Origin of the sequence: Nocardioides sp. QY071 (assembly GCF_029961765.1) — a bacterium.
Taxonomy (GTDB): domain Bacteria; phylum Actinomycetota; class Actinomycetes; order Propionibacteriales; family Nocardioidaceae; genus Nocardioides.
Map to the genome: position 1 here is coordinate 1 of NZ_CP124681.1, position 57,671 is coordinate 57,671.

Below are 57,671 nucleotides of genomic sequence, written 5' to 3' on the forward strand. Positions count from 1 at the left end.
TTCGGCATTGTCAGCCTGATGATGCAAGAGTTCACAACCTGTGGACAAACCTGTGGAGCCAGTCTCGACCAGGACACGATCCGACTCCACGGACGACAGACGAACGAGAGGGAGTGGCGTGACCGGCAACCCGGATCAGCCCCAGGACGAGACCACCAGCCCCGCCCCGGACATCCCTCCCGTCGATCCCGCGACGGCACGTCTGGTCCAGGAGTGGACGACGGTGGTCGGCGAGCTGCAGACCCACCAGCGTGCGTGGCTGCAGGCCAGCCGCCCGGTGACCCTGCACGGCACCACCGCGATCGTCGCCGTCCCCGACGACTTCACCCGCAAGCGCCTCGAGGGTCGCCTGCGCGGCGAGCTCGAGGACGCGCTGACCGAGCGCTTCGGCCACGACGTCCAGCTCGCGGTCACCGTCGACAGCTCGCTGCGCCGCGAGCTCGGGCAGGAGCCGGCCACCCCCTCGCCGTACGACGACGGCCCGTCCTACGGCGAGCCGACCACCTACGAGTCCTTCGACTCCGCGCCTGCGTACGAGCGCCCGCGCGAGGACGTCCCGCCGGCCGAGCCGCGAGATCGACTTGGCGCCATGTCGACAAGTGGATCTGTCGATATGTCGACAAATGGACCCGCGCCCGACCTCGGCGGCATGCCGGCACCGAGCATGGCGCCCGCGACACCGAGCGGCGAGTCGCGCCTCAACCCCAAGTACACCTTCGAGACCTTCGTCATCGGCTCGTCCAACCGGTTCCCCCACGCGGCCGCGGTCGCGGTCAGCGAGGCGCCGGGCCGTAGCTACAACCCGCTGCTGGTCTACGGCGAGTCCGGTCTCGGCAAGACCCACCTGCTCCACGCGATCGGCCACTACGTCCGCACCATCTACGCCGGCTCCAAGGTGCGCTACGTCTCCAGCGAGGAGTTCACCAACGAGTTCATCAACGCGATCCGCGACGACCGGCAGGACCGGTTCAAGCGGAAGTACCGCGACATCGACGTGCTGCTGATCGACGACATCCAGTTCCTGGAGGGCAAGACCCAGACCCAGGAGGAGTTCTTCCACACCTTCAACACGCTCCACAACGCCAACAAGCAGATCGTGCTGACCTCCGACCGCCCGCCCAAGCGGCTCGAGGCGCTCGAGGACCGGCTGCGCAACCGGTTCGAGTGGGGCCTGATCACCGACGTGCAGCCGCCGGACCTCGAGACCCGGATCGCGATCCTGCGCAAGAAGGCAGCGATGGACCGCCTCACGGCGCCCTCCGACGTGCTCGAGTTCATCGCCTCGAAGATCCAGACCAACATCCGTGAGCTCGAGGGCGCCCTGATCCGGGTCACGGCGTTCGCCAACCTCAACCGCCAAGACGTCGACATGACGCTGGCCGAGATCGTGCTCAAGGACCTGATCCCCGAGGGCGGCGAGCCCGAGATCACCGCCTCGCTCATCATCGCGCAGACCGCGGCGTACTTCGGGCTCTCCATCGACGAGCTCACCGGTCCCAGCCGCGGTCGCCACCTGGTGATGGCCCGGCAGATCGCGATGTACCTGTGCCGTGAGCTCACCGGCCTGTCGCTGCCCAAGATCGGCGCCCAGTTCGGCAACCGCGACCACACGACGGTGATGTACGCCGAGCGGAAGATCAACCAGCTCCTCGGTGAGCGCCGGGCCGTCTTCAACCAGGTCAGCGAGCTGACCAACCGGGTGAAGATGCAGGCCCGCCAGGGCTGAGGGCGAGACCGGCTGACAAAACTGGTGCTTGGACGATGAAGTTTCCTCGTCCAAGCACGAGTTTCACCGGCCGGCCGGTGAAACTCCCTGTGGAGAAGACCCGCGGAATTGTGAGAACTACACGGGGAGGATTCCGTGGAGGCACCTACGCGGGACTCCACAACGGGCCCCTGTTGCACATCGCTTCTTGTGATTCCCGACTTCGTCCACAGCCGTCATCCACCGGACATCTGGCCGCTCACCTGCGGAAACGTGGGTTCTCCACAGTTTCCACCACCGCTATGACCACTCCGTGACTACATGCGGACCTCGATCGCCGGAACTCCTCCGGACCTCCGATCTGTGGATCAATGCCTGATCGTTCCCTCGCCGTCCCGACCTCAGGGACGACGTGGCAGGATGCAACTCCCACCCACCACGTGAGAGGTACGACGACGTGAAGTTCCGTGTCGACCGCGACGTCCTCGCCGACGCCGTCGCCTGGGCTGCGCGCAGCCTGCCCGTCCGGCCCAGCGCGCCCGTGCTCGCGGGACTCCTCATCGAGGCGGGCAACGACGGCCTGGTGCTCTCGACCTTCGACTACGAGACCTCCGCACGTGCGACGCTGGCCGCCGAGGTGAGCGACGAGGGCAAGGCGTTGGTCAGCGGCCGCCTGCTCGCCGACATCTGCCGCAGCCTGCCCAACAAGCCCGTCGACCTGGTGCTCGACGGCGCCCGGGTCTCGCTGACCTGCGGTTCATCGCGGTTCTCCCTGCAGACGCTGCCGGTCGAGGACTACCCGACGATCCCGGACATGCCGGCCGCGACCGGCACCGTCTCCAGCGACGCCTTCGCCCACGCGGTCGCCCAGGCGGTCACCGCCGCCGGCCGCGACGACATGCTGCCCGTCCTCACCGGTGTCCGCCTCGAGATCGAGGGGTCCACGATCGCGCTCCTCGCGACCGACCGGTTCCGCCTCTCGCAGCGCGAGCTCGCGTGGAACCCCGGCACTCCCGACGCGACGCTCGCCGCGCTCGTGCCGGCGAAGGTGCTCGGCGACACCGCCAAGTCGCTGACCGCCGGTCCCGAGGTGACCATCGCGCTGTCCGCGTCCGGCTCGGGCGACGGCATCATCGGCTTCGAGGGCACCGGCCCCGGCGGCGTACGACGCACCACCACGCGCCTGCTCGACGGCGAGTTCCCCAAGGTCCGCAGCCTGTTCCCCAACGAGAAGCTGACCGTGGCGAAGATCGACCGCCAGGAGCTGATCGAGTCGGTCAAGCGCGTCTCGCTCGTCGCCGACCGCAACACCGCGGTCCAGCTGAGCTTCCGCGACGGGTCGCTGGTCCTCGACGCCGGCTCCGGCGACGACGCCCAGGCCTCGGAGTCGGTCTCCGCGGAGATCGAGGGCGACGACCTGGTCACCGGCTTCAACCCGACCTTCCTGCTCGACGGCCTCGGCGCGATCGACCAGGCCGTCGTCGAGCTCGCCTTCACCCAGCCGTCGAAGCCGGTCGTCATCAGCGGCACCGGCGACGAGAGCGACGCGGAGGACGGCGGGTCGTTCCGCTACCTGCTGATGCCGCGCCGCCTGCTCAGCTGACCGACCACGCCGCACCGCCAACCGGAGGGAGAACCGCTGTGCACATCGGACTCGTCGGACTCGGAAAGATGGGCGGCAACATGCGCACCCGGTTGCGCGACGCCGGCCACACGGTGGTCGGCTACGACCGCAACCCGGACCTGGCCGATGTCGAGAGCCTGGCCGCGATGGTCGAGGCACTGCCCACCCCCAAGGTGGTCTGGGTGATGGTGCCGGCCGGCGACCCGACCCGCTCCACGATCGCCGAGCTCAAGGAGCTGCTCGGCGAGGGCGACCTGGTCGTCGACGGCGGCAACTCCAAGTACACCGACGACGCGATCAACGCCGCCTCGCTGGCCGAGAAGGGCATCGGCTTCGTCGACTGCGGCGTCTCCGGCGGCGTCTGGGGCCTCGAGAACGGCTACGCCCTCATGTACGGCGGTGCCGCCTCCGACATCGAGAAGGTCCAGCCGGCCTTCGACGCGCTCAAGCCCGAGGAGGGCGGAGCGGTCCACGCCGGCCCGACGCCGGGCGCCGGGCACTTCGCCAAGATGGTCCACAACGGCATCGAGTACGCCATGATGCAGGCCTACGCCGAGGGCTGGGAGCTGCTCGAGAAGGTCGACATCGTCGAGAACGTGCCCGCGATCTTCGAGTCGTGGCGCCACGGCACCGTGATCCGGTCCTGGCTGCTCGACCTGCTGACCGAGGCCATCGAGGACGACGAGCACCTCGACCAGCTGCGCGGGTACGCCGACGACTCGGGTGAGGGCCGCTGGACGGTCCAGGCGGCGATCGACAACGCGGTGCCGATGCACGTGATCGCCTCGTCGCTGTTCGCACGGTTCACCTCGCGCCAGGAGGACAGCCCGGCGATGAAGGCGATCGCGGCGATGCGCAACCAGTTCGGCGGGCACGCCGTGCACACCGAGCCGCCGCCGGGCGGCGAGGCCAACCCGACGTCCTGAGGGCTGCTCGGGCTACGTCGCAACTACCGAATTCGTCGTCGCGCGGGGTGATTCGCGACAAATTCGGTAGTTGCGCCGAGAAGGGTCAGAGCGCGAGGACCAGCCGGACGAGCGCGAAGCCGAGCCAGGCGGCCAGCACCACCAGCGAGACGGGGTGCTTGACCAGCCGGTCGAGCGAGGGGGCCGGCGTCCGTCGTAGCCGTGCGCGGAGCACCGCGACGGCCAGCCCGAGCACGACCAGGGCGAGCAGCGGCCCGAACGGGTGGGCGTGTAGCGAGTCCTGCCACCAGCCGTGGGCGAGATAGGTCCACGAGCGGGTCAGCCCGCAGCCGGGGCAGGGCAGTCCGGTGACCCGGCGGAACGGGCAGATGACCGGCCCGTCCTCGATGTGGTCGGGCGAGAGCAGTGCGCTCACGCCCAGCGCGACGACGCCGGCGGCCGCGACGAGCTCGGAGCTCGCGAGCCGCCGGGTCGCCGGCGCGTGGGTGGTCGCCATCAGCGCAGGGGACGGCCCTGGGCGTCGGGGACCTTGCGCAGCGTGACCAGGATGGCGTCGATCAGCGACCAGATGCCGAGGCCGCCGCAGGTCAGCAGCTTGGCGACACCCAGGCCGGTGTAGCCCAGGTAGAACCGGTCGATGCCGAGGCCGCCCAGGAGCCAGGTGAAGATCAGCGTCATCACCCACTCCTTGTCGGAGAACAGCCCGGGCACGTCCTTGGCGAGGACGTACTGCTGGCTGTCGGCGGTGCGCACCGCGGTGTCCGCCTTGAGCTGGCCGGCGACCGCCATCTGGGCGAGCTGCCCGAACTCGATCGGGCCCTGCTCCTGGCCGAGGTAGTTGATGAAGAACGGGCCGTTCATCGGGGCGCCGTACGCCGGCTGGCCGCCGGGCGCGCCGTAGCCGTAGGCCGGGGGCTGCTGCGGCGGCTGCTGACCGTAGGGGTCGGGAGCGCCGTAGGGAGGGTTGGGTGGTTGCGTCATGCGGGTCAGCCTAGGGTTTTGCGACGCCGCCGAAACCCCCTTCGGCGCCACGTTCGGGGGAGAATCGTCACGTGAGGGGCCCGAGGGAGGTGGAGGCATGCATGTCGCACGGCTGAGCCTGCACGACTTCCGGTCCTACGCCGACGTCGACGTCGAGCTCGAACCGGGTGTCACGGCGTTCGTCGGGCGCAACGGCCAGGGCAAGACCAACCTGGTCGAGGCGGTCGACTACCTCTCTCGCCTGTCCTCGCACCGGGTCGCCACCGACGCCCCGCTGATCCGCGCCGGCGCCGGGCAGGCGATCATCCGCGCGGCCGTGGTCCGCGAAGGACGCACCGCGGTGCTCGAGGTCGAGCTCAACCCCGGCAAGGCCAACCGGGCGCGGATCAACCGCTCGCCGCTGCCGCGGGTGCGCGAGCTGGCCGGCATCGTGCGCACCGTCGTGTTCAGCCCCGAGGACCTCGCGCTGGTCAAGGGCGACCCGGGCGGCCGGCGCCGCTTCCTCGACGACCTGCTCGTGCTCCGCACGCCGCGCTACGCCGGCCTGATCGCCGACCACGAGCGCGTCCTCAAGCAGCGCAACACCCTGCTCAAGACCCTGTACGCCGCCCGCGGCTCGGCTCGCGACGCCGCGCTGGCGACGCTGGCGGTCTGGGACGACCACCTGGTCGCGACCGGCACCGAGCTGCTCGCGGCGCGGCTCGCGCTGAGCGCCGACCTGGCGCCGTACGTCGGGAAGGCCTACGAGGCCGTCGCCCGCGGCGCGTCGCGCGACGACGCCCGGATCGCCTACGAGCCGACCGTGCCCGAGCCGACCCAGGACGCGTTCCGCGCCGAGCTCGCCCGGCGTCAGGCCGACGAGATCGGCCGCGGCGTGACCCTGGTCGGGCCGCACCGCGACGACCTGCTGCTCACCCTCGGCCCGGGCGACGAGCAGCGGCTGCCCGTGCGCGGCTACGCCAGTCACGGGGAGTCGTGGTCGTTCGCGCTGGCGCTGCGGCTGGCGTCGTACGACCTGCTGCGGGCCGACGGCGACGACCCGATCCTCATCCTCGACGACGTCTTCGCCGAGCTCGACGCCGAGCGCCGGGTGCAGCTGGCCGGGCTGGTGGCGGGCGCCGAGCAGGTCCTGGTCACCGCGGCGGTGCCGGCCGACGTACCGGAGGAGCTGGCGGGGGCGTCCTTCCACGTCGCGGCGGGGGAGGTGACCCGTGGCTGACGAGCCGGAGGAGGAGCTGCCGGAGGAGCACCGCCCCGACGGGCTCGATCTGGCCCGGGCCCAGATGCTCGGCACCGCCGGGTCCAGTACGACGCCCGCGCGCCGGCTGCCGCGGGTCAACCCCGGCAAGGGTGGCGGCTTCCGCCGGCGCGGCAACCGCAACGAGCCGCAGCTCAGCAGCGCCCACCCCGACGGCCGCGACCCGCAGGGCCTGGGCAGCGAGGTGGACCGGCTCATCGACGGCCGCGGCTGGGGCCTGGACCTGCAGGTGCGCGGCGTCTTCGCCCGTTGGGCCGAGATCGTCGGCCCGGAGATCGGCGCCCACAGCACGCCCGAGTCGCTCACCGACGGCACCCTCGTGGTCCGCACCGACTCGACCGCCTGGGCCACCCAGCTCAAGCTGCTCGCGGCCACCGTCGTCCGGCGCCTCAACGAGGAGCTGGGCGCGGGCACGGTCACCGTCGTCGAGGTGCTCGGGCCGCACGCGCCGAGCTGGAAGCACGGCCGCCGCAAGGCCCCCGGCAGCCGCGGCCCGCGCGACACCTACGGCTGATCGGGAGCCCGGGCGTCGTACCGGGGCTCAGTGACACCCCCGTTCGGCGCTCCGAGACCCGTTTCTGGGCCGTCTGCGGCCACATTTCACCCGCCGTTGTCCCCTGACGGCGCCGCCACGCGTGTCCTGAGGCCCTCAGAAGGCTAGAATGGGTTATCGGCCGGGAACGCGTCTCGGGACGCCTGACTCGGCCTTCGCCATGCCTTCGACAAATGTCGGCCCGGCGTGCCCCGTACGACCAAAGTGAATGAGGTCCCGCGTGTCCACTGACGACCAGTCCCCCGAGGTCGAGCCCCAGGTCCCCGCGACGTCGGGCGACTACGACGCCTCGGCGATCCAGGTCCTCGAGGGCCTCGAGGCGGTCCGCAAGCGTCCCGGCATGTACATCGGCTCCACCGGTGAGCGCGGTCTGCACCACCTGATCTGGGAGATCGTCGACAACGCGGTGGACGAGGCGCTCGCCGGCTACTGCGACACGATCAAGGTCACGCTCAACCCCGACGGCTCGGTCAGCGTCTCCGACAACGGTCGCGGCATCCCGACCGACACCGCGCCGGGCCAGGAGGTGCCGGCCGCGACCCTGGCCCTCACCGTCCTGCACGCCGGCGGAAAGTTCGGCGGCGGTGGCTACAAGGTCTCCGGTGGCCTCCACGGTGTCGGCTCCTCGGTCGTCAACGCGCTCTCCACGAGCCTGCGCCTGGAGATCAAGAACCGCGGCTACCTGTGGGAGCAGGACTTCTCGCTCGGCGTCCCCGACTTCGACCTGCGCCAGGTCCGACCGCTCGAGGACGGCGAGCGCACCGGTACGACGGTGACCTGGTCCGCCTCGTCGGAGATCTTCGAGACCACCGACTACAACCTCGAGACGATCTCGACCCGGTTCCGCGAGATGGCCTTCCTCAACAAGGGCCTGCGGATCGAGCTGCGCGACGCCCGCCCCAAGGCCGAGGAGCTCGCCGACGCGGTCGAGGACGGCGCTGTGTCCGATGGCGACGCCGCCGCGACCGCCACTGCAACATCTGGCGCGGTGCACGCGGTCGACGTCGACGGGCACAAGGCGCTCGAGCAGGTCTTCCAGTACGAGCGCGGCCTGGCCGACTACGTCGACTTCCTCAACCGCAACAAGACCACCGTCAGCTCGATCATCGCGGCCGAGGCCGACACGGGCGACGACGTCCCCAACCCGATGAGCCTCGAGCTCGCCATGCAGTGGCAGGTGTCGTCCTACAACGAGTCGGTCCACACCTTCGCCAACACGATCAACACCCCCGAGGGCGGCACCCACGAGGAGGGCTTCCGCGCCGCGCTCACCTCACTGATCAACCGGTGGGGCGAGGAGTGGGGCCTGATCAAGAAGAAGGAGGACCGGCTCACCGGCGACGACATCCGCGAGGGTCTCACCGCGATCATCAGCCTGAAGATCTCCAACCCGCAGTTCGAGGGCCAGACCAAGGCCAAGCTCGGCAACACCGAGGCCAAGGGCTTCGTCCAGTCGGTCGTCAACGACCAGCTCGGCGCGTGGCTGGAGCAGAACCCCAACGAGGGCAAGGAAGTCATCCGCAAGGCGCAGGCGGCCGCGACCGCCCGGATCGCGGCCCGCAAGGCCCGCGACCTGGCCCGCAACCGCAAGGGCCTCCTCGGCGGCGGCGGTCTGCCCGGCAAGCTGCGCGACTGCAGCTCGCGCAACCCGGAGGAGTGCGAGGTCTTCATCGTCGAGGGCGACTCGGCGGGCGGCTCGGCGGTCATGGGCCGCGAGAACCGGATCCAGGCGATCCTCCCGATCCGCGGAAAGATCCTCAACGTCGAGAAGGCGCGCATCGACAAGGTGCTGGCCAACCAGGAGGTCCAGGCGATCATCTCGGCGCTCGGCACGGGCGTCCACGAGGAGTTCGACCTCGACAAGCTGCGCTACCACAAGATCGTGCTGATGGCCGACGCCGACGTCGACGGTCACCACATCAACACCCTGCTGCTCACCCTGCTGTTCCGGTTCATGCGTCCGCTCATCGACGCCGGCCACGTCTACCTCGCCCAGCCGCCGCTGTACCGGATCAAGTGGAACAAGCCCCACGAGCACGAGTTCGTCTACTCCGACGCCGAGCGCGACGCGGTCATGCGCGACGGCCTCGAGCAGGGCAAGAAGCTCCCCAAGGACGCGCCGATCCAGCGCTACAAGGGTCTCGGCGAGATGAACGCCGACGAGCTGTGGGAGACCACGCTCGACCCCGACCAGCGGGTGCTGCTGCAGGTCACCCTGGAGGACGCCGCGCAGGCCGACGAGATCTTCTCGATCCTGATGGGCGAGGACGTCGAGCAGCGCCGCTCCTTCATCCAGCGCAACGCCAAGGACGTCCGATTCCTCGATATCTAGTCGGTGGTCGAGGAGGTCGCGCAGCGACCGTCTCGAGACCTCTGGCCATGTATCCGGATCTCTACCGATCTTCCTAGACAGACGTAGAACAACTCAGAGAGAGCAATCGTGACTGAGACGCAGAGCAACCTCGGCGACGGCATGGGCGGTGGCCGGGTCCAGCCGGTCGACCTCCAGGAGTCGATGAAGCGCTCCTACATCGACTACGCGATGGCGGTCATCGTCGGTCGCGCACTGCCCGACGTACGTGACGGCCTCAAGCCGGTGCACCGCCGGGTCCTCTATGCCATGTACGACGGCGGCTACCGCCCCGACCGCGGCTTCAACAAGTGCGCCCGCGTCGTCGGCGACGTCATGGGTAACTACCACCCCCACGGCGACTCCGCGATCTACGACACCCTGGTGCGCCTCGCGCAGCCGTGGGTGATGCGCAACCCGCTGGTCAGCGGGCAGGGCAACTTCGGCTCGCCGGGCAACGACCCGGCCGCGGCCATGCGGTACACCGAGTGCCGGATGGCGCCGCTGGCCATGGAGATGGTCCGGGACATCGACGAAGAGACCGTCGACATGACCCCGAACTACGACGGCAAGACCGAGGAGCCGACGATCCTGCCGGCCCGGTTCCCCAACCTGCTGGTCAACGGCAGCGCCGGCATCGCGGTCGGCATGGCGACCAACATCCCGCCGCACAACCTGCGCGAGGTCGCCGACGGGGCTATCTGGGCGCTCGAGCACCCCGACGCCACCCGCGAGGAGCTGCAGGACGCCCTCGTCGAGCGGATCAAGGGCCCCGACTTCCCCAACGGCGCGCTGATCGTGGGCCGCGAGGGGATCGAGCAGGCCTACCGGACCGGCCGCGGCTCGATCACCCAGCGCGCGATCATCGAGGTCGACGAGGACAAGTCCGGGCGCACCGTGCTGGTCATCACCGACCTGCCCTACATGGTCAACCCCGACAACCTGCTCGTGAAGATCGCCGAGCTCGCCGACGCCGGCAAGGTCCAGGGCATCAGCGACGTCCGCAACGAGACCTCCTCGCGCGTCGGCCAGCGGATCATCATCGTGCTCAAGCGCGACGCCGTCGCCCGGGTCGTCCTCAACAACCTGCTCAAGCACACCGAGCTGCAGACCAACTTCTCCGCCAACATGCTGGCGCTGGTCGACGGCGTACCGCGGACCCTGTCGGTCGACCAGTTCATCAGCAACTGGGTCGACCACCAGGTCGACGTGATCCAGCGGCGCACGGCGTACCGCCTCCGCAAGCGCGAGGAGGAGGCCCACATCCTGCGTGGCCTGGCGAAGGCCCTCGACATGCTCGACGAGGTGATCGCCCTCATCCGGCGCTCGCCCGACGTCGCCGACGCGCGGGTCGGCCTGATGGAGCTGCTCGACGTCGACGAGCTCCAGGCCAACGCGATCCTCGAGATGCAGCTGCGCCGGCTCGCCGCCCTGCAGCGCCAGAAGATCATCGACGACCTGGCCGCCATCGAGCTGGTCATCGCCGACCTCAAGGACATCCTCGCCAATGTCGCCCGGCAGCGGCAGATCGTCATCGACGAGCTGTCCGCGATCGTCGAGAAGTACGGCGACGACCGGCGTACCCAGATCATCGCGGCCGCCGGCGACATGTCCATGGAGGACCTGATCCCCGACGAGGACCAGGTGGTCTCGATCACCCGCGGCGGCTACGCCAAGCGCACCCGCGCCGACCAGTACCGCACGCAGAAGCGGGGCGGGAAGGGCGTGCGTGGCGCCTCGCTGCGCGGCGACGACGTGGTCGACCACTTCATCTCGACCACCTCGCACCACTGGCTGCTGTTCTTCACCACCGCCGGCCGGGTCTACCGCACCAAGGTCTACAACCTGCCCGAGGCCTCGCGCGACGCGAAGGGCGGCCACGTCGCCGGCCTGCTGTCGTTCCAGCCCGACGAGTCGATCGCCCAGGTGCTGGCGATCCGCGACTACGAGCAGGCGCCGTACCTCGTCCTGGCGACGAAGAAGGGCCTGGTCAAGAAGACCCGCCTCGGCGACTACAACAGCCCGCGCCAGGCCGGTGTCATCGCGATCAACTTCCGCGACGACGACGACGAGCTGATCGGCGCCGAGCTGGTCGCCAGCGAGGACTCGATCCTGCTCGTCTCCCGCAAGGGCCAGTCGATCCGCTTCGGCGCCGACGACGACCAGCTGCGCCCGATGGGCCGGGCCACGTCCGGCGTCACCGGCATGAAGTTCCGCGACGGCGACGCCGTCCTCTCGCTCACCGTGATCCGCGCGGCCGACGCGGCGCACGAGGAGAGCGACGAGAACATCCAGTACGTCTTCACCATCACCGACGGCGGCTACGCCAAGCGCACCCGGATCTCCGACTACAAGATCCAGGGCCGCGGCGGCCTCGGCGTGAAGGCGATGAAGCTCGAGAACGAGGAGCGCGGCTCGCTCGTCGGTGCGTTCATCGTCGTCGACGGCGACGAGGTGCTCTCCATCACCCAGTCGGGCCAGGTCGTCCGCAGCCCCATCAACGACGACTTCCGCCCCACCGGCCGCGCCACCCAGGGCGTGAAGTTCGTCAGCCCCAAGAAGGGCGACGCCGTCGCCGTCGTCGCCCGCTCGGTCGAGGCGAAGGACGTCGACGAGGAGGGCGCCGAGGAGGGTGCTCCCGTGGACGCCGCTGCGGCCGGTGAGGGCTCGACGGAATCGTCGGTTCAGGCTCCGGATGCCACAATCGAAGGATCCGAGGGCACGATCGAGGCCGACGGGGAGAGTGAGAGCTGATGACCGAGCGCGTCGAGGACACCGTGGTGCGCCCGCCGGCCGCCGCCGGCCGCCCTTCCGGCCCGCCCTCGGCGCCCGGGCCGCTCCCGCCGGCTGTGCCGGGCGCCGTACCTGGTGCGGGGGCGGCACGCGGTCGCGCCCCGCGCCGCGCCCGCCTGCGCCTGACCCGGGTCGACCCCTGGTCGGTCATGAAGACGTCGTTCCTGCTGTCCATCGCCTTCGCCGTCGTCACGGTCGTGTCGGTCGCGATGGTGTGGCAGGTCCTCGGCGCCGCCGGCGTGTGGGACTCGATCAACTCCACGATCCAGGAGGGCATCGGCGGCGAGGACGTCGCCTCCTTCCGGATCGAGGACTACGTCGGCACCAGCCGCGTGCTGGGCTTCACCATGCTCGTCGCCGCGATCGACGTCGTACTGATCACCGCCGCCGCCACCCTCGTCGCGTTCCTCTACAACATGTCGGCCGCCCTCCTCGGCGGCGTCGAGATCACCCTCGCCGAGGACGCCTGAGCCTTCGGATGTCGAGGAGGTCGCGCAGCGACCGTCACGAGACGCCCCCGTTTTGTCGGCGGATCCATGGCTCCGGTAGTGTCTGTCCTCGGCTTGCTGCCGAGGGGCTTCCACCCGGAGCGGCGAGTCACCCGGGCCTATAGCTCAGACGGTTAGAGCACCACACTGATAATGTGGGGGTCAGAGGTTCAAGTCCTCTTAGGCCCACGGAAAGCCCCGGCCGCGGTCACCGCGGACCGGGGCTTCTTCGAAGGAGGAGCGGTTCATGAAGAAGATTCTTCTCGCGGTCTTCGGCCTCGCCGGCGTGGTGATCGCCGGCCGCAAGCTCCAGGAGAGCAAGGCCGAGCAAGCCCTCTGGGCCGAGGCCACCGACCGGCTTCCCAAGAACTGAACACCCGCTCGGCCGTCGTACGGCTGAGCAGGGGGCCTTGGCGCAATTGGTAGCGCACCTGCTTTGCAAGCAGGGGGTTAGGGGTTCGAGTCCCCTAGGCTCCACCAGAGAAGCCGCAGGTCAGCCTGCGGCTCCTTTCATTTCTGGAGTTCTCTAGTTTGGTTCGAGATCCGGCGCTAGGGGGACTGTAGGGGGAAGGGGTCGCGCCTGCCCGGTCGCGCGACGCTGGCGAACCCACTGCGAACCACCTCCTGCCACTAGCCTGGCAAGGTGTCGGAGCGTCTTGCACCCGTCCCGTTCGAGGGCCTTTCCTCTGCTGACCTGACGGTCGGAAGGGTCTACCGCGGAGGTCCTCAGCCTCATGTGGGGGCCGATCCGCTGCACAAACTGACCGGTGTCGGAAACAGCGGCGGCTTCCGGATGAAGACCGTGAAGGGCACCAAGAGGGTGGCTCTGTGCGTGCTGTTCACGACGGGCGCGGTATCGGAATGGCCGGACGGTTGGGCCGAGGACGGCAACTACGTCTACTACGGTGACCAGCGCGAGGCAGGCAAGGACGTCCTCGACACCCCTCGAAAGGGAAACCAGCTCCTGGCGGCCGTGGCGGCACAGGTCAAGCGCGGCGTCGCGGGGCGACGGAACGTTCCGCCGTTCCTCCTGTTCGAGAAGGACAGTCCGGGTAAGGGACGAGACGTTCGATTCGAGGGCCTGTTGGTTCCGGCGTCTGATCCGAGTTGGCTCCAGGTCCACCGACAGACGCACCCGGACGGCCTGCTCGCCAACTACCGAGCGTTGTTCCGTCCCCTGCAGGTGAGGGACCTCAGTCGCTTGTGGCTGAACGATGTGATTCATGGTCACTCGGACGGCTCCTCCGCGCCGCGAGCATGGCTGGACTGGATCTCGACCGGGGACTGACACCAGTCGGATCGATGGACTCTCTGACATCGTCGGACCGCCCGGTTAGGGTCGCAGCGTGATCGGGGTCGAACGGGACAGTGCCGTGTCAACGAGGCCCGAGGCGGCCGTTCCGGAGATCGGCCAGATCGTCACAGTCCGGGGATCAAACTGGGCTGTCGTGGAGGTCCAACAGCAGGGCCTCGGGAGGAGCTCCGCGGACGACGCCTCCGCGCAACTTCAGCACGCTGTCACCCTTCAGTCGGTGCAGGAGGACCGGCTCGGTCATGAGCTCCGAGTCGTATGGGAACTTGAGCAAGGCAGGAGCGCACTGGCGCACCGGGGCCTTCCCGAAGAGATCGACCCCGAGAAGTTCGACGACCCGAATCGGCTCGCGGCCTTCATCGATGCGCTGCGCTGGGGTGCGATCACCAGCGCCGATGACGGTACGGTCCAAGCGCCGTTCCGCAGCGGCGCCAACGTGGAGCCCTACCAGCTGACTCCGCTCAAGCGAGCCCTGGCGAGCCCGCGCGCGAACCTGTTGCTTGCTGACGACGTCGGTCTCGGCAAGACGATCGAGGCGGGCCTGGTCATCCAGGAGCTTCTTCTCCGGCATCGGGCGCGCACCGTGATCGTGGTCTGCCCGGCCGGTCTGGCCTTCAAGTGGCAGGACGAGATGCAGGAGAAGTTCGGTCTCGACTTCACCGTTGTCAACTCGGAGACCATGAAGGACGTACGCCGATCCCACGGCGTCCACGCGAATCCGTTCACACTGTTCCCCCGGATCATCGTCTCGATGGCGTGGCTGCCTGGCCAGCGCGCCCAGCGTCAGTTGCGGGACGCCTTCTCCAGCACCAGCCAACGGTTCGCATTCGACATCCTCGTCGTCGACGAGGCCCACCACGTCGCCCCCAGCAGTCCGGTCCGCACCAACAAGGTCGGGCAGGAACGCCGGGGCTACGCAGTCGACTCGCAGCGGACCCGGGCCGTTCGCGAGATCGCCGAGCGCTCCGAACACCGGCTCTTTCTCAGCGCCACCCCGCACAACGGGTATACCGAGTCGTTCACGGCGCTCCTGGAGATGATCGACCCGCAGCGGTTCGTCCGCGGCAACAAGGTCGACCCGGTGGCCCTTGAGGAGGTTGCGGTCCGTCGGCTCAAGCGCGACCTCAAGGAGGCGAAGGGCTTCCTCGATCGGCAGGTCAGCCAACTGCCTTACACGCCGACGGCCGATGAGTCCGCAGCGTACGACCGACTGCTCGACTTCACTCAGCGGAGGGACAAGGCGGTCGCTGCAGGAGGCGGGAGCCGCTCGGCCCGTGACATGGCGACGCTGCTGTTGAAGAAGCGGTTCTTCTCCTCGCCGGTTGCCTTCGCGCGGACCGTGGATGTCTACCGGGACACCCGCACGAGGGGCCTGGACGTCGATTTCGACCTCGACTACGACGAGATCTTCGGCCCCGACGCGGATGAACTCGAAGAGGGCAAGGTCGACCAGCCTGAGCTCGAGGCACTTCGGGAAGCGAAGACATCCCTGCCCGAACTGACCGAGGAGGATCTCGAGGACCTCGATTGGCTCAGTGACTGGGGCCACCGCTTCGAGGGACGACCCGACTCCCGGCTCGAAGCCCTGCTCGCCTACATCGAGGGCACTCTCCGGTCACACGGTGACTGGAACAACGAGCGCCTGGTCATCTTCACCGAGTACGTCGACACCCTCCAATGGCTGCGCGCCATCCTGCGCCAGCAGGGTTATGGAGATGACCGCATCGAGATCATCGACGGTGGCACCGACGCGGAGACCCGCGAGCTGATTCGCGCCCGCTTCAACGAGAACCCCGCCAAGACGCCGGTTCGGATCCTGTTGGCCACCGACGCTGCAGGCGAGGGCATCGACCTCCAGAACCACTGCCACCGACTGGTCAACTTCGACATCCCGTTCAACCCGAACCGTCTCGAGCAGCGCATCGGACGAGTCGACCGCTACGGCCAGACGAAGGCCCCCGAGATCCGCCACTTCGCCCCGGTCGTCGGTGGTGAGAGCGCGCTCAGCAAGGACGTCGATCTGCTCGCCCGGGTCGCGGTGAAGATCGATCAGATCATGCGTGACCTGGGCTCCGCCAACGAGATCATCGCGCCCGACCTGCAACGGCAGTTCGGCGGCGAGGTGATCAAGAGCCGTCGCGCCCAGGCCGAGAAGGATCCGATCGCCGGCATGATGGGCGGCGAGAAGGTACTCAACGCCGAGTTGGCACGACTCGAGCAGAATCTCGCCGAGAGTCGCGAACGTCTCCACCTTCGCCCCGAGAACCTGCAGCGCGTGGTCGAGACTGCGTTCGAGCTCAACAATCTCCCGCCGCTGGACCTCGTCGGCTCCGAGGACACCGACGTACCGGTGTTCCGACTCCCCAACCTCGACAACTCCTGGGAGCAGGTCGCCCGCGGCCTCTACACCCGCCTCGACCCTGACAACGCACGACCGATCACCTTCGACCCCCAGGTGCTGACTCAGGACCCCGACGTCGTCTACATGCACCTCGGCTCGCCCCTGCTGCAGCGGTCGACCCGGCGCCTCCGATCGGCGCTCTGGGGCGGCGACCGGGCGCTGGAACGCGTGACCGCCACGGTCGTGCCCGGCCTCGAGGAGTCCTACGCGGTCGCGGTCACCCGGCTGGTTCTGGTCGGTCGCGCCGGCCTACGCCTCCACGAGGAGGTCTTCCTGGCGGGCACGCGGCTCGCCCGCAGGCAGGCAGTCGGCGAACAGCGCGCTGAGGAACTGCTCGAGTCGGCGCTCGACCGCGCTGATCTCGTGGGTGTCCCGCCGGAGATCGCCGCGCAGATCGCCTCCGCGTGGAATACAGAGGTAGACGGCGGACTCCGCGCTCGCGTCCAGCAGGCGATCGAGGACCGCGCCGTACGACGCTGCAAGGACGTCGAAGCGCACCTCATCGAACGACGCGAGGCCGACCGTGCCCGCGTCGGCGAGATCTTCGACCGGTTCGGGCAGACGCTTCGTGAGGCACTCAGAGAGGCTGAGGCGATCGACGGCGACCCCCAGCTCGGGCTCTTCGAGGACGAGCGCCGCCAGAGTGAACGTGACCTGCGAGAGATCCGGCGTCGCATCGACGCTCTGGATGAGGAACGCGAGCGTGAGCTCACGGCCGTCGACACCCGCTACGACGACATCCGCACCTGGGAGTTCCCGGCCGCGGTCATCTTCGCCCTCGCCCCGCGCGACTTGGAGAACGGACTGGCGATTCGATGAGGAAGCGCACACACAAGAGGCCGGACGTCCACAGCGACTGGCTCGCCCAGGTCGACAGTGATGGCCCGTTCCTCTCCCACCCGGTGCTCAAGGACATGTGGCCCGATGGCGTCGACCGCCTCGGTGACGCCGACGACCGCCTGGTCACGTTCAAGCAGGCGTACGCGCGATGGCAACGTGCCTTCGACCAGTACGTCGAGCAACCCAAGACCCCCGAGTCGAAGAACGCCTACGACGCCGTACGGCGAGCTTGGATCGACGTCATTCTCGACGACCTCGCCGAGTGGAAGGACCTTCGCGGCGACTCGGACGTCATGGTCCGCTCGCCCGGCGACCAGATCACCGTCACCGCGACCGGAGCTCTGAAGGGTCGCGACGGCGACACCGCGGCGCTTCTTCTGGTCTGCGACCCCACCTCGGGCCTGCGCGATGCTGGTCTCGACGGCTGGGCGGCCAACGACGTCGACCGCCTGGCGATGCTGCTGCGAAAGGCACAGGTCGAGGTCGGCATCGTCACCGACGGTCAATGGTGGGCGCTGGTCTGGGCCAAGGACGGCAAGCCGACCGGCTCCGGAATGGTGAACGCGCTGACCTGGGCCGAAGAGCCGCTGCTTCGCGACGCCTTCTTCACCCTGATCAACCAGCGTCGCTTCCGTGCCTCTGACGCCGAGCAGCGCCTGCCCCGACTCTTCGAGCGCAGCGAACTCGAGGCCGAGGAGATCACCGAGGCACTCGGCACCCAGGTCCGCCGCTCCGTCGAGCTCCTCGTCCAGGCCTTCTCCGAGGCTCGCCTCGAGGCCGCGAAGGCGGGTGATCCGGACCCCCTCACCGAGAAGCCAGACGACATCTACCAAGCCGCCGTCACGGTGATGATGAGGATCGTCTTCCTGCTCTTCGCCGAAGAGCGCGACATGCTCCCGACCGAGCAGCTCTACTGGGACTCCTACGCCATCAAGGACCTCCTCGACGACCTCCGCACGCAAGCGGCGGCAGGCGAGGAGCACCTCGACGAGACGTACGACGCGTGGCACCGGCTGCTCGCCGTCAGCCAGGCACTGCACGGCGGAGTCAACTACGACGAGATGCGGATGCCGGCGTACGGCGGATCGCTGCTCGACCCGGAGCGCTTGCCGTGGCTTCACGCCACCGATCGTCGTGGCCTCCGCCTCAAGATCTCCGACCGAGTCATGCTCCATGTGCTGGAATCGGTGCAGACGGTCGTCGCCAAGGGCGAACGGCGCCGGATCTCCTTCCGCGAGATCGACGTCGAGCAGATCGGCTACATCTACGAAGGACTCCTCGGCTACTCCTGCGCCGAGGTTGCAGGCGACATCATCCTCGGCCTGGTCGGCAAGGATGGCGCCGAGCCTGAGATTCCGCTTGCCGCCGTCAACGACCTGTACGACGACCATGGCGGCGACGCCAAGAAGTTCGCCAGTGCCCTCGCCGCGTGGATCAAGGACAACCAGCCGGCCGCGACCGGTAAGAGCGTCGCGGCTCTGGCCAAGCTCGTTGACCAGGATCCCGCTGGTGATGACCGTGCGGAGCTGGTCAGACTGCTATCTCCGCTCGCCGCCGGAGACAGCGACCTTCTGGAGAACCTTGTCGGTTGGGGAAGCCTGATCCGTCGCGACCTTCGCAACATCCCACTCGTCTTCCCCATCGGTGGCCTTGTCGTAGTCGAGACGCCGTCGCGGAAGAACGCAGGCGCTCACTACACGCCTCGTTCACTGGCCGAGGAGGTCGTCCTCCACGCCCTCCAGCCACTCGTCTATGAGCCGGGACCGCTGCAGTCGAACGACGAGAACGAGTGGCGGCTCAAGTCCGCCTCAGCCATCCTCGACCTAAAGGTCGCCGACATCGCAGCCGGCTCGGGAGCCTTCCTGGTGGCGGCAGCCCGATACCTCTCAGAACGACTGGTAGAGGCGTGGGTTGCAGAGGGCATGGTTGACGGAGCCGTTACCGCTGACCCAGAGGAGCTTCGTCGTCAGGCGCTTCGGGAAGTGATCGCCCGCTGCCTCTACGGTGCCGATATCAACCCGATGGCAGTCGAGATGTGCAAGCTTTCGCTCTGGTTGGTCTCCATGGACAAGACTAAGCCGTTCTCCTTTGTCGATGACAAAGTCTTCTGCGGAAACTCACTGTTCGGACTGACCTCGCTCGACCAGCTGCGCTACCTCCACATCGCCCCGAAGCCGTCGACCATGCAGCAGCAGATGCTGGTCGACATCGACGCCAAGATTGCAGCCGCTACCCGACTCCGAAACGAGTTGGCATCCCCCGTCGACGAGCACGACCCTATGCGGTCGTCCCGTGCAAAGGCGCGTCTGTTCGCCCAGTTCCTCGAAGTGACAGCCGACCTGCGGTCGATCGCAGACGGCGTCGTCGCCGCAGCCCTTCCGCTCGGCGGTAAGCCCGGCAGAACTCTTGACGATGCTTTCAAGTCGTTGTCTTGGCAACTGCACGAGGCATTCCCGCCGGACGAGTCAACGGGTGACCGCGCCAAGCTCGACAGGCGGATCGATAGTGGACTGACGCCGACGGTTGAGACCGACTACGAGCGTTGGACACCTCTTCACTGGGTGGTTGAGGCACCTGATGTCATCATCGACAACGGTGGCTTCGATGCCGTCATCGGAAATCCCCCATTCCTCGGAGGCAAGAAGATTTCTCCGGCGTTGGGGTCCAACGTCCGTGAGTGGCTGACGAACGTTGTTGGGTTTGGGGCTCGCGGGAATGCAGATCTGGTCGTCTTCTTCTTGCTGCGGGCCTTCGGGCTTCTCACGTCCAAGGGCGGCCTGGGTCTCATCGCCACCAACACCCTTGCGCAGGGTGACAGCCGGGAGGTCGGGCTAGACCAGCTCGTGTCGCATGGCTTCGTCATCCTTCGGTCTGTGCAGAGTCGGCGCTGGCCCGCCGCGAGCGCCATGCTGGACTACGCGGCCGTTTGGGGGACTAAGGCTCAGGTCTCGCAGTCCGTACATCGGGTTGCCGACGGGGATCGCGTGCACTCGATCTCGACGCTGTTGGAGCCCGAGGGCACGGCTCGAGGCAATCCGCTTAAGCTGCGGGAGAACTCCGGCATCGCCTTTGCAGGTGTCAACGTGAATGGTGATGGCTTCCTCTTGTCGGCTGAAGAGGCAGCCTCGATGATTGCGAAGGCCCCGCGGAACGCTGAGGTGGTGCGCCCATACGTTGGCGGAGAAGATCTGAACGGGAGCCCTACCCACCAAGCGTCGCGTTGGGTAATCGACTTCGTCCAGGCTTCAATCGGAGAAGCCGAGAAGTATCCTGAACCTCTGGAATGGCTGAAGAAGCGTGCCTATTCGTACCGGCAGAGCTTGACGAACAAACCGAAGCTGCAGAGCGAGTGGTGGCTACATGAACGCTCGGCTCTCTCGCTCCGAAAGGCTATTGCTGAGCTTGACGAGGTGCTCGCGATCACGGTTGTGAGCAAGACGGTCATGCCGGTGCGTGTCTCGACGGACTGCGTTTTCAGCCTTGCTGTTTGTGTGTTCGCACAAGATTCCTATGCCTTTCAGGCCATTGTTTCGTCGGCCTTCCACCAGGCATGGGCGATCAAGTACGGGTCGGCTATGAAGAGCGATCCTCGGTACGTTCCGTCGGATACGTTCGAGACCTTTCCGCGTCCGACTGCCACGGACGCGCTGACTGCCAGCGGACGGGCGCTCGAGGAGGAGCGGAAAGAGATCATGGTGCGCCGGGGACTCGGTCTCACGGCGCTGTACAACCTCGTGAACTCGCCGCAGGTCATTGGCGATCCTGACGTCGACCGGCTCCGCGACCTTCATGTTGAGATTGACGCGGTCACTCTCGGGGCCTACGGGTGGGATGACGTTCCGCTGGGTCACGGTTTCTACGCCTACCGCCAGATGGAGAGGTGGACTGTGTCTCCAGCGGCTCGGGTCGAGATCTTTGATCGCCTACTGAAGCTGAATCATGAGCGAGCCCGCGCCGAGGGACAGCACGTGCAGACTCAGGGCTCAACGGACGGACAGGACACACTCTTCGCATGAGCGTCAGCGCATCGACCACCGTTCGCGGCGACCTAGTGGCGTTGATCGAGCAGGAGCTGCTTGGTCCGCGCAGCGGTCCGGAGGAGGAGATCAAGGGGACGCCGCGAGCGGCCTACATGGTCGGCGCGTTGGCGCCGGTCACAGTCGATCCCACGCTTGAGGTCACGGTCGTTGACGACGATGGTGCCGATCCGGCAGAGACCGGGCTGGCTGTCGCAGATCTCGATCCGATCGCCAACGGCCAGTCAGGCGTCCCGGTGCCCACTGATGAGGACCCCGCCGAAGAGGACGAGGAGCGGGATGAAGGTGCGAAGGGCGCGCTGACGCATCCATCCTCGATGGGGCTCCGATTCCAGGTCCCACGCGACTGCGGCGTCCTCGCGGTCACCGCTTCGTGGGGACGCTATGAGTCGTTCCGTCAGGAGAACGAGGACGGTCGCAAGGTCCAGTTCTCCCGTCGCATCCCTGTCGAGCGCACCGCCGAGATCGACGTCCGCGACGACGTGGCGCACGCCGTGCTCCCGCCGATCACGCTCGACACTGACGTCACCCTTCGGGTCGAGCTCTACCCGCGCGTCGACCGCACCATCGTCGAGCTGGCGCTTTCCAACGACCGGACGACCGCCATGGATGCCCCTCCGGGCGATTGGCTCTTCCAGACGAAGCTGAAGATCGAGGCGAACAGCGGCGAGGCGGTGTTCCTGCCGACCCGCGACGTCCTCGCGAATAGCTACGACGAACTCGACCCTGAGCGGCAGCGCCTGGATCTGCAGTACCGGCACCGCCTTGAGTTCGCCATTGGGCGTACCGCGTCGGTGACGTGGGCGGAAGGCTTCGACGCCGAGGGTGTCTCGTTGCGGCGTGCCACCTCGGTCGAGACGACGTGGCTTCCGACGGCGGATGTTCCTCAGACGGTCGCGGGCAGCGCGGGCGAGGCTGAGACCGCGATGCGGGTGCTCATGGACCTCGAGCCGGACGGCGTCGACGACGCCTTCATGCCGCTCGTCGACGGCTACCGCGAGTGGCTCGACCAGCAGGTCGAACTGGCCGCTCACCTGCCGAGCCATCTTCAGGACATCGCGGACGAGGCGATCGGGGAGGCGGGACTCGTGGTGTCTCGGCTTGAAGCCGGGCTCGAACTTCTCAAGACGAACACGCAGGCGTTCCAGGCGTTCAAGTTCATGAACCGGACCATGCGCGACCAGCGAATGCGTTCCCAGGTCGCTGCCAAGCGCTCCGAGCGAGCGACCTTGTCGATCGAGGACGCGGTCACCGAAGTGGAGAGAGTCGGCGACGCCGCCGCGTCGTGGCGGCCGTTCCAGCTCGCGTTCATCCTGTTGCAGTTGCCGGCGCTCAGCGATCCGACCGACGGCTTCCGCAGTGGTCCGGCCGCCAACGTCGAGCTGTTGTTCTTCCCCACCGGTGGTGGCAAGACCGAGGCGTACCTCGGTCTCGCGGCCTTCACCTTCGCGATCCGCCGCCTCCAAGGTGTCATCGAGACTGACGACGGACCACTGGACGGTGGTGACGGTGTCGCGGTCCTCATGCGCTACACGCTCCGGCTGCTCACCTCTCAGCAGTTCCAACGTGCCGCTGCGCTCGTCTGCGCAGCGGAGCTGATGCGTCAGGCCGATCCGACCACTTGGGGGGAGCGGCCGTTCAACATCGGCCTGTGGGTCGGCTCAGCGGTCAGCCCGAAGCGCTACACCGACGCGAAGCAACAGGTCGAGACCGCTCGCCAGGACACCGCCAAGACGCACGGGCTGACGGTGCTCCAACTTCAGCGCTGCCCATGGTGCGGATCCAAGATCGACCCGAAGCGCGACTTGCACACCGTCGGAGCCACCGAACGGATCGAGGTTCGCTGTGGTGACCGCAAGGGACTCTGCCCCTTCTCGCTCGACGGTGACGCAGGGCCGTTGCCCATCACAACCGTCGACGATGAGCTCTACCGCAACCCGCCGACCTTCCTGCTTGCGACGGTCGACAAGTTCGCTCGCCTCGCGCGCGAGGGTGAAGCCGCCAGCCTCTTCGGCTACGTCTCTGAGCGCTGCCCTCGCCACGGATATCGGCATCCCGACTCGCGCGGGAGCTGCGCCGGCAAGTCCCACAACCAGAAGAACGAGGGCGGCAGGACCTATCCACCAGTCCACGTCGCAAAGGTCGGGCGCCTGCGGCCGCCGGACCTGATCATCCAAGACGAGTTGCACCTGATCACGGGTGCGCTCGGCACGGCCGTGGGCGTTTTCGAGAACGCCGTCGACGTCCTGTCCTCTTATGAGCGAGGCAGTGCGACTGTGCGTCCGCTGGTGGTCGCGTCGACTGCGACGGTGCGGAACGCCCTCAACCAGGTGACGGCCCTCTATGGACGTGGGGTTGCAGTTTTCCCACCTCAGGTGCTCGATGTGCGCGACACCTTCTTCTCGAAGGAGATGCAGGTATCGGAGGACGATCCGGGGCGTAAGTACCTCGGGGTGTGTGCTCACGGCATTAGGCTCACGCTTGCGGAGATTCGGATGTCCGAGGTCCTGCTGCTGGCTGGTCAGAAGCTCCTCGATGACTACGGCGACGCGGCGGATCCGTACATGACGACCGTCGGTTACTTCTCCGCGACGAGGGAGTTGGCCGGTATGCGCCGCTACCTCGATGACGATGTGACCACCCGCGTCGCGGGCAATACCGAGCCGTTCCCTCGCCGCACCACCGATTGGATTCGGCTGTCAATCGGGGAACTCACCGCCCGGATCTCGGCTGAGGAGATCGCCAAGACGCTCGACCAGCTCGCTGTCCCGTTCGGCGACCGCTGGACCACCCGGGGGAAGGCCGCCTACGGCAAGGCGTATCAGGCGGCGGTCGAGGCCAAGCAGCCACCACCGAAGTCGCCGCCGCGCCCGTATGACGTGGTGCTCGCGACGTCGATGCTCCAGGTGGGTGTCGATGTTCCCCGGCTTGGCCTGATGCTGGTCGTGGGTCAACCGAAGAACACCGCCGAGTACATCCAGGCGTCTTCCCGCGTCGGCCGCGATGCCCGCAAGCCTGGCCTCGTCGTGTCGCTTGCGAACTGGTCGCGTCCTCGCGACATGTCCCACTTCGAGTCGTTCCGGCACTACCACGAGACGTTCTACGCCCAGGTCGAGGCTCTGAGTGTCACGCCCTTCTCGGACACCGCCATGGAGCGCGGGTTGATGGGGATGCTGGTCAGCGCGATCAGGGTCGTAGACGAAGGTCAGCCCGCGTCGCTGTCACCTGCCGATGGTGCCGGGGGGGTCCTCAGCAAGCTGCCTGCAGCCCAGAAACTCATCGACCGGTTGATCGCACGGGCAGCGCCCGCGGCACCGGATTCACAGACGCTTGAGCGGATGCGCCAGAAGCTGCTCCAACGCGTCGACCGGTGGTACGACAAGGCCAAGGAGTACGGCGGCGCGCTCGTCTACGAGCGTCCGCGCAAGGGTCAGGTCGAGTGGCCGTTGCTGATCAGTCCCGAGACGACCGTGCCAACTCCGGCCGATCGGGTGTTCGTCGTCGCCAACTCCATGCGGGAGGTGCAGCCGGAGTTCAACCTCTTGGTCAGCCCAGCCCCGGCCAACCTCGCGTTCAAGGAGCCGGCCTCGGCTCCAGGATGGGAATTCCCGAAGGGAGACGACGAGTGAGCGAGGCATCCCTCGAAGCTGGCGCCGCCGAGCCGGGCCTTGCGCCGGTGACGATCGGCCTCGCCGAGCTCGATCCGATCGCCGACGTCGAAGCCAAGGTCAGCAAGAACCGGAGCAAGGTCGGTTCTGTCCGGCCGTCGGCGCTGCTCTACACGTCGGGTGTCGGTGCCACTGTCGACCTGCCCCACCTGTCCGTGATGCCCCATGGGCTGGATGCCTGGCAGCGTTACTACGACCGCCGTCCCGGCGGTGCGGACGTGATCGTCGAGCCCCGCCTCCTCGACCTGGTCCAGGCATACCTCGGCGACCAGGTGACCCAGTTGCGCAAGGCGCCCTGGGCGTCCGAGGCGCCCGGTGGCTTCGGTGAGGAGGCGATCGACCTTGGAATCCCGGCCCGCATCTTCCCCCAGTGGCTTCGCTGCACCGGGTGCAACCTGCTCGCGCCCGTCAGCCACCCGATCTTCGAGTTCAAGAACGTCCTGAAGTACCGGCCCGATCAGGCGATGTTCGTCCACAAGGACTGCAAGGGATGGAGCCCCGGCACAGGAAAGGCGAAGGCACGGAAGGGCCGAGAGCAGGCCGCGGTGCCTGCCCGCTACCTCATCTCGTGTGTCAACGGGCACCTAGACGAGTTCCCGTACGCCGCCTGGGTCCACCGTGGCCGCTCATGCCCGAACGCCAAGGTCCCGCAACTCCGGATGCGCGAGTGGAAGAGCAACCTCGGCCCGGATGTTCAGATCATCTGTCTGTCTTGCGAAGCTCGCCGAGGGATGCTGGAAGCCACCGGTCCGAAGGCAGCCGACAAGCTGCCGCAGTGCCGCGGACGGCATCCGCACCTGGACGCCTTCTACCCATGCGACCAGCCGGGCAAGCTGATGATGCTCGGTGCCGCCAACCAGTGGTTTGCCTCAACAGTCGGTCTTCTGGCGCTTCCCCGCGAGGAGGTGGCCACCGTGACCGATCTGCTGCCGGTCCTCCAGGCGCTCCCGCTCGAGGTCCTCGCCTCGGCAACCGCCAAGGACGCGCTCGCCGGATTCCGCGGGTGGGCCGCCAGCGTCACGCAGAGCGACCTGTTCGGGAACGCCACCGACGACGTCCTGTGGGAAGCGGTTCAGGCGCTCAAGGGCGTCGGGACGCCCCCGCCGTCGGCCGCGGTGAGCACCGACCCGACCGACATCTTGATTCCCGAATGGCTGGTCCTCACCGATGAGGAGAAGTACACAAAGCACTCCGGGTCCGCGGACTTCCGTGCCGTCCGCCGAAAGGTCCCGCAGACCTTGAAACCGATCGTCCGCGAGGTGGTTGCCGTCGAGAAGCTCAAGAAGGTCAATGCCTTCCTCGGCTTCACCCGCATCGATGCCCTCGACCGCATCGATGACAGCAAGAGCCGGGTCGCGCCTCTGACCCGCGACGGCCGGCCGACTTGGGTCCCGGCCACGGAGGACCGTGGCGAAGGGTTCTTCCTGCAGTTCGACGAGGGGGCCGTATCCGTCTGGGAGGAGAGGATCCTCAAACTCGACCTCTGGGAGACCTACCGACGTGCACACGAACTCAACTTCAGACGACGGACGAGCAAGACCGCTGACAGCAACATCGATCCCGACAGCCGATTCCCAGCGCCGCGGTACTGGGCCCTCCACACTCTGTCCCACCTGCTGATCCGCGAGGCCGCCATGTCGAGTGGCTACGGATCGGCCAGCCTCACCGAACGGATCTACGCGTGGCGTGGCGATGGTGAACGGCCACCCGCGGCGGGATTGCTCATCACCACGACCGCGTCCGACAGCGAAGGAACCCTGGGTGGGCTGGTCGACCTGTCGCGGCCAGAGAGGCTCGGCCCGCTCGTCCACGAGGCGGTCCGGCGAGGCGGACGCTGCTCCAGTGACCCGGTCTGCTCCCACCGCCGCCCCAGAGGCAAGGAGGACTTCCTTCACGGCGCGGCCTGCCACTTCTGCCTGTTCGTCAGTGAGACCAGTTGCGAGCGGACCAACCGCTTTCTGGACCGCCGTCTGCTCCTCGACCTGATGGTCGATCCGGACATCGCGACGCCGGGACTGCTGCGGCCGATCCTCGGAGCCTGAACCATGACGCCCGTCGCCCGACTGGGCGAGCTGCTTGCGCCCGCGGAGGCGGGCGCGATTGCCGCCGCCCTACGGCAACAACGGCTCCCACACCTGGCGGCTCAGCGGGCCTTCGCGGTCAACCGAGCTGAGGTCAGGTCGCTGCTCGGGGCTCTGGTCAAGGAAGCAGGGAGCGCCGAGCTAGCAGCCGCGGTCCTCGACGGAATCGCCGCCGTTCCCCGGAGACCAGGGCCTGAGCCTGTGTGGACGGCTCCGACCGTGTCGGGGCTCGGCGGACGCACGACGCTCGCTGTGGCCGACTTGATCAATAGGGCGACCGCGACCGTGTACGCGGCGACTTACTCGGCCAGCACCGGATCGGACTATGTCCAGGCGTTGGCGCACGCCATCGATCGCGGGGTTGCGGTCACCGTCATTGTCGACCGTGGGATGCAAGAGAAGAACGGCGGTGCCGTTCCCAAAGCACTCGTCGGCGCGAGGGTGTGGGCCTATGCGCCCGAGGCGGTGGGGGAGTACGTACCTCTTCAGCATGCAAAGCTCGTCGTGGTCGACCGAACGGCTGCGCTCGTCACCAGCGCCAACTTCTCCAACGCGGCGGCCAAGCTCAACCTCGAGTGCGGACTGCTCAGCCACGACGTGGATGTCGCCGAGGCCCTCGTGCAACAGTTGGAGACGCTGCATGATCACGGCGCGCTCGTTGACTACTGACGACCCGCATGCCGAAGGGGTTGACCTATGCTCGAGGATGTAGGGATGCGTTCAGTGGGCCTATTCGCCGGTATCGGCGGCTTCGAACTCGGCCTACAGCGTGCTGGCATCACTCCCGAATTGCTCTGCGAGTACTGGGAGCCCGCCTCAGATGTCCTGAAGAAGCGATTCGACACCGATGTCGTTGGTGACATCTGCGAGCTTCGATCGATTCCGAAGGTCGACGTCGTCACCGCGGGCTTTCCCTGCACTGACCTGAGCCAGGTTGGACGAACGGCCGGGATCGACGGATCCGAGTCTGGACTCGTGCGAGAGGCGTTCAGACTGATCGACGGGACGACACCGCATTGGGTGGTGCTCGAGAACGTGCCCAACATGCTCAGCCTCGGCAAAGGGGCTGCAATGGCCGCCATCACCGACTGGTTCGGGCAGCGAGGGTGGAACTGGGCCTACCGCACCGTCGACTCCCAGCACTTCGGGCTCCGTCAGCGCCGACGACGCGTCTTCCTGGTGGCGTCACGCTTCGACGACCCTCGGGGGGTGCTGTTCGGCGACGAGGCTGGGGAGCCGACCATGCGCTCGACCCACTCGGCGTACGGCTTCTACTGGACAGAAGGCAACCGCGGAGTGGGCTGGGGCGACGGTGTCACCCCGACGCTCAAGGGCGGCTCGAAGATCGGCATCGCGTCACCGCCTGGGGTATGGAGGCCCGGGGCCGATGCTGGCCAAGCCATCGCGCGACCGAGCATCCGTGCCGGTGAGCGGCTTCAAGGTTTCCGCGCCGGCTGGACTGATCTCGGCGCCAGGGACGGAGTCCGCTGGAAGATGGTGGGCAACGCTGTTTCGGTGCCGGTGGCGGCCTGGATCGGTCGAGGGATCGTTGAGCCGCGACCGCTCGTCGACGTCCCGCGGCGTCCGTTGGACGTCGGGCGACGCTGGCCCGGCGCAGCGAGTTCGGTTGGCGGAGTATCGGAGGAATGGGCACTCTCGGAACGCCCACTCGCTGCCCGGCACCGCCAGACGCTCGCAGCACTCCTCGGCGAGCACGGGGCGGACCCCCTCAGCCTCACCGCGACCCGGGGCTTCACGAGCCGGTTGGTCGCCAGCAACTTGCGCCGGCGTCCGGGCTTCGTCGAGGAACTCCGCACTCACATCGAGCACATGTCGAGCGTCTGATGCCCGAACCGCTCGACGATGTCGTACGCCTCCGGATGAAACGCCAGGCGAGGCGCGATACCTCGGTCGAGCTCGAGATCAGGCGACGACTGCATGCTCTGGGATACCGCTACCGCGTCGACCACCGCCTCGAGCCCAGCTTGCGCTGCCGGGGCGACATCGTTTTCACCCGTCGCCGCGTTGTCGTGTTCGTCGACGGTTGCTTCTGGCACGGGTGCCCGGACCACGCAACAGCACCGAAGAACAACGCCGAGTGGTGGAGGCAGAAGCTCGCGGCCAACTTCAAACGGGATGAACGGAACCGTCAGGCGTTGGAAGGTCTTGGCTGGACCGTCATCGGGGTGTGGGAACATGAGGATCCTGGCTCGGTCACCGCGCGGATCGTCGACGTTCTCGGAGTGGCGCGGACGGGTGGCTGATGGCTCGCCCGAAGTGCCGTCACCCCGCAGCCAGGAACGACGCGTAGCGCTCCTCGAGGCGATCCTTGCTTGGACGAGCGGCTCGGGTGCGAGGCACGACCGCGAGCAAAGTGTCGTGCACGCTTTGGATACCGCCCGTCAACATCCACCCGTCGATCTCCTCCAAGATGTCCTGGCGAACATGCAGCGTCAGGTCCGGGCGGATGCCGAGAATTGAGCTGTCGAACGCCGCGTGGTGGATCTTGCACAGGCTGAGTCCGTTGGGACGACCGGCTCACTGTGCGGTTGGCCGTCCGCGACGATGTGCGCGGTATCGAGCAGCTCCGTGTGGCGGCTCGTCGTCGATGAGCCCCTCGTCGGCCGGCCAGCGCACAGCCCTGGCCTTGGCGCGGCCGTCGCTGAAGGCGCGCCAGGCGGAGACCAGGTCGGGATGACGTTGGTGAAGCTCGTTCCTGAACCGCCGGAACGCGCCCTTGCCCTGCAGCGTTCGCCGCAGGCGTTCGCCAGCCCTGCGATCGCTGATCCCCTCGGCGAAGTCGACCATGTCCTGGTACCAAACGTACGACGGCAGCGGGTCGATGAGGACCAGATGATCCAGCCCCTCGAGGTCCACAGCGTTCTGGCCGTCGATGCCAGTGTCGCTGGTCCAGAACGCGAGCTCCCCGGTCAGCGGGTCGATCAGCCACCGATGCTCGTATTCGGTCTGGTCTGCCAGGGCCGTCGCGAGCTCCTCGAGATCGACGGCGGTCAGGTCGAGCATCCCGTCAGCGTATGCCCGACGCAGACCTTACCCGCAGGGGCGATCTGAGCATTGCCCCATAGGCGGCGATAGAACCCGTCAGTCCCGAGGTCATCGTCGTACGGGCGGTCGCTGTTCTCAGTGCGGTAGAGGGTGCGGAAGGACAGGGATCGGCTGACGGTCAAGCCGGCCGGGTGCACACGAACGTGACCGTGCGGATCCGGCTCTCGGCGAGGTTGGCCACCTGGTTGGCCGCCATCTGCGGGAACGACTCACCCAGGAAGGCGGCGAAGGACACCGGAGGCGGTCCCTCGGTCTCGATCCGCTCGCGCACCTGGCGGAACCAGGCGAGGCTGGCGTCGGAGGAGTCGGACTCCGCGACGAGTTCGAAGCCGGCGTCGGCGAGCAGGACCCGCATCTCCTCGGGGGTGGCGAGGAAACTCGTGGTCGGGTCGTTCGCCCAGGGGACCGGGTAGTGCACGTCGCCACCCTCACCCTGGAGCACGTCGTAGACGACGAACCGGCCGCCGGGGCGAAGGGTGCGGAAGGCCTCGGCGTACAGGCCGGGCTTGTCGGCGATGTTCATCGCGACGTGCACGGTCATGGCCGCATCGAAGGCGGCGTCGTGGAGGCCGGTACGGGTGGCGTCGCCGGTGCGGAAGTCGGTGCGGTCCGAAAGGCCCGTCCACGACGAGAGGACGGTGGCGGCCTCGCAGAACTCCGGCGTCAGGTCGATGCCGACGACGGTGCACCCGGTCTCCACGGCCACCGTACGGGCAGGGCCGCCCAGGCCGCTGCCGAGGTCGAGGATCCGGGAACCCGCGCCGACGGCCAGCGCCTCCGCGATCTCCAGGGTGGCGACGCGGCCCCGGATGTGGAACTCGTCGACCGGGCCGAGATCCACCGCACGCAGCGCCGACCGGTCCACGCCGGCGGCGTCCAGCGCCTCCTCCAGCGCCGCCACCAGTCCGCCCGACCCGGCGTAGAAGGCTGCGACGGCGCTCACCGGTACTCCGGGTTCTCGTGGTCGAACCGCGCACCGGCGTCCCAGGCCGAGCGCTGGTTGCCGTGGGCGGGGATCCCGTCGTTGCGCTTGAGCATCCGCGCGACGTGCATCAGGTTCCACGTCATGAAGGTCGTGTTGCGGTTGGTGAAGTCGTTCTCGGGGCCGCCGCTGCCAGGGTCGAGGTACGACGGCCCCGGACCCGCCTCGCCGATCCACCCCGCGTCGGCCTGGGGCGGGATCGTGTAGCCGAGGTGCTGCAGCGAGTAGAGGACGTTCATGGCGCAGTGCTTGATCCCGTCCTCGTTGCCGGTGATCAGGCAGCCGGCGGCTCGCCCGTAGTAGGCGTACTGGCCGCGCTCGTTGAGGTCCCCGCTGCCGCCGTACAACCGCTCGATCACCTGCTTCATGACGCTGCTGTTGTCGCCGAGCCAGATCGGGCCGGCGAGCACCAGGACGTCGCTGGCCATCACCCGCTCGTGGATCTCCGGCCACGCGTCGGTGGCCCACCCGTGCTCGCGCATGTCGGTGTAGACGCCGGTGGCGATGTCGTGGTCGATCGCGCGGATCGTCTCGACCTCCACTCCGTGCTTGCGCATGATCGCGGCGCTCACGTCGACCAGGCCGCCGGTGTGGGTCGGTTCGGGGGAGCGTTTGAGCGTGCAGTTGATGAAGGTCGCCCGCAGGTCGCTGAAGTCGAGGTCGATGTCCGTCATGCCTCCCAGCATGGACCTGGCGGCGCCCCCGGCGGAGCGCCCGGATGTGAACATCTGCTGACGCCCATTTCATACCTCTGGTGAGTGTCGGTGCCCCGTCCTAGTGTCGAGCCATGACCGCAACCCAGTGGACAGCGGACACCCTCCTGACCCGGTACGACGAGGTCAGGGCCCACACGGAGCGCCTGGCCGCGCCGCTGAGCCCTGAGGACCAGACGGTGCAGTCGATGCCGGACGTGTCGCCGACGAAGTGGCACCGGGCGCACGTGACCTGGTTCTTCGAGACCTTCGTGCTGGCCGACAACGAGAGCGGGTTCGCGCCCTACCAGGACCAGTACTGGTTCCTCTTCAACAGCTACTACGAGGCCGTCGGGCCGCGCTACAACCGCGCGGAGCGTGGCGTGATCAGCCGGCCGGGTGCCCACGACGTGGGCCTCTACCGGGGCAACGTCGACGACCGGATGCGTGACCTCCTCGACAGCCTCGACCAGGGCACGATCGACAAGCTGGCGGGCACGATCGAGCTCGGCTTCCACCACGAGCAGCAGCACCAGGAGCTGCTGCTGATGGACATCAAGCACGTGCTCTCGCTCAACCCCCTGCGCCCGACGTACGCCGGCACCCGGGCCGCGCCGACCGAGCCCGACCCGCTCGGCTGGGTCGAGGTGGAGGGCGGGTTGGTCGAGATCGGTCACGACAGCAGCGGGTTCTCGTTCGACAACGAGCTGCCGGCGCACCAGGTCTGGCTGGAGCCGTTCCGGCTCGCCGACCGGCTGGTGACCAACGGGGAGTGGCTGGAGTTCATGGCCGACGGCGGCTACCAGCGCCCGGAGCTGTGGCTCTCGGACGGGTGGGCCCAGGTGAAGACCCACGAGTGGCGGGCACCGTTCTACTGGACGCAGGTCGACGGGGTGTGGTTCGAGCACACCCTGCACGGCACGTTTCCGGTCGACCTCGGGCTGCCGGTCAGCCACGTCAGCCACTACGAGGCCGACGCCTACGCGACGTGGGCGGGCAAGCGGCTGCCGACCGAGGCGGAGTGGGAGCACGCCGTGCGCAGCAAGGGCGACGGCGGTGCGGCCAACCTCGCCGACACCGAGACCTGGCACCCGCGGGCGGCGGGGAAGCAGACCGGCGCCCTGCGCCAGGTGTACGGCGACTGCTGGGAGTGGACCTCCTCGGCGTACCTGCCCTATCCCGGCTTCCACCCGGCGGCCGGCGCGATCGGGGAGTACAACGGCAAGTTCATGTCGGGGCAGATGGTGCTGCGCGGCGGCTGCGCGCTGACGCCACCGGGCCACGCGCGGGCGAGCTACCGCAACTTCTTCCCACCGGGCGCGCGCTGGGCGCTGAGCGGGCTGCGCCTCGCGGACGGCGGTGTCCGCGCATGAGCGAGACGCCCCGGGTCTGCGTGCTGCTCGAGCCCGACTGGGCCAGCGGCAGCCTCGCGGCCGACGTACGCCGCGGCCTGAGCAGCTATCCGCGCACCCTCCCGCCACGCTGGTTGTACGACGACCGCGGGTCGGCGCTGTTCGACGAGATCACCCGGCTGCCGGAGTACTACCCGTTCGCGGCCGAGCACGCCATCCTCACCGCCCACGCCGACGAGATCGTCGCCGCGAGCGGGGCAACGACCCTGGTGGAGCTCGGCAGCGGGACGAGTGAGAAGACCCGGCTGCTGCTCGACGCGTTCACCCGGACCGGCCAGCTGACGAGGTTCGCGCCGGTCGACGTGGCCGAGGGGACGTTGCGGCAGGCGGCCGACGACATCGCGGCGCGGCACCCGGGGCTCGAGGTGGTGGCGGTGGTCGGCGACTTCACCCTCCACCTCGCGCAGCTGCCGGCGGGCGGGCGCCGGATGGTCGCCTTCCTCGGCGGCACCATCGGCAACCTCTACCGCGAGGAGCGTGCCGCCTTCCTCGGCGCGCTGGCCGACGTCCTGGAGCCGGGCGACTCGCTCCTGCTGGGCACCGACCTGGTCAAGAGCGCCGACCGGCTGATCGCGGCGTACGACGACAGCCAGGGCGTCACCGAGGAGTTCATCCGCAACAGCCTGGTCGTGGTCAACCGCGAGCTCGGCGCGGACTTCGACCCCGAGGCGTTCTCCTACGTCCCGTTCTGGGACCCCCACATGGAGCGGATGGACCTGCGGCTGCGCGCCGAGGTGCCGCAGCAGGTGAGCATCCCGGGCGCCGACCTGGTGCTCGACCTGGCGATGGGGGAGGAGATCCGGATCGAGATCTCGACCAAGTTCCGGGTCAGCCGGATCGCGGCCGAGCTCGAGACGGCGGGCCTCGACGTCGCGCGGGTGTGGACCGACGCGGCCGGCGACTTCGCGCTCACCCTCGCGGTCAAAGCCTGAGCGGATACTCCGCCCAGTTGTGGGTATCCCCGGGTCCGGCCTGCGCGTCGGGGTGGACGTGACCGAGATGACGCGGCAAGGTCGGACCCACGCCGGAAGATCCCGGACACCTCATCATCTCGGAAGGTTGTGACGTGAAGAGAGCACTGACGATCGTTGCGTCGGTTGCGACGGCAACAGCACTGCTGGTGCCCGGGGGGAGCAGCAACGCTGCACCGCAGGCTCCCCAGGTCGCCGCGAAGGCGCCGTCGTACACCCCGCCCGCCCCCGTGTGGGGCGCATGCACGGACGCCCGCCTCATCAAGGCCGGCGCCCAGTGCGGCATGCTCGAGGTACCCCTCGACTACGACAAGCCCAAGGGCAAGAAGATCCAGATCGCGGTCAGCCGCGTGCTGCACACCAACGCCGACTACAAGGGCATGATCGTGGGCAACCCCGGTGGCCCCGGCGGCTCCGGCCTCGGCATGGCCCGCCTCGGCGCCGCCATCCCGAACGGCGTCGGCGCCAAGTACGACTGGTACGGCTTCGACCCGCGCGGTGTCGGCAGCAGCACCCCGTCGCTGAGCTGCAACCCCGACTACAAGGGCCAGGGCTACGACCGGCCCAACTACGTGCCGACCAAGAAGAAGGACCTGAAGTGGTGGCAGCGGGTCACCAAGCGCTACGCCAAGGCGTGCTCGAAGGCTGACGCCAAGCGGCTGCTCAAGCACATCCACACCACCGACGTCGCCCAGGACCTCGACAGCCTGCGCAAGGCGGTCGGCGCGCCCGTGCTGAACTACTACGGCTTCTCCTACGGCACCTACCTCGGCCAGGTCTACGCGACCATGTTCCCGAAGAAGGTCGGCCGCTTCGTGTGGGACGGCGTCCTCAACGCGGACCGTGCGTTCTACGAGTCGAACGTCGACCAGAACATCCAGTTCGACAAGAACATCAACCGCTACTTCAAGTGGCTGGCCCAGAACGACGCCCGCTACGGGCTCGGCACCAGCGGCAAGAAGATCCGCAAGGGCTACTACAAGCTGCTCAAGAAGCTCGACAAGCAGCCTGCGGCCGACGGCAAGCTCGGTCCGGACGAGCTCGGCGACGTGCTGCTCAGCGCCGGCTACTACGTCTACGACTGGGACCTGATCGCCCAGGCGTACGCGAAGCTCGTCAAGACCGGTGACGGTGCGGACCTGATCGACATGTACGCCGGTCCCGGCGACGACAACGGCTTCGCCGTCTACAACGCCGTGCAGTGCACCGACGCGGTGTGGCCGAACTGGAAGAAGACCGAGGCCGACGCCTGGCGCGTGCACAAGAAGCACCCGTTCCTGACGTGGGGCAACACCTGGTACAACGCCCCGTGCCTGAACTGGCCGGCCCCGTCGCGCAAGGCGTTCGAGGTCAGCGGCAAGAAGGTCAAGTCGCCGATCCTGATGATCGGCGAGACCCACGACGCCGCCACGGTGTTCTCCGGTGCGATCGCCACCCGCAAGGCGTTCAAGACCTCGTTCCTCATCGAGGGCAAGGGCGGTACGACGCACTCCGGCTCGCTGTCCGGCGTCGCCTGCACCGACGACCTGGTCGCCAGCTACCTCGACACGGGCGTCCTGCCGAAGCGCAAGAAGCACAAGGGCAGCGACCTGAAGTGCCCGCCGGTCGCGCCGGAGTTCCTGGCCGCCCGCGGCGCCGGGCCGCAGACGGTCAACGACCGGATGCCGGCCGACCTGCGCCGGCTGCTCCTCGAGGCCCAGGCGAGCGGCCGCTGAGGAGGCACAGCAACGGGTGATCCCACCCACGAACGGGCGTCGGCGTACTCGTCGGCGCCCGTTCGCCTCTTCCGGCAGGAGCGACATGGCAAGATTCGGCGCGTGAGTCGTGTGGGGAGTCTCGGTGCCGCGCTGGTCGGCGTCCTGCTCCTGACCGGCTGCAGCGGTGACCCGAAGGTCGTCCACCAGGTGGTGCCGACGCCCGAGGCCGTGGTCACCGAGTACGACGCCTCCAAGGAGCCGTCCGCCGCGGTCCTGGCCCTGGTGCCGTCGGCCGCCACGACCCTGGAGGTCACCGACTTCGACCAGCTGCGCCTGGTGCTGGGCTTCTCCACGCTCGACGGCGCCACGCCCGGGCCCGAGCGCGACCAGTTCTGGCAGAAGGTCCCGCAGACCGCGGCCCTGTCCGACGGGATGCTGCGGCCGGTCGACCAGCGGCTGCGCAACCAGTACGGGATCAGCCAGGACGACGTCGCGTGGGAGGCCAGCTGGTCGGGCGACTCCGGGGGCAAGGGCTGGGTCCTCGCGTTCCACGACAAGGTGCCGATGCCGGCGGTCCACCGGGCCGTCGAGGCCGGGGTCGGTCCGCTCGCCGGTGCCGTCGTCGACGACGGCCGCCACCTGGTCACCTCGGCCGCGCCGCCTGCTGCGGCTGACGCCTGGGGCGCCGACCCCGCGCTGGTCGCGCTGACGGGCACCGAGGCGGTCTCGACGTACGTCCGGCGTGGCTGCACCCCCTTCGACACCGTCTTCGGCGCCGGCATGGAGAAGCAGCTCGCCGCGGCGCCGGCCGCCGCGCTGCACGGTCTCGACGAGCTCGACGCCTGGTCGGTCGCGCTCGGCACCGAGCTGGTCACCGTCCAGCTGGGCGAGAAGCGCAGCGACGCCTTCGAGCGGGTCCGGCTGGCCGACGTGATGCCGCCGACCGACCCGGACTTCGCGCTGGTGATGAGCCGCGGGGTCGCGGACCCGGCGAGCGGCCGGCTGGGCTACGTGCTCGACGACCCGGCGGCCGCGGCGCGGCTGACCCGCGAGGGGCACCTGCCCTTCACCGTCTGCCCCAGCTGACCGGCTCTTTCGGCGAGGGTTCCATCTGGGATCCGAGACACAACTCCCGGATCGCTCCTTCCCGCGAGGCGATCGTTCGGCGTCGAATGGGAGACACGGGTCACACGGGACCCGTGCCAGGAGGATCCACGATGACCAGCACCACCCGCGGCGTCGAGCGCCGCACCATCGACGTCGTACCGGCGTCCGAGCGCCACGGCACCCCACGCAGCCAGTTCACGCTGTGGTTCGGCGCCAACCTGCAGATCACCGCCATCGTCGACGGCGCGCTCGCGGTCGTCTTCGGCGCCGACGCGCTCTGGGCGATCATCGGCCTGCTGCTCGGCAACGTGCTCGGCGGTGCGGTGATGGCGCTGCACTCCGCGCAGGGCCCGAAGCTCGGGCTGCCGCAGATGATCTCCTCGCGCGCCCAGTTCGGCGTGTACGGCGCGGTGATCCCGCTCGTGCTCGTGGTGGTGATGTACCTCGGCTTCGCCGCCACCGGCAGCGTCCTCGCCGGCCAGGCGCTGAGCGAGGGCCTGCACCTCGGCGCGCCCAAGCTCGGCATCGTGCTGTTCGGCGTACTGACCGCCGTCGTGGCCACCCTCGGCTACCGCTACATCCACCTGATGGGGAAGGTCTCGACCGTCGTCGGGATCGTCGGCTTCACCTACCTCGCGATCAAGGTCGTCGCGGACTACGACGTCACGAGCTTCTTCGGCACCAAGGGCTTCGACATCGTCACCTTCCTGCTCGCCATCTCGCTGGGTGCGGGCTGGCAGCTGACCTTCGGGCCGTACGTCGCCGACTACTCGCGCTACCTGCCCGCCGACACCCCGGCCGTGACGACCTTCCGTGCCACCTTCCTCGGCAGCGTGCTCGGCTCGCAGTGGTCGATGACCCTCGGCGCGATCGTCGCCTCGATCCCCGTCAGTGCGGGGGATCCCGGCTTCCTCGGCAATCAGGTCGGGTTCATGGGCGACCTCGCCGGCGGGGGTTTCGTGGCGCTGGTGATCTACCTGGTCATCGTCTGCGGCAAGCTCGCGGTCAACTGCCTCAACGCGTACGGCGGCCTGATGACGATCCTCACCACGACCTCGGCGTTCACCCGCAGCAGCAAGGTCTCCGCGACGACCCGCGCCCTGCTCATCGCCGCCTTCCTCGCGACCTCGGTCGGCATCGCGCTCTTCGCGTCCGCCGACTTCCTCGACAACTTCAAGAACTTCGTGCTGGTGCTGCTCATGGTCTTCACGCCGTGGAGCGCGATCAACCTCGTCGACTACTACCTGATCTCGCGCGAGCGGGTCGACGTGCCGGCGCTCTACGACCCCGACGGCCGGTACGGGCGCTGGAACACGACCGCGCTGGCGTCGTACGTCATCGGTGTGGTGGCGCAGGTGCCGTTCCTGGCGCAGAAGCTCTACACCGGACCGATGACCGACGCGCTCGGCGGCGCCGACATCTCGTGGATCGTCGGACTCGTCGTCACCGCGGCGGTCTACTACGCGTGGGCGCGCCGTACGGCGAACCCGCCGGCACAGACGATCCCGATGCCGGAGACCGCCGGCGTCTAGGGCACTAGGTCGCGCTGAGCTCGTCGTACTGCGCCTTGTCGTGGGCGCAGATGACGGTGACCTGGTCGTTGCCGCGGGCGAGCTCCCGGAGCCGCTCGAGGTTCGCGACCCGCTGCCGGTTGTCGACGGCCATCAGCCGCTGGAACGCGGTGAGTGACACCGGGCAGGTCGGCGGGTCGTGGAGCTGGCCGCCGTGGAAGAACGCGTCGCCGGCGTGGAGCAGCCAGCGGCCGTCGTCGCGGCGTACGGCGACGCCGGCGTGGCCGCGGGTGTGGCCGTGCAGCGGGATGATCACGACGTCGTCGGCCAGCGCGGTGACCGAGGCGAAGCCGAACCAGTCGTCGCCGCCCTCCTCGTGGAGGCTCCACTGCGGGGTGTGCGCCCACTGGCCGGCGACGTAGCGGGCCTTCTCGCGCAGGCTCGGGTGCGTCGCGGCGGCGTGCTCCGTGGCGTGCACGTGGATCCGCGCGTTGGGGAAGTCGCCGATCCCGCCGGCGTGATCGAGGTCGAGGTGGGTCAGCACGATGTCGGTGACCTCGGCCGGGTCGTGGCCGCGCGCCTTCACCTGCGCCAGGGCGGTCTCGCGGGGGTCGAGGTCGGGACGCACGGTCATCAGGAACGGCCGGCCCAGGCGCGAGCGGTCGGCGAGGTCGCCGGTGCCGAAGCCGGTGTCGACCAGGGCGAGCCCGTCGGGCCGCTCGAGGAGCAGGACGTGGGCGACCATGGTGGGAGCGAGGGCGGGCCTCATGGTCGCGCAGTTGAGGTGGGAGATCCGCACGGCGCTCAGCGTGTCACAGCTCGAGGTCGTGCAGGCGCTGAACCGTCGGGGACGTCGGCACGGTGCTCGGGTCGGGTGCGGTGCCGAACAGCCGGTCCGCCGTACCCGCGGTCGTGACGGTGAACCAGTAGTGCTCGCTCTTGTAGTGGTGCAGCCGGTGGTTGCGCCACACCTTGCGGTACCACGCCGAGCGGGGCCGGTAGTCGCTGTGCAGCAGGTAGTGGGTCCACTCGTAGCCGGACTTGATCGCGTAGACCGCCGTGAGCAGCGTGAACATGGCGGTCGTCGTCGGCGTGACCAGCCAGGCGAGCGCGGCCCAGGTCGGGGCGAGCCACAGCTGGGCCTGCCAGGGGATGAACACCAGCGGGATCGCCCGCGGGTCGGCGTGGTGGGCACGGTGCTTGCGGGCCAGCAGCGGGTCGAGCGTGAGCCCGGCCAGGCGGCGGGGGCGCCAGTGCAGGATGAAGACGTGGACCACCCACTCCACGACGGGGAGCATCGCGACCAGTCCTGCGGGGATCGCCAGCTCCCACCAGGAGCCGGGCCCCGCGAGGACGCGGCCGGTGACGGCGGCGACCAGGCAGGTCGTGAGCAGGTAGGGACTCGGGTGGCGCCAGAACTCGACGAACACCTCGCCCAGGCCCTGGTTGGTACGACGACCGGCGGCCCGGTCGCCGACGTACCTCCCGTCGATGCGTGCCTCGTCCTCGGCCAGCCGGCGCTGCGCGTGCGCCTCGCGGGGGCTCACTCGCCCTCTCCCATCGCGGCGAAGGCACCGAGCAGGGTGTCGGCGGTGGGGGTGAGGACCCGGGCCGCGGCGGCGCGGGCGGTGGCCGCGTCGCCGGACCGGACCGCGGCGGTCAACAGCCGGTAGGGCTCGACCTGGCCGACCTCCCCGGCGAGGACCGCGGCGAGGGCCGGGAGCGCGGGCTCGTAGGCGGCGCGCAGGCTGTTGTACATCAGCCGGAACACCATCGAGTCGGCGCCGTCGACGAGCCGGTCCCAGTAGTCGAGGGCGAGCACCTGCCAGGTGACCGCGTCGGTCGTGGTGGCCATGGCGTCGGTGACGGTGTCCAGCTCGGCGGCGAGCGCCGGCCCGCCGCGCTCGGCGGCGAGGGCGGCGATCCCGGGCCCGACCTCGGCCCGGGCCTCGATCACGCTGCGCCCGATCGAGGTGTCGAGCCGCCCGCCGCGGACGAGCAGCCGTGGCAGCAGGTCGAGGCCGGCCGCGCGGCGGAAGTCGCGGACGAGCGTGGACCCGCCCTGGCGCACCTCCACCAGCCCGGTCTGCGCGATGCGCTGCAGCGCCTCGCGGACCGCGGGGCGGGAGATGCCGAGAACCTCGGCGAGCCGGCGCTCGCTGGGCAGCGGCTCGCCGGCAGCCAGCTCGCCGTCGACGACGTCGTCGAGGAGCTGGTCGAAGACCTGGTCGGACACGGACCGACGAGTGACGGGACGGAGGGCCATGTGCGTCACGGTAGGCCGGTCCTGCCCGGTGGTCAAGTGGTCAGACCAGTTGCGGTTTGGTCCCAAACCGCATGCTCACGGCACCGAATTGCGTGGTTTGGTCCCAAACCGCAACGCCTCGACCCTGCCCCGTAGGCTGCTTGACGTGGTGCGCTGGTGGAGCATGCGGTTGTGGGGTGCCCACCTGCTCGGGCTGGTCTGCGTGTCGGTCGCGGTCGGCATGGGCGCGTGGCAGTACGACGCCTGGCAGGCCCGCCGCGACGCCGAACGCGTCGACCTGACCCACGCGGAGCCCGTCGCGATGACCGACCTGATCGGTCCCGACGACCCGTTCCCGACGGCGGGACTGGGGCGCCCGGTGGAGCTGCGCGGGACCTTCCTGCCCGAGGGCACCGTGCTGGTGTCCGGCCGGACGGGCGCGAAGGGCGCCGACGGCGACTGGCTGGTCACGCCGATCACGGTGGGCGACGCGGACGCTCCCGCCGTACCCGTGGTCCGCGGCTGGGTGCCCGCCGGCACCGACCTCGCGAGCCTGCCCGCGCCGCCGACCGGCGAGGTGGACCTGCTCGGCTGGCTGCAGCCGCCCGAGGGCAGCGGCCAGGCGGACGACGACCCGCGCGACGACGTACTTCCGGAGCTGCGGATTGCGGACCTGGTGCAGCGCGTCGACCAGGACCTGTACGGCGCCTACGTGGTCGCCGAGGAGCCGCTGGCCGCCGACGCCGCGGCCGGGGTGGACGGTGCGACGCTCGACCAGCTGCCCGAGGCGAGCCGGTTCACCGGGCTGCGCAACATCCTGTACGCGATCGAGTGGTGGGTGTTCGCGGCGTTCGCGGCCTTCCTGTGGTTCCGCTACGTGCGCGACGCCACGTCCGAGCGGGACCTCGAGGAGGCCGACGCCGAGGCGGGCGAGGACGCCGTCGTACGCTCGGACCCGTGACCAAGCTCTTCAACGTCTACCGCGTGCTCGCGCTCGTGGTCGGCGTGCTCCTGCTCGTCGGCACCGTCGGCTCGCTGCTGAAGTACCTGCTCGAGGACGGCACCACGCTGCAGCGGCTGGGTGACGACCTCACCCCGATCTGGCTGGTGCACGGCTGGATCTACATCGTGTACGTCGTCGTCGCCTTCCTGCTCACGCAGAAGGCGCGCTGGACTATCCCCCAGCTCGGCCTGATGCTGATCGCCGGCCTCGTCCCCGGCCTGATCTTCTGGGTGGAGCGCCGGGTCGCCCAGCGCCTGCGCGAGGACCACGCGGAGCTCGCGCAGGGCTGACGTCGTGCGCACGATCGGCCGGGAGGCGGAGCTCGAGCGGTTGCGTGCTGCGCTCACCCGGACCGATCGTCATGTGGTGCTCATCGCCGGCGAGGGTGGGGTCGGCAAGACCCACCTGCTCGACGTCCTCGCCGAGGAGACCGCCGCGGTGCGTGCCTACGGCACCTCGGCCATGGCGCAGGTTCCGCTGGGCGCCATGGCGCACCTGGTCGCCCCCACCTCGCTCGTCCTGACCGCGATGGTCGCCGACGTCGTCCGGGCGGTACCCGATCGAGGAGTGCTCGCAGTCGACGACCTCGACCAGTGCGACGAGGTGTCGCTCGGGGTGGCCCTGCGGGTGGCGCGCGACCACGGTCGGACCCTGGTCGCAACCGTTCGAACCCGCGACGGGGTGCTGCCGTCGGTGATCGCGACCTTCGCGCACGATCTCGGAACCGAGGTGGTCACGCTTCTTGCCTTCAGCCGCGAGGACACCGATCGGTTCGTCCAGCAGCTGCTGGACGACGTCGTGGACGCCGGGATCGTGCAGGAGGTGTGGAGCCGGACGGGCGGAAACGCGCTGTTCATCGCGCAGGTCATCGGCGAGGCGCGGCAGGCCGGCACCCTTCACCACTCGCCCGCCGGATGGGTCTCCCGAGGTCGGCTGAGTGTTCCCATCCGGCTCCGCCACGCGCTCCTGTCGCGACTCGCCGGGAGTACCGGGGAGGCCCGCGAGGTGGCCCGCATGGTCGCGTCCGTCGGCCGGATGACCCTCGACGAGGTCGAGCGGTACGGCCCGTCGCCCGCGATCGACGAGCTGGTCGACAACGGCGTGCTGATCTGGGACGGACCGGTGCTGCGCTTCGTGCATCCCCTGTTCGCAGAGGTGCTGTGGGCCGAGGCGTCCCCGCTGGTACGGCGGCGGCTGCTGCGCCGGCACCTCGCCGTGGCGCGCGGCGCGGCTGCCCCGGACGTCGTACGGATCGCGGTGCTGGGCCTCGATGCGGGTGAACGCCCCGACCCGGTCGGCCTGCTCGCCGCGGCACGGCTGGCCAATGCGGGCGGTTCGGCCGAGACGGCTCGCCGGCTGGCGGCCGCGGCAGTCGAGCATGGCGACGGCGATGTCGCGGGCCAGGCGGCGCTGGTCCTCGCCGCCGCCCTCAGCGAGCTGGGCCGCTCGGCCGAGGCCGTCGACGCACTGCAGGGCACGTTGGAACGGATCGAGCCCGGCCCGTTGGCCATCGCCTTGGCCGTCACCGTCCACAAGCTCATCGTGTGGGGCACCTTCGACCTGACCGCTGCGGCAGGTGCACTGCGCGCCGAGGCGCGGCGCTACCCCGATGGCGCGCCAATGGTGCGCGAGTCCTTCGCGATCGCCGAGGCCGACAGCCGGATCTATGCCGCGCAGGCGCACCGCGCCCGGGTGATCCTCGACGGGATCGACCTCGCGAACCTGCCGCCGGTGCTGAGCACGCTGCACGCGACGACCCGCGCCCACGTCCTGACCCACCTCGGACACACGGGCGAGGCGCTCGACCTGGTCGGCGCCACCCTCCAGCTGGCCCTCGACCAGCCGCACGAGGTCATCCCTGGGACGCGTGATCGGCTGCTGACGATCGCCAGCCACGCCGCCCGCGAGCATGGCAGCTACGCGCTCGCCGTGGAGTACGGCGAGCGCTCCCACGACGGAGCGCTGGCCGACGGCACCGTGGTGGGTCGGGCCTGGGGCGCCGTGGTCGCGTCGGCGGCGTGGGGCCAGGTGGGTGATCTCGATGCGGCGGTGTTGTGGGCCCGACGCGCACTCGTGGCCGCGACAGCCTGCGGAATGGTCGACGCCGAGCGGCTCGCGATCGCGATGCTCATGATGGGCGCCGGAAGTCGCGGACAGGCGGTCGCACCGGAGCTGCTGGACCGACTCGGCGCGCTGCCCGCCGGCGTGGGCTTCCTACGTCACCACATGCCGATCGCCCACGCGTGGGCCGAGTTCGGCGCCGGCAGGTCCGGTCGGGCGCGGAGCCTCCTGCGTGCCGGCGAGCACGCGGCCCGCGAGGTCGACGCCCGGGTGGCCGAGTCCTGGATCCTGCACGAGCGGGTGCGGATGGGGGACCGCGACGGCGTCGCCGCGCGGCTCGTGGCGCTCGACATCGACTCGCCGCTGGCTGCGGCGCGGCTGCGGCTCGTCACCGCCCTCGACGACCGCGACGGTGCGAGCGCCGCCGCGGCGGCCGAGGACTTCCTCGAGCTCGGCGCCGTCCTCGCGGCGGCGGAGGCCGCGGCCGAGGGGGCCCGGCTGCTCACCGGTCGGGCCGCGGCGGCCGCCCGACGCCGTACCAGCGAGCTCGCGGCGCGGATCGGCAGTCCGACCACGCCGTTGCTCGTCGGCCTGCCGCAGGATCCGCTCAGCCGCCGCGAGCGCACGGTGGCCGAGCTCGCCGCCGACGGCGCGTCCAATGCCGAGATCGCCGAGCGCCTGCACCTGTCGGTGCGCACGGTCGAGAACCACCTGAGCCGGGTGTACGCCAAGCTCGGCGTCGCCTCGCGCACCGATCTCGCCGCAATTGAGTGGTCACCACTCAATCCCCCGGGCCCTCTCCGTTCCTAGCCTCCGTGGGACCGGGCGGTCCCGCCCGGCTCTGTCGCCGCACCCCGATCGGGCGGGGTCTCGGAAGGGAGCACCACCCCATGACCATCGTTCGCAGGCTCCTCGCGCCGGGTGTCGTGCTGGCCACGATCCTGGCCCTCGCACTCGCCGGGGGCTCGTACGCCGCCGGCAAGATCACCGGCAAGCAGATCGCGAAGAACGCCATCACCTCCAAGCACGTCAAGGACGGCAGCCTGGCCACCGCCGACCTCTCGCCCGCCGCCGTCGCCGCGCTCAAGGGGGCACCCAGCGAGAAGGGTGCGACCGGCGCGCCCGGACCGACGGGGCCGGCCGGTGCCACCGGCCCGCAGGGCAGCGCCGGTGCCCAGGGGCCGCAGGGTCCCGCGGGTGCCCAGGGACCGCAGGGTCCGGCAGGTGCCCAGGGACCGCAGGGTCCGGCCGGGATCCTCGGCCTCGTGAAGGTCGAGACCGCCGACTCGGTCGCCGGCAACGCGGAGAAGACGACCTGGGCGAACTGCCCCGCGGGCAAGGTGTTGATCAGCTGGGCGCTGAGCAATGCGGCCAACATCGACGACCTGGTGACCACGCCGAAGCACGCGGGCTACGACCTGTTCGGCTTCCCGACCGGCATCGGCATCCGCGTGTCGAACCTCGTCCCCGGGACGAACGGCTACACCCTCGTGGCGCTCTGCGCCAGCCGGAGCTGAGCCCACACCGGTCCCGGGACCGGCGGGGAACAGCCGCAGGGGCGGTGCGGAGGTCCGCACCGCCCCTGCGGCGTACGCGGGTTGCGCGCGATCCTCGAGCGCTCAGTCGCGCGGCTCCTCCGGCAGCGGGTCGGTGAGCGGGTCCGGGCGCTCGTCGGCCGGAGCCGGAGGCGGCGGGACCTGGTCGGGCTCGTCGATCGGCTCGGGTGCGTTGTCGACGAGCAGCTCGTCGGGCGCCTCGGTCGGCGCTGGCGGCGTCGGCGGCGTCGGCGGCGTCGGTGTGGTCGGTGTGGTCGGTGTGGTCGGCTCGGGCGCGGACTGCCACGGGGAGTCGTTGCCTCCACCCTGCAGCTTCTTCGCCACCGCGGTCACGATCGCCCCCAGTGCACCGAGGGCCACCAGCTTCTTCAGCTTTCCCATCCCGAGCTCCCTTCGTCGTTCCCGACCCGGCCGGGTCGACGACTCCATCCCACCACGTCCCCGGCGGCGGGGGTCAACCCCTGGTGGGTCGGGGGCCAGGCCTGTGGCGGGGCGTGCGGCCGTCAGTAGGATCGAGTTCGTTCCGCACCACACCCGTACCACCTGGAGACGAGGCAACTTCCATGGCAGAGCAGCAGGCCGTCCTGAAGACCAACAAGGGCGACATCACGCTCAACCTGTTCCCGAACCACGCGCCGGAGACGGTCGCCAACTTCGTCGGCCTGGCCAAGGGCGAGAAGGCGAACTCGGCGAAGGGTGCGGGCGAGCCGTTCTACGACGGCCTGATCTTCCACCGCGTCATCGAGGGCTTCATGCTGCAGGGCGGGTGCCCGCAGGGCACCGGCACCGGCGGCCCTGGCTACCAGTTCAAGGACGAGCCGCACCCCGAGCTCACCTTCGACAAGCCCTACCTGCTCGCGATGGCCAACGCCGGCCCGGGCACCAACGGCTCGCAGTTCTTCATCACCACCGCGCCGACGACGTGGCTGAACTTCAAGCACACCATCTTCGGTGAGGTCGCCGACCAGGCCTCCCGCGACGTCGTCGACGCGATCGACAAGACGCCGACCGGCCGCAACGACCGTCCCGTCGACGACGTCGTCATCGAGTCCGTCGAGATCATCGGCTGACCCACCCCGCATGAGCACCCCTCCGGTCGGAGTGCCGACCTGCTACCGGCACTCCGACCGCGAGACCTGGATCCGCTGCCAGCGCTGCGAGCGCCCGATCTGCCCCGACTGCATGCGCGAGGCGTCGGTGGGCTTCCAGTGCCCCGAGTGCGTCGCCGAGGGCCGCAGGTCGGTGCGCCAGGCGCGCACGGCGTACGGCGGCCAGATCACCGGCAACCCCGGGGCGGTCTCGATCGCGTTGATCGGCATCAACGTCGTCGTGTGGATCGCGATCATGGCGTCGGGCCGCTACGGCAGCAAGCTGTACGATCTGTTCGCGCTCGCCGTCCGCGGCTCGTGCCGCGAGGACAACGGCACCTACTACCCGTTCGTCGACAAGGCGTCCTGCCACGCCGGCACCACCGCGCACTGGGCCGACGGCGTCAGCGACGGCGCCTTCTGGCAGCTGCTCACCTCGATGTTCACCCACGTCGAGCCGTGGCACCTCGGCTTCAACATGCTCGCCCTGTGGGTGCTCGGTCCCCAGCTCGAGTCGATCCTGGGCCGCGGCCGCTACCTCGCGCTCTACCTGCTCTCCGGCCTCGCCGGCTCGGTGGCGGTCTACTGGCTCGCCGGTGAGCAGACCACGACCGTCGGTGCCTCCGGCGCCGTCTTCGGCCTGATGGGCGCGCTGGTCGTGGTCGGCCTCAAGCTCGGCGCCAACATCCAGAGCCTGCTGATGTGGATCGGCATCAACGTGGTGCTGACCTTCACCCTCTCCAACGTCTCCTGGCAGGGACACTTCGGCGGTCTCGCCGGTGGCGCGGCCATCGCCGCGGTGCTGGTCTACGCCCCGAAGGAGCGTCGTACCGCCGTCCAGGCGGCCGGCCTCTCCGCGATCGGGGCGGTGCTCGTCGTCGCCACCCTGGCCCGCACGCTCGCCCTCAGCTGACCCGGCAGAAAGTGGCGCCTGATTCGGGCCGACCCGGCAGAAAGTTCTGCCGGGTCGGCGTGGTTTTCGAGCCACTTTCTGCCGGGTCGGCGATTTCCCCAGGGTTGTCCACCGCTGTGGATGAATGACACGGGTGTAGTTCTCCCCAGCTGTGGACAGCCCTGGGGAAAACGGGCTGTGGAAAAACGACCGCGCCGGCGGACCAGGACGGTCCACCGGCGCGGCATGCGACGGGACGGGGAGGCCTACTCCCAGCGGGTGGCGAAGGCGAAGCCGACGGCCATGAAGCCGATGCCGACGAACAGGTTCTTCTGGCCCAGGTCGTTGAGGATCGGGATGTCCTTGGGGTCGTTGCCGGTCAAGAAGATGTAGAAGATGCAGATCCACAGCAGGCCGACGATGAAGCAGGCGAGCATGCTGATCACCACGCCGCGACCACGCCCCATCGGGGTGGACGGGTGGGCGGAGATCATCAGGCCGAGGAAGAACGCGATGAACCCGATCAGGTAGTTCTTGGCCTCGAGATCGGCGAAGAAGGACGGCCCACCGGGCTGGCGGACCTTGCCGTTGGATCCGATGCTGCCGAACCCGTCGGTGGGCCGGATGCCGAAGTAGTAGTAGATGATCCAGCCGATGCCGCCGAGGATGAGCACCAGCGCGATGGCGAAGCGGATGCTGAGCAGCGGGCCGCGATCAGGGTCGCCGAAGACCTCGCGCTCCTTGCGCTTCGACAGGCGGGACGACTTCGCCACGGGTGGCTCCTCGATCAGGTTCAGTGGTGGTGGACACTGTCAGTATGACGGGTGCCCACGCCGGAGGTACGACGGGCCGCCGACCCGAGGCGCGCAAGCGCTCCTGGGCGTGGCGGGTCGGCACGCCCGCGGTCGTGCTGCTGAGCGGTGCCCTGCTGGCCGTCTCGGCCACCAACAGCGAGGGATCCGACCTGCGGCCGGGACGCTACACCGATCTCGCGGGGCTGGTCGAAGGCGAGGCGGCCGACTACCGCAAGGTCGAGGAGCACTACCAGGAGCTGTCCGACCAGGTCGACCGGCTCAGCGCCGGCGTCGGCGACAAGGGCGTGCGGGACGCGCGGCGCGAGATCGCCCAGCTGCGGGACCCGGCCGGCATGACGCCGCGCACCGGTCCCGGCCTGAAGATCACGCTGTCCGACGCGCCCGAGGAGCTCCTCGACGAGGCCGTCGAGCGCAACAAGCACCTCGACCCCGACGACCGGCTCAACCTCAACCGGTTCGTCGTGCACCAGCAGGACATCCAGGCCCTGGTCAACGCGCTGTGGCGCGGCGGCGCCTCCGCGGTCACCATCGCCGGCCAGCGGGTGATCTCCACGACCGGCATCCGCTGCAAGGGCCCGGTCGTCCAGCTCCAGGGCGAGCCCTTCCCGCAGCCCTACGTCATCGAGGCGGTCGGCGACGCCGGCGAGCTCTACTCCTCGGTCTCCGAGGACCCGATCGTCGCCGGCTACCGCAAGGACGCCGACAACCCGCTCATCAAGATGGGCTGGGAGCTCGACTTCGAGGACCGGATCGAGGCGCCGGCGTACGACGGCCTGGTCGACCTGCAGTACGCCCGGCCCCTGCGCTGAGATCCCTCTAACCGTTCGATCGAACGGTTAGAGGGATCACGGGCGGACGCGGCCCAGCGGGTTGCGCGGGTCGGTCCCGGCGGCCACCTCGGCGCCGTCGCTGACCCCGTCGCCGTCGGTGTCCGGGTTGGTCGGGTCGGTGCCGCGGGTTGCCTCGTCGGGGTCGGGCAGGCCGTCGCCGTCGGTGTCGGTGACCGGCGGCGGGGGCTCGTAGGTCGAGACGAAGATGACCACGTTCGAGCCCTTCGCCAGGGTCCCGTTGGCGGGGATCTGCTCGGTGACCCGGCCCTTCTTCTGGCTGGTGTCGTCGGCCGACGCGGCGCGGACGACGGGCACGAAGCCGGCGTCGCGGATCGCCTGCTCGGCGGCGGCCTGCTTCATGCCGACCACGCTCGGGACCGTCTCGGGGCCGTCGGACAGGCACAGCTCGACCGTGGCGTCCTGGTCGACCATCGTGTTGGCGGGCGGGTTCTGCTCGACGACGGTGTTCTTGGGCTCGTCGGTGTCGCACTCGCGCTCGGTGATGTTGCGCTCGGCGATCCCCGCGTCGACCAGCATCTGGACCGCTTCCTTCCGCTTCTGCTCGACGACCGAGGGCAGCGCGAACTGCCCCTTGCCGAGCGAGACCACGAAGCTGACTCGGCTGCCCGCCTCGACGTAGTCGTCACCCACCGGGTCCTGCTCGATGACCCGGCCGGCCTCGATGGTGTCGTCGTTGCGCACGCTCACCGTGCCGACCTCGAAGCCGGCCTTGCCGATCGCGGCGCGGGCGTCGTCCTCGGTCATCCGGACCACGTTCGGGACGCGTTCGGGTGGCGGGGTGCTGTCGAAGAGCCGCGGCAGCACGAAGAACGCGGTGCCGATCAGCGCGGCGATGAGCAGGCCGAGGAGCACCCACAGGGTCGCCCGACTGCGGCGGTCGCTCTCCCGGTCGCGGTCGGGGGGCAGCGGCTGCCGGATCGCCGTCTCGTGGTGTTCGACCGGGGCGGCGTGCCGCGGCGCGACGACCGACGTCTCGCTGGTCTCGGAGGGCAGCACGGCCTGCACCGGGCGGCCCGCGAGGTAGCGCTCGATGTCGGCACGCATCTGCGCGGCCGACTGGTAGCGGTCCTCGACCCGCTTCGCGAGCGCCTTCATCACGATCGCGTCGACCTCGGGGGTGAGGTCGTCCTCGTGCCGCGACGGGGGTACGGCGGGCTCGCGGACGTGCTGGTAGGCGACCGCGACCGGCGAGTCGCCGACGAACGGCGGCCGCCCGGTCAGCAGCTCGTAGAGCAGGCAGCCGGCGGAGTAGACGTCGGAGCGGGAGTCGACGGTCTCGCCGCGGGCCTGCTCGGGGGAGAGGTACTGGGCGGTGCCGACGACGGCCGCGGTCTGGGTCATCGAGGACTGGGCGTCGCTCATCGCGCGGGCGATGCCGAAGTCCATCACCTTCACGTCACCCGACGGGGTGAGCATGACGTTGCCGGGCTTGATGTCGCGGTGGATGATCCCGGCGCGGTGGCTGTAGTCGAGCGCCGACAGCACGCCGCTGGTGATCTCCAGGGCCCGCTCGGGCAGGATCTTGCGGCCCTCGCGCAGGATGTCGCGCAGGGTGCGCCCGGCGACGTACTCCATCACGATGTAGGGCACGACCTCGGTGCTGCCGTCGAGGTGGGTGGTGCGCTCCTCGCCGGTGTCGTAGACCGCGACGATCGCCGGATGGTTGAGCGAGGCCGACGACTGGGCCTCGCGCCGGAACCGGGCCTGGAAGGTGGCGTCGCTGGCGAGGTCGGTGCGCAGCCGCTTGACGGCCACGACCCGGCCCAGCCGGGTGTCGGTGCCCTTGCGCACCTCGGCCATGCCGCCCCGGCCGAGGAGCTCACCGAGCTCGTACCGTCCGCCGACGACGGTCCGGCCGGCGCCGGGCTCGTGCGGAGGAGTGGTCACTGGACACCACCTGTCAGGTCGGTGGGAGCGGTGGGCAGGGTGATCGGGCTGCTGGGCTCGGTGGGCTCGGTGGTCGGCTCCTCCGGGGCCGGACCCCAGTAGTAGACGATCACGGAGTCGCCCTCCTGGAGGGTGCCGTTGCGGGAGAACCGGGACACGGTGCCCTCCTCGCAGCTGCCGTCGTTCTCGACCTGCTCGGAGGACACGCGCAGGCCCGCGTCCTGCAGGTCGGAGACCGCGTCGTGGTAGTCGGTCGCGCAGACGTAGGGATCCTCGTTGACCTCGACCGTCTTCGGCGCCTCGGTGGTGGGCTCGGTCGTCGGCTCGGTGGTCGGCTCGGTGGTGGGCTCCGTCGTGGGCTCCGAGGTCGGCGTCGTCGTGTCGTCGACCACCGGGGTGTCGTCGTCGCGGTTGCCGAGCAGCAGCACGGCCGCGACCACGGCGAGGATGACGAGCACGATCACGGCGACCGCGATCGGCCACGGCGACCTGCGCCTCTCGTCGTCCTCGCCGTCCGGTGCGGGACGCGCGTCACCGGCGTACGCCGAGGGGCTGTCCAGGCGGCGCATCGGCTGCGACGGCGGGTTGGCGGGGACCGGGACGGGCGGCACCACGCCGGTCAGCACCCGGGTGCCGTCGTCGGGCTCGGGGCTCGCGGCGGCGGCCGCCACCTCGGGCGAGCGGAGGGCCTCGGCGAAGGCGGCGCCGTCGGCGTACCGCTCCGCGGGGTCCTTGGCCAACGCGCGTCGTACGACGGCCGCCAACGGACCGGGCACGCTCGGCGGCAGCTGGGGCACCGGCTGCTGGAGGTGGGCGAGCGCGGTCGCGACCGGCGTCTCTGCCTCGAACGGGCGGCGCCCGGACAGGCACTCGAAGGCCACCACACCGAGCGAGTAGACGTCGGAGGCGGGCGTCGACGGGTTGCCGCGGGCCTGCTCGGGGCTGAGGTACTGCGGCGTGCCCATCACCGATCCGGTGCGGGTCAGCGCGACCGAGTCGAGCGCGCGGGCGATGCCGAAGTCGGTGATCTTGACCGTGCGGTCGGAGGTGACCAGCAGGTTGGCGGGCTTCACGTCGCGGTGCACGATGCCGGCGCGGTGGGCCACGCCGAGCGCGTCGGCGGCCTGCGCCATCAGGTCCTGCACGACCCCCGTGTCGAGGGTGCGGCCACTCGCGCGGGCGTTGGACAGCAGCGCCGAGAGGGGCTGGCCGTCGACCAGCTCCATCACCAGATAGGGCGGCAGGTCGTCGCCGGCTGCGTCATCGGGACCGGCGCCGTAGTCGTAGACCCCCGCGATGCCCGGGTGGTGGAGCGCGGCGGCACTGCGGGCCTCGCCCTCGAACCGGCTGCGGAACGTCGCGTCGTCGGCGTACTCGGGCTTGAGGACCTTGACCGCGACCGGCCGGCCGAGCCGGGTGTCGGTCGCGCGCCAGACCACGCCCATGCCGCCGGTGGCGATCACGGAGTCCAGGCGATAGCGACCTGCCCGGTCGGCGTACCTGCTCTGCTCGGTCACTTCGCCATCACTTCTTCAGCACCGCTTCCATCACTGCCTTCGCGATCGGACCACCGAGCTGGCCGCCCGCGATCTCGCCGCACGCCACGTCCGGCGCCTCTTCGATCATGACTGCCACCGCCACCTCGGCGTCCTCCGCAGGGGCGAAGGACACGAACCAGGCGTACGGCGGCTTGCCGCCCGCGCTGCACAGCGAGTCGCCGCGCTGCGCCGTACCGGTCTTGCCGGCCACCTTGACGCCGTCGATGGCGGCGGGCGAGGCCGTGCCGTTGTCGACGGTGGCCTGGAGCAGCTGGGTGAGCTCGCCGGCGGTCTGGGCGGAGACGGCGTGCTCGTTGAACACCTCGGGCTCGGTGGTGCGCAGCACGTTGAACCCGGCGGTCTGCACCTTCTCGACCAGGTAGGGCCGCATCAGCGTGCCCTGGTTGGCGATCGCTGCGGTGACCATGGCCATCTGCAGCGGGGTCGCCTGGACGGTGTTCTGCCCGATGCCGGTCTGCGCGGTCTCGGCGAGGCTCAGCTCACGGGTGCCGCCGCCCTCGCTCTCGGGGACCTCGGCGCTGGCGGGGTAGACCGACTGCACCTGGCCCTGCAGGTCGCGCAGGTAGTCGCTGTTGAAGCCGAAGGCCTCGGCCTGGGCGCGCATCTTGTCGGGCCCGACGTCGACCGCGAGCTGCGCGAAGGTCGTGTTGCACGACCACTCCATGGCGGTGGCGAAGGAGATCTTCGCCGGGCTGCACTGGCCGCGGCCGTCGTTGCCGATGCGGTGGCTGGTGCCCGGGGGCTGGTACGTCGTACCCGCCGGCACCTGGTCGCCCGCGTGGAACTTGCCGTTCTCGATCGCGGCCGCCGCGGTCACCAGCTTGAAGGTGGAGCCCGGGAACAGCCGGGTGCGGATCGCGCGGTTGAGCAGCGGCTCACGGTCGTCGGCGTCGAGCGCCTTGTAGGCCTCCGACGCCTTCGTGGAGTCGTGGCTGGCCAGCTCGTTGGGGTCGTACGACGGGTAGCTGGCCATGGCGAGCACCCGGCCGGTCTTCGGCTGGATCGCGACCACCGAGCCCTCGCCGCGCGGGCCGAGCGTGTCGCGCAGGCCCTCGAACGCGGCCTTCTGCGCGGCGGCGTCCAGGGTGAGCACGACATTGCCGCCCTGCGCGGTCTCGCCCTTGAGCAGGTCGACCAGGCGGGTCACGAACAGCTGCGGGTCCTCGCCGGTGAGCACGGCGTTCTGGCTGCGCTCGATGCCGGTCTGGCTGCCGAGCTGGAGGTAGCCGGTGACCGGGGCGAACATCCGGGCGCCGGCCTCCGGGTAGACGCGCAGGTACTTGTAGCGGTCGTCGACCGGCTTGCTCGTCGCCACCGGCTCGTCGCCGACGATGATCTGGCCCCGCTCGCGGCTGTAGGACGCCTCGGCGACACGGGCGTTGCGCGGGTCCTTGTTGTAGGAGCTGGACTTCACGAACTGCACGTAGGTCACGTTCGCCATCAGGGCGAGGAACAGGAACATGCAGAAGATGGAGACCGCTCGGATCGGCTTGTTCACTTCTCGGTCACCACCTTCACGATCTGGGTGGCCTGCTCGTCCGGGTCCTCCGCGTCGGGGGCGAGGTCCGGGAGCGGCCGGCGGGCCTGGTCGGAGATGCGCAGCAGGATCGCGATGATCACCCAGTTCACGACCAGCGACGAGCCGCCGTACGACAGGAAGGGTGTGGTCAGGCCGGTCAGCGGGATCAGCCGGGTGACGCCGCCGATGACGACGAAGACCTGCAGCGCGAAGACGGCGGCGAGACCGGTCGCGACCAGCTTGCCGAAGCCGTCGCGGGAGATCAGCGCCGCGCGCAGCGCCCGCTCGACCACGAGGCCGTAGAGCAGCAGCACCGCCATCACGGCGGTCAGGCCGAGCTCCTCGCCGATGGCGGCGAGGATGAAGTCCGACTCGACGTAGGGCACCCGCTGGGGCATGCCCTCACCGAGGCCGCGGCCCACCAGCCCGCCCCACGCGAAGCCGTAGAGCGCCTGCACCAGCTGGTAGCCCTTGCCGTCGGCGTCGGCGAACGGGTGCAGCCAGATGTCGACGCGGCTCTGCACGTGGCCGAAGATGCGGTACGCCGCGGTGGCGCCGCCGAAGAACAGGAGGGCGCCGACGACCAGCCAGCCGGGGCGCTCGGTGGCGACGTACAGCATGACCAGGAAGAGGCCGAAGAACAGCAGGCTGGAGCCGAGGTCGCGCTGCAGCACCAGGATGCCGAGGCTGACCACCCACATCATCAGGATCGGGCCGAGGTCGCGGCCGCGGGGCAGGTCGACGAAGACCACGCGGCGCCCGGCCAGGGCGAGCGCGTCGCGGTGGACGACGAGGTAGCCGGCGAACGTGATGACGAGCAGCAGCTTGGCGACCTCGCCGGGCTGGAAGCTGAACGGGCCGAGCGAGATCCAGATCTTCGCGCCGTTGATGGAGGTGCCGAGGCCCGGGACCATCGGCAGGATCAGCAGCACGATCGCGGCCAGGCCCGAGGTGTAGGTGAACCGGGCGAGCAGCCGGTGGTCGGGCAGCGCGATCAGGGTGCCGACGAAGAGCGCGACGCCGAGCGTCATCCAGGTCAGCTGCTGGCTCGCCAGGCCGGTGTCCTTGGCCAGGTCGACGCGGTGGATGATCGCCAGGCCCAGGCCGTTGAGTGCCGCCACGACGGGCAGCAGCACGGGGTCGGCGTACGGCGCGACGATGCGGACCGCGACGTGGGCCGCGACGACGAGCAGGGTCAGCCAGCCGCCGTACCCGATCAGGTTGGCGGGCACCTCGCCGTCGACGCCGAGGCCGACGGCGGCGTAGGCACCGATGCCGACGATGAGCGCGAGCACGAGCAGGAACAGCTCCGCGCCCCGCCGGCGGCGGTGCACGAATCCCATCAGTGCGGAGTTGGCGGGCATGGCCGGTGTCACGACCCCTGCGGGCCGAGGGTGGTCAGGTCGGCCGCGCCGCCCTCGGTCGGGGTGGTGAACGGGGACGCCGAGTCGGCCGGCGGCGTGGTGGAGGTCGTGGCCGGCGGCGTGGTCGCCGGCGGCTCCTCGGGCTGGCGGCCGTTGGCGCCGATCCGGGTGATCGCGGCGCGGGCCCGCTCGACGCTGCCGTAGATCATCGCGCCGCCCCGGACCTCCTCCTGCGTGGACTCCTGCAGGTCCGCGACCTCGAGGTCGGAGACCTCGTAGACGTGGGAGAGACCGGGTACGTCGACGCCGCGGTAGATGACGACGTAGCCGTCGCTGTCGCCGCTGCCCTCGCCGACGTAGTACTTCTGCTGGCTCCACCAGTAGGCCGTGCCGAGGGCGATCCACACGATGCCGAGCACGATCGCGGCCGCCAGCAGGCGCCGGGCCCAGGCGAACCGCGGCGGCGGCTGGGGCGCGTAGCGCAGCGCCTCGGGGTCGACGATCGGGTCCTCGGGGATCGCGTAGCCGACCCCCTCGGGGATCTCGGCGGGCACGGGCTCGAGCTCGCCGGTGTCGCCGGAGCGGTGGCCGCGGAACAGGCTGCGGGGCCGGCGCCGGCTCATGTCGGCGGCCGCGCCGACCACCATCGCGTCGGCCGGAGGGTGCTCCTCCGGGTCGACCACGTCGGCGACCACGCAGGTCACGTTGTCTGAGCTGCCCGCGTCGAGGCTCGCCCGCACCAGCTCGATGGCGGAGAACTCCGGTGTCCCGTCGGAGAGCAGCTCGGTGAGCCGGTCGTCCTCGAGCACCCCGCACGCGCCGTCGCTGCACAGGAACAGCCGGTCGCCCGGCACCAGCTCGAGCGCGAACAGATCGGGCTCCACGTCGTGGAGGCCGTCGAGCGCCTTGAGGATCAGGTTGCGGTGGGGGTGGACCCGCGCCTCCGCCTCGGTGATCCGGCCCTCGTCGATCAGGCTCTGCACGAAGGTGTGGTCGTTGGTCAGCTGCGAGAGCTCGCCGTCGCGCAGCAGGTAGGCCCGGGAGTCGCCGATGTGGCCCACCGCCAGCCGCTGGCCGTCGAACAGCGCCACCGTCGCGGTCGTGCTCGTGCCGTTGAGGGCGGGGTCCTGGTCGACCTGGGCGCCGATCGAGACGTGTGCTTCGTGCAGGCCGTCGTTGATCCGGTCGATCACGTCGACCGAGCCGGGCGCCTCGTCGAGCTGGCGCAGCTCGCTGATCGCCGTACCGGACGCGATGTCGCCGCGGGCCGCGCCGCCGACGCCGTCGCACACGGCCAGCAGCCACGGGCCGGAGTAGCCCGAGTCCTGGTTGTCCTTGCGCACCCGGCCGACGTCGGACACGGCGTACCCGTCGAGCTGGAGGAGCGGGCGCGTCACCGGCAGCGGTACGTCGACCGTGTCGGGCTGCGGGTCGTGCGGTGGCACGAGAGTCATGGCCCTACTTCCTCAGCTCCACGATGGTCTTCCCGATCCGGATCTGCGAGCCGAGGCCGACCGGGACGGGCTGGGTGAGCCGCTGGCTGCCGAGGTAGGTGCCGTTGGTGGAGCCGAGGTCCTCGACGTACCACTGGCCGCCGGACTCCACGATCCGCGCGTGGCGGGTGGAGACGTAGTCGTCGTCGAGGCGGATCGCCGCGTCGTTGCCGCGCCCGATCAGCACCGGCGCCTGCGACAGGTCGGCGACGATGCCGGTGTTGACGCCCTGGACGACCTCGACCTTGGTCGGCTGGCCGCGCCGCGGGCTGGCCGGCTTGGGCGCGCGCGGCTGCTTGCCGGGTGCCGCCGGCGCGGGCACACGGGCCCCGAACATGTCGGAGCGGATCACCGAGATCGCGGACAGCACGAAGATCCACAGGATCGCGAGGTACGCGATCCGGACGAGGAACAGGGTCAGCTCAGACACCGTCGACCACCTGACTTGTCTCCTGGAGCAGTCGGAGAACGAGGGATGTGTGCCCGATCTGGACCCGGGAGCCGTCCTGCAGGGCGGCCCGCGCCACCTTCTGCCCGTCGACGCGGATGCCGTTGGTCGAGCCCATGTCGTGCACCTCGACGTGGACCGGGCCCGCGGTCGTCGTACCGGACTGGGGGGTGGGGGAGGTGATCAGGAACTCGGCGTGTCGCCGGCTGATGCCCGGGTCGTTGATGCGCAGGTCGGCCTCGCTGCCGCGCCCGACGACCAGGCCCGGGGCGCGCAGCGGGTGCTGCGTGCCGTTGACCTCGAGCACCGCCCGGGTGCGCTGGGTGCTCGAGCGCCGGTTCTGGTCGGTGACCTCGGCCTCGGCCTGGCTGCGCACCCGGAACCGCCCGGTCCCGAGGTCCTCGGCCGACTCGAACGCGATCCGGATCGGGCCCG

46 protein-coding genes and 2 tRNA genes (1 of these 48 running past the window's edge) are annotated in these 57,671 nt (G+C 69.6%); 31 read left to right on the forward strand and 17 right to left on the reverse strand.

Annotation, left to right across the window (positions count from 1 at the left end):
- Positions 1–172: 172 nt before the first annotated feature.
- The 3 genes from dnaA (at position 173) to gnd (ending at position 4,255) form a co-directional block, all read left to right on the forward strand.
- Positions 173–1,726 (forward strand): chromosomal replication initiator protein DnaA, encoded by a 1,554-nt coding sequence (gene dnaA / locus QI633_RS00005; protein ID WP_282429331.1) that lies wholly within the window; start codon positions 173–175, stop codon positions 1,724–1,726.
- A 436-nt stretch (positions 1,727–2,162) separates the two neighbouring features.
- Complete coding sequence (dnaN, locus tag QI633_RS00010) at positions 2,163–3,308, forward strand: DNA polymerase III subunit beta (protein ID WP_141796517.1); 1,146 nt, start codon at positions 2,163–2,165, stop codon at positions 3,306–3,308.
- Positions 3,309–3,346: 38 nt separating this feature from the next.
- Positions 3,347–4,255, forward strand: a complete 909-nt coding sequence (gene gnd / locus QI633_RS00015) for a phosphogluconate dehydrogenase (NAD(+)-dependent, decarboxylating) (protein ID WP_141796516.1) — start codon at positions 3,347–3,349, stop codon at positions 4,253–4,255.
- Between the two features lie 85 nt (positions 4,256–4,340).
- On the opposite strand, the gene QI633_RS00020 is transcribed toward gnd, so the two are convergent.
- Together QI633_RS00020 and QI633_RS00025 are read right to left on the reverse strand one after the other, a co-directional pair.
- Positions 4,341–4,751 carry a DUF2752 domain-containing protein gene (locus QI633_RS00020; RefSeq protein ID WP_282427708.1) on the reverse strand — a complete coding sequence of 137 codons (411 nt, stop codon included), beginning with the start codon at positions 4,749–4,751 and terminating at the stop codon, positions 4,341–4,343.
- Positions 4,751–5,236: an NINE protein gene (locus QI633_RS00025; protein WP_141796514.1), complete on the reverse strand. Its 486-nt coding sequence runs from the start codon at positions 5,234–5,236 to the stop codon at positions 4,751–4,753. The genes QI633_RS00020 and QI633_RS00025 overlap by 1 nt, the downstream gene beginning before the upstream one ends.
- A 97-nt stretch (positions 5,237–5,333) precedes the next feature.
- Between QI633_RS00025 and recF the strand changes: the two genes are divergently transcribed.
- The 16 genes from recF (at position 5,334) to QI633_RS00105 (ending at position 29,281) form a co-directional block, all read left to right on the forward strand.
- Positions 5,334–6,455 (forward strand): DNA replication/repair protein RecF, encoded by a 1,122-nt coding sequence (recF, locus tag QI633_RS00030; protein WP_282427709.1) that lies wholly within the window; start codon positions 5,334–5,336, stop codon positions 6,453–6,455.
- The gene (locus QI633_RS00035; RefSeq protein ID WP_260805678.1) at positions 6,448–7,008 is read left to right on the forward strand and encodes a DciA family protein; all 561 of its coding nucleotides are present in this window, start codon (positions 6,448–6,450) and stop codon (positions 7,006–7,008) included. Before recF ends, QI633_RS00035 begins: the two co-directional genes overlap by 8 nt.
- 259 nt (positions 7,009–7,267) lie before the next feature.
- Entirely contained in the window at positions 7,268–9,379 is a 2,112-nt protein-coding gene (gene gyrB, locus QI633_RS00040; RefSeq protein WP_282427710.1) for a DNA topoisomerase (ATP-hydrolyzing) subunit B, read from the forward strand.
- 141 nt (positions 9,380–9,520) lie between these two features.
- On the forward strand, positions 9,521–12,151 hold the full coding sequence (gyrA, locus tag QI633_RS00045) for a DNA gyrase subunit A (RefSeq protein ID WP_282429332.1): 2,631 nt from the start codon (positions 9,521–9,523) through the stop codon (positions 12,149–12,151).
- The gene (locus tag QI633_RS00050; RefSeq protein ID WP_141796511.1) at positions 12,151–12,660 is read left to right on the forward strand and encodes a DUF3566 domain-containing protein; all 510 of its coding nucleotides are present in this window, start codon (positions 12,151–12,153) and stop codon (positions 12,658–12,660) included. Before gyrA ends, QI633_RS00050 begins: the two co-directional genes overlap by 1 nt.
- A 133-nt stretch (positions 12,661–12,793) precedes the next feature.
- Positions 12,794–12,867, forward strand: a tRNA-Ile gene (locus tag QI633_RS00055).
- A 58-nt stretch (positions 12,868–12,925) separates the two neighbouring features.
- Entirely contained in the window at positions 12,926–13,051 is a 126-nt protein-coding gene (locus tag QI633_RS00060; protein ID WP_222117689.1) for a DLW-39 family protein, read from the forward strand.
- 31 nt (positions 13,052–13,082) lie between these two features.
- A tRNA-Ala gene (locus QI633_RS00065) sits at positions 13,083–13,158 on the forward strand.
- A 163-nt stretch (positions 13,159–13,321) separates the two neighbouring features.
- The gene (locus QI633_RS00070) at positions 13,322–13,966 is read left to right on the forward strand and encodes a hypothetical protein (RefSeq protein ID WP_282427711.1); all 645 of its coding nucleotides are present in this window, start codon (positions 13,322–13,324) and stop codon (positions 13,964–13,966) included.
- Positions 13,967–14,024: 58 nt separating this feature from the next.
- Positions 14,025–17,210, forward strand: a complete 3,186-nt coding sequence (gene drmD / locus QI633_RS00075; protein ID WP_282427712.1) for a DISARM system SNF2-like helicase DrmD — start codon at positions 14,025–14,027, stop codon at positions 17,208–17,210.
- Positions 17,207–21,247, forward strand: coding sequence for a type IIL restriction-modification enzyme MmeI (locus tag QI633_RS00080; RefSeq protein WP_282427713.1), 4,041 nt, complete (start codon positions 17,207–17,209; stop codon positions 21,245–21,247). Before drmD ends, QI633_RS00080 begins: the two co-directional genes overlap by 4 nt.
- A complete protein-coding gene (drmA, locus tag QI633_RS00085; RefSeq protein ID WP_282427714.1) occupies positions 21,244–24,897 on the forward strand; it encodes a DISARM system helicase DrmA in 3,654 nt (1,217 codons plus the stop codon). Before QI633_RS00080 ends, drmA begins: the two co-directional genes overlap by 4 nt.
- Positions 24,894–26,978, forward strand: coding sequence for a DUF1998 domain-containing protein (locus tag QI633_RS00090; protein ID WP_282427715.1), 2,085 nt, complete (start codon positions 24,894–24,896; stop codon positions 26,976–26,978). Before drmA ends, QI633_RS00090 begins: the two co-directional genes overlap by 4 nt.
- A gap of 3 nt (positions 26,979–26,981) precedes the next feature.
- On the forward strand, positions 26,982–27,686 hold the full coding sequence (gene drmC / locus QI633_RS00095; protein ID WP_282427716.1) for a DISARM system phospholipase D-like protein DrmC: 705 nt from the start codon (positions 26,982–26,984) through the stop codon (positions 27,684–27,686).
- Positions 27,687–27,731: 45 nt separating this feature from the next.
- Entirely contained in the window at positions 27,732–28,862 is a 1,131-nt protein-coding gene (dcm, locus tag QI633_RS00100) for a DNA (cytosine-5-)-methyltransferase (RefSeq protein ID WP_282427717.1), read from the forward strand.
- Entirely contained in the window at positions 28,862–29,281 is a 420-nt protein-coding gene (locus tag QI633_RS00105) for a very short patch repair endonuclease (RefSeq protein ID WP_282427718.1), read from the forward strand. The genes dcm and QI633_RS00105 overlap by 1 nt, the downstream gene beginning before the upstream one ends.
- 274 nt (positions 29,282–29,555) lie before the next feature.
- Here QI633_RS00105 and QI633_RS00110 read toward each other — a convergent pair whose 3' ends face one another.
- From QI633_RS00110 to QI633_RS00120, 3 genes are all read right to left on the reverse strand, one after another.
- Positions 29,556–30,041 (reverse strand): UPF0158 family protein, encoded by a 486-nt coding sequence (locus QI633_RS00110; RefSeq protein ID WP_282427719.1) that lies wholly within the window; start codon positions 30,039–30,041, stop codon positions 29,556–29,558.
- 160 nt (positions 30,042–30,201) lie between these two features.
- Entirely contained in the window at positions 30,202–31,026 is an 825-nt protein-coding gene (locus QI633_RS00115) for a methyltransferase domain-containing protein (RefSeq protein ID WP_282427720.1), read from the reverse strand.
- Entirely contained in the window at positions 31,023–31,739 is a 717-nt protein-coding gene (locus QI633_RS00120; RefSeq protein WP_282427721.1) for a flavodoxin family protein, read from the reverse strand. The genes QI633_RS00115 and QI633_RS00120 overlap by 4 nt, the downstream gene beginning before the upstream one ends.
- A gap of 113 nt (positions 31,740–31,852) precedes the next feature.
- Between QI633_RS00120 and egtB the strand changes: the two genes are divergently transcribed.
- From egtB to QI633_RS00145, 5 genes are all read left to right on the forward strand, one after another.
- Complete coding sequence (gene egtB / locus QI633_RS00125; protein ID WP_282427722.1) at positions 31,853–33,130, forward strand: ergothioneine biosynthesis protein EgtB; 1,278 nt, start codon at positions 31,853–31,855, stop codon at positions 33,128–33,130.
- A complete protein-coding gene (gene egtD / locus QI633_RS00130) occupies positions 33,127–34,101 on the forward strand; it encodes an L-histidine N(alpha)-methyltransferase (RefSeq protein WP_282427723.1) in 975 nt (324 codons plus the stop codon). The genes egtB and egtD overlap by 4 nt, the downstream gene beginning before the upstream one ends.
- 134 nt (positions 34,102–34,235) lie before the next feature.
- The gene (locus QI633_RS00135; protein ID WP_282427724.1) at positions 34,236–35,855 is read left to right on the forward strand and encodes an alpha/beta hydrolase; all 1,620 of its coding nucleotides are present in this window, start codon (positions 34,236–34,238) and stop codon (positions 35,853–35,855) included.
- 102 nt (positions 35,856–35,957) lie between these two features.
- Complete coding sequence (locus tag QI633_RS00140; protein ID WP_282427725.1) at positions 35,958–36,923, forward strand: hypothetical protein; 966 nt, start codon at positions 35,958–35,960, stop codon at positions 36,921–36,923.
- A 131-nt stretch (positions 36,924–37,054) separates the two neighbouring features.
- The gene (locus tag QI633_RS00145) at positions 37,055–38,476 is read left to right on the forward strand and encodes a cytosine permease (RefSeq protein WP_282427726.1); all 1,422 of its coding nucleotides are present in this window, start codon (positions 37,055–37,057) and stop codon (positions 38,474–38,476) included.
- Positions 38,477–38,480: 4 nt separating this feature from the next.
- Here QI633_RS00145 and QI633_RS00150 read toward each other — a convergent pair whose 3' ends face one another.
- The 3 genes from QI633_RS00150 to QI633_RS00160 are packed head-to-tail and all read right to left on the reverse strand — an operon-like array spanning position 38,481 to position 40,721.
- A complete protein-coding gene (locus QI633_RS00150; RefSeq protein ID WP_282427727.1) occupies positions 38,481–39,254 on the reverse strand; it encodes an MBL fold metallo-hydrolase in 774 nt (257 codons plus the stop codon).
- 13 nt (positions 39,255–39,267) lie between these two features.
- Complete coding sequence (locus QI633_RS00155) at positions 39,268–40,002, reverse strand: sterol desaturase family protein (RefSeq protein ID WP_282427728.1); 735 nt, start codon at positions 40,000–40,002, stop codon at positions 39,268–39,270.
- The gene (locus QI633_RS00160; RefSeq protein WP_282427729.1) at positions 39,999–40,721 is read right to left on the reverse strand and encodes a GntR family transcriptional regulator; all 723 of its coding nucleotides are present in this window, start codon (positions 40,719–40,721) and stop codon (positions 39,999–40,001) included. The genes QI633_RS00155 and QI633_RS00160 overlap by 4 nt, the downstream gene beginning before the upstream one ends.
- A gap of 145 nt (positions 40,722–40,866) precedes the next feature.
- Between QI633_RS00160 and QI633_RS00165 the strand changes: the two genes are divergently transcribed.
- The 4 genes from QI633_RS00165 to QI633_RS00180 all read left to right on the forward strand — a co-directional run bounded on the left by QI633_RS00165 (position 40,867) and on the right by QI633_RS00180 (position 45,281).
- The gene (locus QI633_RS00165) at positions 40,867–41,661 is read left to right on the forward strand and encodes an SURF1 family protein (protein ID WP_282427730.1); all 795 of its coding nucleotides are present in this window, start codon (positions 40,867–40,869) and stop codon (positions 41,659–41,661) included.
- Positions 41,658–41,993, forward strand: a complete 336-nt coding sequence (locus QI633_RS00170; protein WP_282427731.1) for a DUF3817 domain-containing protein — start codon at positions 41,658–41,660, stop codon at positions 41,991–41,993. Before QI633_RS00165 ends, QI633_RS00170 begins: the two co-directional genes overlap by 4 nt.
- Positions 41,994–41,997: 4 nt before the next feature.
- A complete protein-coding gene (locus QI633_RS00175) occupies positions 41,998–44,574 on the forward strand; it encodes a LuxR C-terminal-related transcriptional regulator (protein ID WP_282427732.1) in 2,577 nt (858 codons plus the stop codon).
- A gap of 80 nt (positions 44,575–44,654) precedes the next feature.
- Positions 44,655–45,281 carry a collagen-like protein gene (locus QI633_RS00180; RefSeq protein WP_186348214.1) on the forward strand — a complete coding sequence of 209 codons (627 nt, stop codon included), beginning with the start codon at positions 44,655–44,657 and terminating at the stop codon, positions 45,279–45,281.
- A gap of 102 nt (positions 45,282–45,383) precedes the next feature.
- Here the strand turns inward: QI633_RS00180 and QI633_RS00185 are convergent, their stop codons facing one another.
- The gene (locus QI633_RS00185; protein ID WP_282427733.1) at positions 45,384–45,701 is read right to left on the reverse strand and encodes a hypothetical protein; all 318 of its coding nucleotides are present in this window, start codon (positions 45,699–45,701) and stop codon (positions 45,384–45,386) included.
- Between the two features lie 182 nt (positions 45,702–45,883).
- Here QI633_RS00185 and QI633_RS00190 point away from each other — a divergent pair, with 182 nt between their 5' ends.
- A complete protein-coding gene (locus QI633_RS00190; protein WP_141796487.1) occupies positions 45,884–46,390 on the forward strand; it encodes a peptidylprolyl isomerase in 507 nt (168 codons plus the stop codon).
- Positions 46,391–46,400: 10 nt separating this feature from the next.
- A complete protein-coding gene (locus QI633_RS00195; RefSeq protein ID WP_141796486.1) occupies positions 46,401–47,321 on the forward strand; it encodes a rhomboid family intramembrane serine protease in 921 nt (306 codons plus the stop codon).
- A gap of 245 nt (positions 47,322–47,566) precedes the next feature.
- Here the strand turns inward: QI633_RS00195 and QI633_RS00200 are convergent, their stop codons facing one another.
- Positions 47,567–48,073 (reverse strand): cell division protein CrgA, encoded by a 507-nt coding sequence (locus tag QI633_RS00200; protein ID WP_141796485.1) that lies wholly within the window; start codon positions 48,071–48,073, stop codon positions 47,567–47,569.
- 44 nt (positions 48,074–48,117) lie between these two features.
- On the opposite strand from QI633_RS00200, the gene QI633_RS00205 reads away from it, so the two are divergent.
- The gene (locus QI633_RS00205; protein WP_282427734.1) at positions 48,118–48,924 is read left to right on the forward strand and encodes a DUF881 domain-containing protein; all 807 of its coding nucleotides are present in this window, start codon (positions 48,118–48,120) and stop codon (positions 48,922–48,924) included.
- A 36-nt stretch (positions 48,925–48,960) separates the two neighbouring features.
- Here QI633_RS00205 and pknB read toward each other — a convergent pair whose 3' ends face one another.
- The 7 genes in view from pknB to QI633_RS00245 are tightly spaced (at most 8 nt apart) and all read right to left on the reverse strand, a layout consistent with a single transcriptional unit that may run on beyond the window.
- Entirely contained in the window at positions 48,961–50,853 is a 1,893-nt protein-coding gene (pknB, locus tag QI633_RS00215) for a Stk1 family PASTA domain-containing Ser/Thr kinase (protein WP_349016710.1), read from the reverse strand.
- A complete protein-coding gene (locus tag QI633_RS00220; protein WP_282427735.1) occupies positions 50,850–52,370 on the reverse strand; it encodes a serine/threonine-protein kinase in 1,521 nt (506 codons plus the stop codon). Before QI633_RS00220 ends, pknB begins: the two co-directional genes overlap by 4 nt.
- A 7-nt stretch (positions 52,371–52,377) precedes the next feature.
- Complete coding sequence (locus tag QI633_RS00225; protein ID WP_282427736.1) at positions 52,378–53,910, reverse strand: penicillin-binding protein 2; 1,533 nt, start codon at positions 53,908–53,910, stop codon at positions 52,378–52,380.
- Positions 53,907–55,295, reverse strand: a complete 1,389-nt coding sequence (locus QI633_RS00230; protein ID WP_141796480.1) for an FtsW/RodA/SpoVE family cell cycle protein — start codon at positions 55,293–55,295, stop codon at positions 53,907–53,909. The genes QI633_RS00225 and QI633_RS00230 overlap by 4 nt, the downstream gene beginning before the upstream one ends.
- An 8-nt stretch (positions 55,296–55,303) precedes the next feature.
- Complete coding sequence (locus tag QI633_RS00235) at positions 55,304–56,749, reverse strand: protein phosphatase 2C domain-containing protein (RefSeq protein ID WP_282427737.1); 1,446 nt, start codon at positions 56,747–56,749, stop codon at positions 55,304–55,306.
- Between the two features lie 4 nt (positions 56,750–56,753).
- Positions 56,754–57,218 carry an FHA domain-containing protein gene (locus QI633_RS00240; protein ID WP_141005251.1) on the reverse strand — a complete coding sequence of 155 codons (465 nt, stop codon included), beginning with the start codon at positions 57,216–57,218 and terminating at the stop codon, positions 56,754–56,756.
- A protein-coding gene (locus tag QI633_RS00245) for a DUF3662 and FHA domain-containing protein (RefSeq protein WP_141796479.1) crosses the window boundary here: on the reverse strand, positions 57,211–57,671 show its 3' portion. It continues 289 nt past the right edge of the window; only the last 461 of its 750 coding nucleotides appear in the window; its start codon lies off the right edge, out of view — the gene reads right to left on this strand; it ends in the stop codon at positions 57,211–57,213. Before QI633_RS00245 ends, QI633_RS00240 begins: the two co-directional genes overlap by 8 nt.

Bases quoted from the DNA above. Each gene is read 5' to 3' on its own strand.
- QI633_RS00020 (WP_282427708.1), bottom strand. From the start codon at position 4,751: ATGGCGACCACCCACGCGCCGGCGACCCGGCGGCTCGCGAGCTCCGAG.
- QI633_RS00025 (WP_141796514.1), bottom strand. From the start codon at position 5,236: ATGACGCAACCACCCAACCCTCCCTACGGCGCTCCCGACCCCTACGGT.
- recF (WP_282427709.1), top strand. From the start codon at position 5,334: ATGCATGTCGCACGGCTGAGCCTGCACGACTTCCGGTCCTACGCCGAC.
- gyrA (WP_282429332.1), top strand. From the start codon at position 9,521: ATGGGCGGTGGCCGGGTCCAGCCGGTCGACCTCCAGGAGTCGATGAAG.
- QI633_RS00050 (WP_141796511.1), top strand. From the start codon at position 12,151: ATGACCGAGCGCGTCGAGGACACCGTGGTGCGCCCGCCGGCCGCCGCC.
- QI633_RS00060 (WP_222117689.1), top strand. From the start codon at position 12,926: ATGAAGAAGATTCTTCTCGCGGTCTTCGGCCTCGCCGGCGTGGTGATC.
- QI633_RS00080 (WP_282427713.1), top strand. From the start codon at position 17,207: ATGAGGAAGCGCACACACAAGAGGCCGGACGTCCACAGCGACTGGCTC.
- drmA (WP_282427714.1), top strand. From the start codon at position 21,244: ATGAGCGTCAGCGCATCGACCACCGTTCGCGGCGACCTAGTGGCGTTG.
- drmC (WP_282427716.1), top strand. From the start codon at position 26,982: ATGACGCCCGTCGCCCGACTGGGCGAGCTGCTTGCGCCCGCGGAGGCG.
- dcm (WP_282427717.1), top strand. From the start codon at position 27,732: ATGCGTTCAGTGGGCCTATTCGCCGGTATCGGCGGCTTCGAACTCGGC.
- QI633_RS00105 (WP_282427718.1), top strand. From the start codon at position 28,862: ATGCCCGAACCGCTCGACGATGTCGTACGCCTCCGGATGAAACGCCAG.
- QI633_RS00110 (WP_282427719.1), bottom strand. From the start codon at position 30,041: ATGCTCGACCTGACCGCCGTCGATCTCGAGGAGCTCGCGACGGCCCTG.
- QI633_RS00120 (WP_282427721.1), bottom strand. From the start codon at position 31,739: ATGACGGACATCGACCTCGACTTCAGCGACCTGCGGGCGACCTTCATC.
- egtB (WP_282427722.1), top strand. From the start codon at position 31,853: ATGACCGCAACCCAGTGGACAGCGGACACCCTCCTGACCCGGTACGAC.
- egtD (WP_282427723.1), top strand. From the start codon at position 33,127: ATGAGCGAGACGCCCCGGGTCTGCGTGCTGCTCGAGCCCGACTGGGCC.
- QI633_RS00145 (WP_282427726.1), top strand. From the start codon at position 37,055: ATGACCAGCACCACCCGCGGCGTCGAGCGCCGCACCATCGACGTCGTA.
- QI633_RS00160 (WP_282427729.1), bottom strand. From the start codon at position 40,721: ATGGCCCTCCGTCCCGTCACTCGTCGGTCCGTGTCCGACCAGGTCTTC.
- QI633_RS00180 (WP_186348214.1), top strand. From the start codon at position 44,655: ATGACCATCGTTCGCAGGCTCCTCGCGCCGGGTGTCGTGCTGGCCACG.
- QI633_RS00185 (WP_282427733.1), bottom strand. From the start codon at position 45,701: ATGGGAAAGCTGAAGAAGCTGGTGGCCCTCGGTGCACTGGGGGCGATC.
- QI633_RS00190 (WP_141796487.1), top strand. From the start codon at position 45,884: ATGGCAGAGCAGCAGGCCGTCCTGAAGACCAACAAGGGCGACATCACG.
- QI633_RS00195 (WP_141796486.1), top strand. From the start codon at position 46,401: ATGAGCACCCCTCCGGTCGGAGTGCCGACCTGCTACCGGCACTCCGAC.
- QI633_RS00205 (WP_282427734.1), top strand. From the start codon at position 48,118: ATGACGGGTGCCCACGCCGGAGGTACGACGGGCCGCCGACCCGAGGCG.
- QI633_RS00230 (WP_141796480.1), bottom strand. From the start codon at position 55,295: ATGCCCGCCAACTCCGCACTGATGGGATTCGTGCACCGCCGCCGGCGG.
- QI633_RS00235 (WP_282427737.1), bottom strand. From the start codon at position 56,749: ATGACTCTCGTGCCACCGCACGACCCGCAGCCCGACACGGTCGACGTA.